The sequence below is a fragment of the Sphingopyxis sp. J-6 genome (genome assembly GCF_046603995.1).
Lineage (GTDB): Bacteria > Pseudomonadota > Alphaproteobacteria > Sphingomonadales > Sphingomonadaceae > Sphingopyxis.
On record NZ_CP145810.1, the window covers coordinates 843,684 to 901,354 of the forward strand.

45 protein-coding genes (1 of these 45 only partly in view) are annotated in these 57,671 nt (G+C 65.7%); 16 read left to right on the forward strand and 29 right to left on the reverse strand.

All coding sequences use genetic code 11. The features are described 5' to 3' along the window. Positions 1-14 precede the first annotated feature (14 nt). Both V6U71_RS04180 and V6U71_RS04185 read right to left on the reverse strand, forming a co-directional pair. Positions 15-461 (reverse strand): nuclear transport factor 2 family protein, encoded by a 447-nt coding sequence (locus V6U71_RS04180; protein WP_411341072.1) that lies wholly within the window; start codon positions 459-461, stop codon positions 15-17. Continuing rightward, positions 458-1,711 (reverse strand): cytochrome P450, encoded by a 1,254-nt coding sequence (locus tag V6U71_RS04185; RefSeq protein WP_411341073.1) that lies wholly within the window; start codon positions 1,709-1,711, stop codon positions 458-460. Before V6U71_RS04185 ends, V6U71_RS04180 begins: the two co-directional genes overlap by 4 nt. A 182-nt stretch (positions 1,712-1,893) precedes the next feature. Between V6U71_RS04185 and V6U71_RS04190 the strand changes: the two genes are divergently transcribed. Continuing rightward, a complete protein-coding gene (locus tag V6U71_RS04190; RefSeq protein ID WP_411341074.1) occupies positions 1,894-2,862 on the forward strand; it encodes a LysR family transcriptional regulator in 969 nt (322 codons plus the stop codon). Here V6U71_RS04190 and V6U71_RS04195 read toward each other — a convergent pair. Further along, positions 2,859-3,944, reverse strand: a complete 1,086-nt coding sequence (locus V6U71_RS04195) for a phage tail tube protein (protein ID WP_411341075.1) — start codon at positions 3,942-3,944, stop codon at positions 2,859-2,861. The two genes, V6U71_RS04190 and V6U71_RS04195, sit on opposite strands and share 4 nt — an antisense overlap. Positions 3,945-4,135: 191 nt before the next feature. On the opposite strand from V6U71_RS04195, the gene V6U71_RS04200 reads away from it, so the two are divergent. Then, positions 4,136-5,200, forward strand: coding sequence for a phosphotransferase family protein (locus V6U71_RS04200; protein WP_411341076.1), 1,065 nt, complete (start codon positions 4,136-4,138; stop codon positions 5,198-5,200). Positions 5,201-5,216: 16 nt separating this feature from the next. Here the strand turns inward: V6U71_RS04200 and V6U71_RS04205 are convergent, their stop codons facing one another. The 4 genes from V6U71_RS04205 to V6U71_RS04220 all read right to left on the reverse strand — a co-directional run bounded on the left by V6U71_RS04205 (position 5,217) and on the right by V6U71_RS04220 (position 8,461). Then, a complete protein-coding gene (locus V6U71_RS04205; RefSeq protein ID WP_411341077.1) occupies positions 5,217-5,609 on the reverse strand; it encodes a RidA family protein in 393 nt (130 codons plus the stop codon). 19 nt (positions 5,610-5,628) lie between these two features. Beyond that, complete coding sequence (locus V6U71_RS04210; protein WP_411342307.1) at positions 5,629-6,690, reverse strand: alanine racemase; 1,062 nt, start codon at positions 6,688-6,690, stop codon at positions 5,629-5,631. Positions 6,691-6,773: 83 nt separating this feature from the next. After that, positions 6,774-7,403, reverse strand: a complete 630-nt coding sequence (locus V6U71_RS04215; protein WP_411341078.1) for an HAD family hydrolase — start codon at positions 7,401-7,403, stop codon at positions 6,774-6,776. A 164-nt stretch (positions 7,404-7,567) separates the two neighbouring features. Next, positions 7,568-8,461: a LysR family transcriptional regulator gene (locus V6U71_RS04220; RefSeq protein WP_411341079.1), complete on the reverse strand. Its 894-nt coding sequence runs from the start codon at positions 8,459-8,461 to the stop codon at positions 7,568-7,570. A gap of 162 nt (positions 8,462-8,623) precedes the next feature. On the opposite strand from V6U71_RS04220, the gene V6U71_RS04225 reads away from it, so the two are divergent. Continuing rightward, complete coding sequence (locus V6U71_RS04225) at positions 8,624-10,711, forward strand: S9 family peptidase (RefSeq protein ID WP_411341080.1); 2,088 nt, start codon at positions 8,624-8,626, stop codon at positions 10,709-10,711. A gap of 6 nt (positions 10,712-10,717) precedes the next feature. Here the strand turns inward: V6U71_RS04225 and V6U71_RS04230 are convergent, their stop codons facing one another. The 6 genes from V6U71_RS04230 to V6U71_RS04255 form a co-directional block, all read right to left on the reverse strand. Continuing rightward, positions 10,718-12,112: an NAD(P)/FAD-dependent oxidoreductase gene (locus V6U71_RS04230; protein ID WP_411341081.1), complete on the reverse strand. Its 1,395-nt coding sequence runs from the start codon at positions 12,110-12,112 to the stop codon at positions 10,718-10,720. Positions 12,113-12,125: 13 nt separating this feature from the next. Then, positions 12,126-14,552, reverse strand: a complete 2,427-nt coding sequence (locus tag V6U71_RS04235; RefSeq protein WP_411341082.1) for a penicillin acylase family protein — start codon at positions 14,550-14,552, stop codon at positions 12,126-12,128. A 15-nt stretch (positions 14,553-14,567) separates the two neighbouring features. Then, entirely contained in the window at positions 14,568-15,764 is a 1,197-nt protein-coding gene (locus V6U71_RS04240) for a M20 aminoacylase family protein (RefSeq protein WP_411341083.1), read from the reverse strand. A gap of 112 nt (positions 15,765-15,876) precedes the next feature. Then, positions 15,877-17,484: an AbgT family transporter gene (locus tag V6U71_RS04245; RefSeq protein WP_411341084.1), complete on the reverse strand. Its 1,608-nt coding sequence runs from the start codon at positions 17,482-17,484 to the stop codon at positions 15,877-15,879. A gap of 94 nt (positions 17,485-17,578) precedes the next feature. Continuing rightward, the gene (locus tag V6U71_RS04250; protein WP_411341085.1) at positions 17,579-20,584 is read right to left on the reverse strand and encodes a TonB-dependent receptor plug domain-containing protein; all 3,006 of its coding nucleotides are present in this window, start codon (positions 20,582-20,584) and stop codon (positions 17,579-17,581) included. 162 nt (positions 20,585-20,746) lie between these two features. Then, entirely contained in the window at positions 20,747-21,664 is a 918-nt protein-coding gene (locus V6U71_RS04255; protein ID WP_411341086.1) for a LysR family transcriptional regulator, read from the reverse strand. A gap of 102 nt (positions 21,665-21,766) precedes the next feature. On the opposite strand from V6U71_RS04255, the gene leuC reads away from it, so the two are divergent. The 3 genes from leuC to V6U71_RS04270 are packed head-to-tail and all read left to right on the forward strand — an operon-like array spanning position 21,767 to position 24,715. Further along, on the forward strand, positions 21,767-23,206 hold the full coding sequence (leuC, locus tag V6U71_RS04260) for a 3-isopropylmalate dehydratase large subunit (protein ID WP_411341087.1): 1,440 nt from the start codon (positions 21,767-21,769) through the stop codon (positions 23,204-23,206). Then, the gene (leuD, locus tag V6U71_RS04265; protein ID WP_411341088.1) at positions 23,203-23,832 is read left to right on the forward strand and encodes a 3-isopropylmalate dehydratase small subunit; all 630 of its coding nucleotides are present in this window, start codon (positions 23,203-23,205) and stop codon (positions 23,830-23,832) included. The genes leuC and leuD overlap by 4 nt, the downstream gene beginning before the upstream one ends. Beyond that, the gene (locus V6U71_RS04270; RefSeq protein ID WP_411341089.1) at positions 23,816-24,715 is read left to right on the forward strand and encodes an alpha/beta fold hydrolase; all 900 of its coding nucleotides are present in this window, start codon (positions 23,816-23,818) and stop codon (positions 24,713-24,715) included. The genes leuD and V6U71_RS04270 overlap by 17 nt, the downstream gene beginning before the upstream one ends. A gap of 16 nt (positions 24,716-24,731) precedes the next feature. On the opposite strand, the gene V6U71_RS04275 is transcribed toward V6U71_RS04270, so the two are convergent. The 6 genes from V6U71_RS04275 to V6U71_RS04300 form a co-directional block, all read right to left on the reverse strand. Beyond that, positions 24,732-25,835, reverse strand: coding sequence for a pyridoxal phosphate-dependent aminotransferase (locus V6U71_RS04275; RefSeq protein WP_411341090.1), 1,104 nt, complete (start codon positions 25,833-25,835; stop codon positions 24,732-24,734). 71 nt (positions 25,836-25,906) lie between these two features. Then, positions 25,907-26,656 (reverse strand): helix-turn-helix transcriptional regulator, encoded by a 750-nt coding sequence (locus V6U71_RS04280; protein WP_411341091.1) that lies wholly within the window; start codon positions 26,654-26,656, stop codon positions 25,907-25,909. A 27-nt stretch (positions 26,657-26,683) separates the two neighbouring features. Continuing rightward, on the reverse strand, positions 26,684-27,253 hold the full coding sequence (locus tag V6U71_RS04285) for a helix-turn-helix domain-containing protein (RefSeq protein WP_411341092.1): 570 nt from the start codon (positions 27,251-27,253) through the stop codon (positions 26,684-26,686). Further along, complete coding sequence (locus V6U71_RS04290) at positions 27,246-28,382, reverse strand: aminotransferase (RefSeq protein WP_411341093.1); 1,137 nt, start codon at positions 28,380-28,382, stop codon at positions 27,246-27,248. Before V6U71_RS04290 ends, V6U71_RS04285 begins: the two co-directional genes overlap by 8 nt. 2 nt (positions 28,383-28,384) lie before the next feature. Further along, positions 28,385-29,332: an ornithine cyclodeaminase family protein gene (locus tag V6U71_RS04295; protein ID WP_411341094.1), complete on the reverse strand. Its 948-nt coding sequence runs from the start codon at positions 29,330-29,332 to the stop codon at positions 28,385-28,387. Between the two features lie 217 nt (positions 29,333-29,549). Continuing rightward, complete coding sequence (locus V6U71_RS04300) at positions 29,550-30,452, reverse strand: MurR/RpiR family transcriptional regulator (protein WP_411341095.1); 903 nt, start codon at positions 30,450-30,452, stop codon at positions 29,550-29,552. A 23-nt stretch (positions 30,453-30,475) separates the two neighbouring features. Here V6U71_RS04300 and V6U71_RS04305 point away from each other — a divergent pair, with 23 nt between their 5' ends. The 3 genes from V6U71_RS04305 (at position 30,476) to V6U71_RS04315 (ending at position 34,789) form a co-directional block, all read left to right on the forward strand. Then, complete coding sequence (locus tag V6U71_RS04305; RefSeq protein ID WP_411341096.1) at positions 30,476-30,691, forward strand: hypothetical protein; 216 nt, start codon at positions 30,476-30,478, stop codon at positions 30,689-30,691. Between the two features lie 107 nt (positions 30,692-30,798). Next, on the forward strand, positions 30,799-32,328 hold the full coding sequence (locus V6U71_RS04310; protein WP_411341097.1) for an N-acyl-D-amino-acid deacylase family protein: 1,530 nt from the start codon (positions 30,799-30,801) through the stop codon (positions 32,326-32,328). Positions 32,329-32,392: 64 nt separating this feature from the next. Next, a complete protein-coding gene (locus V6U71_RS04315; protein WP_411341098.1) occupies positions 32,393-34,789 on the forward strand; it encodes a TonB-dependent receptor in 2,397 nt (798 codons plus the stop codon). Between the two features lie 16 nt (positions 34,790-34,805). Here V6U71_RS04315 and V6U71_RS04320 read toward each other — a convergent pair whose 3' ends face one another. Together V6U71_RS04320 and V6U71_RS04325 are read right to left on the reverse strand one after the other, a co-directional pair. Next, entirely contained in the window at positions 34,806-36,407 is a 1,602-nt protein-coding gene (locus V6U71_RS04320) for a tetratricopeptide repeat-containing sulfotransferase family protein (RefSeq protein ID WP_411341099.1), read from the reverse strand. A gap of 141 nt (positions 36,408-36,548) precedes the next feature. Then, positions 36,549-37,988, reverse strand: a complete 1,440-nt coding sequence (locus V6U71_RS04325) for an APC family permease (RefSeq protein WP_411341100.1) — start codon at positions 37,986-37,988, stop codon at positions 36,549-36,551. 202 nt (positions 37,989-38,190) lie between these two features. On the opposite strand from V6U71_RS04325, the gene V6U71_RS04330 reads away from it, so the two are divergent. Genes V6U71_RS04330 through V6U71_RS04340 form a run of 3 tightly spaced genes read left to right on the forward strand, consistent with a single transcriptional unit; the run spans position 38,191 to position 41,665 of the window. Then, entirely contained in the window at positions 38,191-39,201 is a 1,011-nt protein-coding gene (locus tag V6U71_RS04330) for a DUF1611 domain-containing protein (RefSeq protein ID WP_411341101.1), read from the forward strand. A 19-nt stretch (positions 39,202-39,220) separates the two neighbouring features. Continuing rightward, the gene (locus V6U71_RS04335) at positions 39,221-40,234 is read left to right on the forward strand and encodes a dipeptide epimerase (RefSeq protein WP_411341102.1); all 1,014 of its coding nucleotides are present in this window, start codon (positions 39,221-39,223) and stop codon (positions 40,232-40,234) included. Between the two features lie 39 nt (positions 40,235-40,273). Next, positions 40,274-41,665 carry a serine hydrolase domain-containing protein gene (locus tag V6U71_RS04340; protein WP_411341103.1) on the forward strand — a complete coding sequence of 464 codons (1,392 nt, stop codon included), beginning with the start codon at positions 40,274-40,276 and terminating at the stop codon, positions 41,663-41,665. A gap of 22 nt (positions 41,666-41,687) precedes the next feature. On the opposite strand, the gene V6U71_RS04345 is transcribed toward V6U71_RS04340, so the two are convergent. Both V6U71_RS04345 and V6U71_RS04350 read right to left on the reverse strand, forming a co-directional pair. After that, a complete protein-coding gene (locus tag V6U71_RS04345) occupies positions 41,688-42,332 on the reverse strand; it encodes a response regulator (protein WP_411341104.1) in 645 nt (214 codons plus the stop codon). Continuing rightward, positions 42,329-43,477 (reverse strand): sensor histidine kinase, encoded by a 1,149-nt coding sequence (locus V6U71_RS04350; protein ID WP_411341105.1) that lies wholly within the window; start codon positions 43,475-43,477, stop codon positions 42,329-42,331. Before V6U71_RS04350 ends, V6U71_RS04345 begins: the two co-directional genes overlap by 4 nt. Before the next feature lie 130 nt (positions 43,478-43,607). Between V6U71_RS04350 and V6U71_RS04355 the strand changes: the two genes are divergently transcribed. Then, positions 43,608-45,602 carry a TonB-dependent receptor domain-containing protein gene (locus V6U71_RS04355; protein WP_411341106.1) on the forward strand — a complete coding sequence of 665 codons (1,995 nt, stop codon included), beginning with the start codon at positions 43,608-43,610 and terminating at the stop codon, positions 45,600-45,602. A 161-nt stretch (positions 45,603-45,763) separates the two neighbouring features. Then, a complete protein-coding gene (locus V6U71_RS04360) occupies positions 45,764-46,348 on the forward strand; it encodes an inner membrane-spanning protein YciB (RefSeq protein WP_411341107.1) in 585 nt (194 codons plus the stop codon). 102 nt (positions 46,349-46,450) lie between these two features. On the opposite strand, the gene V6U71_RS04365 is transcribed toward V6U71_RS04360, so the two are convergent. Then, positions 46,451-47,698, reverse strand: coding sequence for an aspartate kinase (locus tag V6U71_RS04365; RefSeq protein WP_411341108.1), 1,248 nt, complete (start codon positions 47,696-47,698; stop codon positions 46,451-46,453). Between the two features lie 220 nt (positions 47,699-47,918). Here V6U71_RS04365 and ubiG point away from each other — a divergent pair, with 220 nt between their 5' ends. Further along, entirely contained in the window at positions 47,919-48,644 is a 726-nt protein-coding gene (gene ubiG / locus V6U71_RS04370; RefSeq protein WP_411342308.1) for a bifunctional 2-polyprenyl-6-hydroxyphenol methylase/3-demethylubiquinol 3-O-methyltransferase UbiG, read from the forward strand. After that, on the forward strand, positions 48,641-49,234 hold the full coding sequence (locus V6U71_RS04375) for a YdeI/OmpD-associated family protein (RefSeq protein ID WP_411341109.1): 594 nt from the start codon (positions 48,641-48,643) through the stop codon (positions 49,232-49,234). The genes ubiG and V6U71_RS04375 overlap by 4 nt, the downstream gene beginning before the upstream one ends. A 111-nt stretch (positions 49,235-49,345) precedes the next feature. Here V6U71_RS04375 and V6U71_RS04380 read toward each other — a convergent pair whose 3' ends face one another. The 5 genes from V6U71_RS04380 to V6U71_RS04400 all read right to left on the reverse strand — a co-directional run. Then, a complete protein-coding gene (locus V6U71_RS04380) occupies positions 49,346-50,017 on the reverse strand; it encodes a glutathione S-transferase family protein (protein WP_054588640.1) in 672 nt (223 codons plus the stop codon). Positions 50,018-50,102: 85 nt separating this feature from the next. Then, on the reverse strand, positions 50,103-50,534 hold the full coding sequence (locus tag V6U71_RS04385) for a hypothetical protein (RefSeq protein WP_411341110.1): 432 nt from the start codon (positions 50,532-50,534) through the stop codon (positions 50,103-50,105). Positions 50,535-50,769: 235 nt separating this feature from the next. Beyond that, the gene (gene gltB, locus V6U71_RS04390; protein ID WP_411341111.1) at positions 50,770-55,299 is read right to left on the reverse strand and encodes a glutamate synthase large subunit; all 4,530 of its coding nucleotides are present in this window, start codon (positions 55,297-55,299) and stop codon (positions 50,770-50,772) included. 62 nt (positions 55,300-55,361) lie between these two features. Next, positions 55,362-56,537, reverse strand: coding sequence for a DUF2059 domain-containing protein (locus V6U71_RS04395; RefSeq protein ID WP_411341112.1), 1,176 nt, complete (start codon positions 56,535-56,537; stop codon positions 55,362-55,364). Between the two features lie 22 nt (positions 56,538-56,559). Further along, on the reverse strand, positions 56,560-57,671 hold the 3' portion of the coding sequence (locus V6U71_RS04400) for an NAD(P)-dependent oxidoreductase (protein ID WP_054588637.1). The gene runs 331 nt beyond the window's last position; the window shows 1,112 of its 1,443 coding nt (coding positions 332-1,443); its start codon lies off the right edge, out of view — the gene reads right to left on this strand; its stop codon occupies positions 56,560-56,562.

Consider the following 57,671-nt stretch of genomic DNA (forward strand, 5'->3'; position numbering starts at 1 on the left):
TGGTTTTGAATGGATTAGCTTCGGCCGAGTTCGCCGACGCGGTCGCCGACCTCGCCGCCGATCGCGGCCCAGCCCGAACCGGGCGGGCGGCCGGCGAGGAAGTCGATCGTCGCCGATGTGTCGAAGGCTTCGGCGATGCGGGTGATCCCGGCGGGCCCCGCATGGACGAAGAGCGTGTAATCATTTTCGTACCAGTCGCCCGCGAACAGCGACCAGGCGCGATAGACGAAGCGGACGGCGCTCAGCGACGTGTCGCCGACCTCGTCGATGATCGTCACGGTGCAATCGCGGCGGTGATGCTCGGTCCACACCTGGTCGTTGAACGCGCACACGGCTTCGATGCCTTCGAGTTTAGGCATGCCGAGCGAGGCCGAAATCTCCCAGCTCACATCGGGGGCATAAAGCGCGCGCATCGCGTCGGGGTCGCCGAAACGCTCGGCGAGCTGGCGGGCCGGGGTCATGCCCCCGCCTCCCGCACCTTATAGCGGATCGGCAAATGCTTCAGGCCCGAGACGAAGCTCGCTTCGACCCACGCGGCGTCTCCCGCCAGTTCGAAATCGTCGATCCGTCGCAGCATCTCGGTGAAGAGGATCCGGATTTCCAGCTTCGCAAGCGCATTGCCGAGGCAGAGGTGCGGGCCGTAACCGAAGGACAGATGCTTGCGCGCATCGGGGCGGTCGACGCGGAACGCATAGGGATCGTCGAACACGCTCGCGTCGCGGTTGCCCGACGGATAACACATCATCAGATTGTCGCCCGCGCGGATCTGCTTGCCGCCCACTTCGCAGTCGGCGACGGCGGTGCGGAAGAAATGCTTCACCGGGCTGGTCCAGCGGATGAATTCGTCGACCGCGGTGCCGATCAGCGCCGGATCGGCGCGCAGCTTGGCCATCTGGTCGGGGTTCTGGATCAGCGCGAGCAGTCCGCCCGAGATCGACGAACTCGTCGTATCGTGGCCGGCCGCCGCGACGATCAGATAATAGGCATTGCGTTCGGCCTCGCCGATCGGCTCGCCATCGATCGTCGCGGTCGCGAGGATCGTCGCGACGTCGCCCCGCGGATTGCGGCGGCGATCTTCGGTGACCTTGCCGAAATAGTCGTTGAAGGCGTTGAAGGCGTCGACCATCCCCGCCATGCCGTCGACCCCGCCGACGCTGCCGAACAATTTTTGCGAGAGGTGCAGCATCAGCGGCTCGTCCTCGCGCGGCACGCCGAGGACGATCATGATCGTACGCAGCGGGAACCAGGCGGCGATCTCGGCCGCGAAGTCGCAGCTTCCGCCCATCTCGACCATCCGGTCGACGGTTTCGCGGGCCAGCGCGCCGATCTCTTCCTCGAGACCGCGAATGCTCTTGGCGCCGAACCAGGCCGAGGTCAGCGAGCGGAAAGCGCGATGTTCGGGGTCGTCCATCGCGACGAGATTGTGCGCGAATTTGTGGCTGCCGGTCTGCTCGAGCAAAAGGTCTTCGTCGGCGCGCGTGACCAGGAACTGGCGCGGATCGTTGAGGAAATTCTTCGCGTTGAGTTCGACCGCCATGATGTCCGCATGGCGCGTTACCGCCCAGAAAGGGCGATAGTCCTTCGGCTCGGTCCAATGCACCGGGTCGTCGCGGCGCAGCCGGTCGAATGCGCGGTGATAGCTATGCTCGTCGCCATAAGTCTTCGGGTCGACGATGATTTCATCGATATTGCCGGAAAGCGTGTCGCTCACGTCTTTCTCCTCTCCGCGTGCAAATTGCGGGCAGGCGCGGCGAGCGTCCAATCGGCAATGGCGCTGCATTTATCGATGCTGCCGATCCATCGTCCGGCGATCGCGGGCGATGGATTTCGGCCCCGACCATGCTATGCCGGGCGCATCCCGGCGGCGATCGGGAGGCTTTTTGGGAGAGGTCGATGTTTCACCCGGATCTCCGCCTGTTGCGGAGCTTCGTGACGGTGGCGGCCGAAGGGTCGGTGACGCGCGCGGCGGAGCTTTTGCACCTCACGCAGCCGACTGTCTCGGGCCAGCTCAAGGAACTCGAGCAGGCGGTCGAGCATGTGCTGTTCCATCGTACAACGCGCAGCATCTCGCTGAGCCTGGCGGGCAAGAAGCTGCTTCCCGCGGCGCAGCGGGTGATTGCCGAGGCCGAAGCCTTGCGCGACCTCGTGGAAGCGATGCAGGGTTCGGGGCGGACGCAGTTTCGTCTCGGCGCGGCGCTTTATACGCTTGAAATTCCTGAAAAGGCGGCGCTCATCGACGCCTTTTCGATGCGTCATCCCGGGATCGGTTTCACGATCGACAACCGGCTCCAGAGCGCCCAGATTCCCGATATGCTCGGCGAGCGGCTCGACGTCGCGCTCCTGCTCGGAGTCAACGCGCCGCCTGCCGCCGATGCGCGCGGCGACGAGATCACGCCTATCTTCAACGAGACCCAATATCCCGATACGCTCGAGCGCGTCATCCTGCGGCGGCAGCCGATGAGCCTGCTCGTGCCGCGCGATTCGGAGCTTGCCGAACAGGATGAAATCGCCCGTTCGCAGCTGAACGGTCTGTCGGTAGCGATCCTCAACCGCGAGCATGGCAAGGCGGTCACCGACCCGCTCGAGGCCTTCTTCCGCGAGAGCGGCGCCGAAATTGTCATTCCGGCCGAGGGCAATGCGCTCGCCGTCGAACGCTACGCCGCGCAGCATGGCATCTGCGGCATCGGCACGGGCTGGTTTTCCCCACCGGCCGCGCTCGTGCCGCGACCGGTCGAGGGCCTCGATCTTTACCTGGACTTTGCGGTCGTGCTCGGCCCCGGCGCCAATCATGCGGCGCGGCAATTCTTCAATTTTGCCCGAAAATGGCAGGCGGCCCGCGACGCGGCCGCCATCGCTGCCTAGCCGTCTCCGTTCGCTATCCATGACGTCTCGCCCGCGAGGATTGCCGCGATGTCGCCGGCATCCCACTGGAATGTCGCTTCGATATCGACCGCGTGGGTGAAGGCGCCGGTCGGCTCCGCGAGGTGCGCCGCTGCCGTTTCGAAGCGGAGCGAGCGCCCTTGGTGATGCCAGCCGAAGGCGAGGCTGCCTGTGCCGCACAGCGAAAGCGGGTCGATGGCGGCGGGAAAGCGCAGCGTTACCTCGCCCGACGCCCGCCGCGCCGACGGATCGAGCAGGACCGAGGCCCCGACGACCCAGGCATCCGTCCCGGTTCCCGGCTGGAAATTCCCCGTGCATTCCGCAAGGCGCACCCCGGGGCGGGATGGGGCCGGCGACGGCAGCGCCGCACTATCGCTCGCCGTGCCTTCGAGCGCGACCGAGACGTTGGTCAGCCCCGAGCGCGCCCACCGGATTTCGAGCGACGATATCGCGGCACCGGACAGCCTGCGCGGCGGCCGGCCCGGCTCGCTGTGGCACAAGTCGAGCCGGGGCGGGGTGCTGGTCCATTGAAATCGCTTTTCGCGATCGTCGATCGCCGGGGCGCCGAAAGCCCCCGTCAGCCACAGCGCGATCGTTCCGGTTTCGAGCGGCGCGACGAGCCGGGAAGCGCTGCCTTCGAAGTCGGCGCTCATGACCGGGACATCGGCGGCGGCAGCGCCGTCGATACCCACCGACAGCGTGCCGCCGCGAACCCAGCGGCCGTCGACATAGGGGCCGTTCCAGACCTCGGCGATCTTACCGTCGACCACCCGAAATACCTCGATCCCGCACCATTTCCAGTTGGGGTCGCGGCCAGTGACGTTCCACACGAGGGTCACATATTCATCGTCGCCGGCAAGGACAACGGGTTCGAAGGTCGGCCGCAGATCCTCATAATTGTGCCGGATCCGGGCGATCTGTTCTTCGATGCCGAGGACGGCAACGCTGTTGGCGTCGTACCGGATCATGGGATCGGCACATAGTTCCGGGACCAGTTCGATCCGGCCCTTGTTCCATATTTCCAGATTGTACAGCGTCACGATCTCCAGTGCCGACCGCGTCATCTCGTCTCTCCCTGTCGTTGTCACGGTTGTCGCAAACACCCGGAGGCGCCACCAATCGATAATCGGGTCCATTTCATCGTCCGCGCCGATCAATCATCGCCTGCGCCGATCCCTTCCTCGCCAATTCCGATTGGTAGTCTCGCGGATCGCGCGGCAGCATCGTCCGATAAGGATCTGGGAAGGAACTGCCGGTGGGCGACCATGACGCGCCGCGATTGCTCGATCGCCATGACGATATCGATCCGGACTGGTTGACCCGGGTCCTCCGGGCCGCGGGCCATCGCGATGCCGAGGTAACATCGTTCGAAGCCCGGCCGATCGGCGCCGGTAATGTCAGCGAGACCTTATGCGTCGACCTGGCTTTCGCGGCGCCGACATTGGCCCCCGCCTCGGTCATCTGCAAATTTCGCAGCAGCGACGAGACGTCGCATGCGCATGGTATCGGTAGCGGCTCCTATCTCCGCGAGCTCGAAAGCTACCGGCTGCTGAGAGGCCGCGACGATGTCTGCCGCATCCCGGGGGTGCTGTGGGTCGACGGCCATGCCGAGAATATCAATCTGGTGATGGAGGATTTGAGTTCGACGGCGCGCGCGGGAAACCAGATCGACGGATGCGGGCTGGACGATGCGCGCAGCGTGATCACCGAACTCGCCAAGCTCCATCGGAGTTTCTACCCGATGGAGCGGGCCGAGGCGCCGGGCTGGGGGATGACGATGGCCGGAACCGCCGATTATTGGTCGGCGGCCGTCGACCGGGGGCTGGCCGTCATCAAGCGCGATGCCGCCGACCGGCTGAGCAGCCTCGAGATGGATACCGTCGCGGCGGCGGCGGCATCGGCGCGGGACTGGTACCGGCTGCCGATGGACCGCGGCACGCTGACCCATGGCGATCCGCGGGTCGACAATATCCTGTTCGGACCATCGGGCGCGGTGCTGATCGACTGGCAGATTACCGGCTGGCGCAATCCGATGCACGACGTCGGCTATTTCCTGTCGGGCAGCGTCACGGTCGAGAGCCGGCGCCTGTCCGAGCATGAACTGCTGCGGCTCTACGCCGATATATTCGGATCGGGCTATGAGCGGAGGTTGATCGAGCGCGACTATCGGCTCCAGTTGCTCAGCGGGTTGATGACGACGGTCGCGGCCTATGGCCTTCTTGCCTCCTCGCCCGAGGTCGACCGGCTCCTGATCACCTTGCTTCGGCGCAACGCTGCCGCTGCCGCCGATTGGGATTCGGTCGGCGCCTTCTCTCCGTAATCGGGCCGGGGCTGCGTCAGGCGCTCGCTGCGATCACCGCTTCGATTTCGACCAGCGCGCCGAAATGGAGCGGGCCGCAGGGGACGATCGAGCGGGCCGGACGGTGCGCGCCGAAAAAGGCGGCATAGGCGCGGTTGACCTCATCCCAGTGCGCGACGTCGGTGACGTAAACGGTGCAGCGGACGATATCGTCGATCCCGGCGCCGACGACGCGGCCGATTGCCGCGATGTTGGCAAGCGCGAAGGACACCTGCTCGGCAATGGGGACCGCCGCCGGATCGGGCGTGTCGCGCGTGACGCCGAGCTGGCCAGAGACGTAGAGCGTGTCGCGGTGGAGCATCGCCTGGACATAATGGCCGCCGGGCATCGGCGCATCGGCGCATCGTATTTCGGTCATTTTCTCGGTCATCAAGGATCTCCGGACAGGTTCACCAGCCGCCGGTCCGCGGCCATTGGTCGACGATGGTCCCGGCGCGCAGCACGTCGTAGGACGGATAGGCGGCGCAGGTCAGACAGGCGTGGTTGGGCAATATCCGGACGAGGCTGCCGATCGGCAGCCGGGCGAACCAGCTTGCGTCGGGGACGGGCACATTGCCATGTTCCTGATGCACGGTCGTCACGGCAAGCTCGCCGAGCGGTTCCAGCGTCGCCGCATCGCAGACCCGGCCATAGCCGGCATCGGGCATGAAACGGTTGGCGCCGACATCTTTCGACAGGGCGAGGGCGCCGGCATCGAGGATCAGGCTGGGGCCGCCGCGCTGGTGGCCGATCACCGTGGCGAGCACCGAGATGGCAAGGTCGTCCTCGCTGCAAATGCCCCGTGAGAGCTGCGCGAGATCGTGGAACAGATAGATGCCCGCGCGGACTTCGGTGACCCCGGCGAGATGCTCGGCGAAGAGCGCGGTCGGCGTCGAGCCGACGCTGACGATCGGGCATTTGTGGCCGTGCGAGCGCAGCAGTTCGGCCGAAGCGACCGCTGCCAGCCGCTCGGTCTCGGCCAGCACCCTGATCGGTGCAGGATCGTCGAAAGCGTAGGAATGGCCGGCGTGGGTCATCACACCCATCAGTTCGAGCCGCGGCGAAGCGGCTGCGATCGCATCGGCGATGGCGAGCAGCGCGTCCGAAGCGGGCTCGACGCCGCTGCGATGTTCGCCGCAGTCGACCTCGATGAGGAGGCCGAAGTGGGCGCCCAAGGCCGCCGCCTCGGCGCCGATCGCCACTGCCGTATCGCGATCGTCGATGACGAACAGGATGCGTGCGCCATGGTCGCGCTGGATTTGCGCGGCGCGGCCGAGCTTCGCCGGCGCGATCGCGGTCGAATAGAGGATATCGCGCCAGCCTGCGGCCGCGAAATATTCGGCTTCGGCCAGCGTCGAAACGGTGATCGGTCCTTGCTCGCCATCGGCGGCGACGCGCGCGACATCGGCCGATTTTGCGGTCTTGAGATGCGGACGAAGCGTGACCCCCAGATCGCGACAGCGCGCGCGCATGCGCGCCGCATTGCGTTCCAGCCGGTCCGCATCGAGCAGCAGGCGCGGGGTGTATAAACCTTCGAACATTGCAGTCGGATTCCTCACGCCAGCGTTACCAGCGGGTCCAGCGTGTCGGCAATAAGCAGCGGACGCGCCGTGTCGGCGACGAACGGCAGCCCGGCCCGGTTGTGCCAGAAAACGGACATACCGACCCCGGCCGCCCCCGGGATGTCCGCCGGCGAGCCCGCGACGAACAGCGTCCGTTCGGGGGCCGCGCCGAGCCGGTCGAGGGCGGCGCGGTACGCTTGCGGATGCGGTTTGTAAAAGCCGGCCTCTTCGGAGGTCATGACGACCGAAAAGGGAACGCCGACCTGCTCCGCCGCCTGCCGGCCGAGAGCGACCGAACAGTTGGTGACGACGCCGAGGCGCACGCCGCGAGCGGCGAGATCGCTGAGCACGCGTTGTACTTCGGGCCAGGGCCGGAGCATGTCCCAGCCCATGGTCAATGCCTCGGCCGCCGATGCAGCGACGCCCGCCTCGGCGGCCGCTTCGCGGACAAGGTCTTCATAGGGGCGATAGCTCCCGCAGCCATAGGTCAGCCTGAGATAGGCGCGGCGCCAGCGCAGTCCGTCGGCCGCCGATCCGGCGGCGTGATTCCAGACCGACCAGGAGTCGAGGAGTGCGGTAAGGAGGTCGAAGAGCACGGCTTCGACGGGGGCGGCCGATTTCATGGCGAGGGTCCAGGTTGTTGCGGCGCGGATGCGACGTCCGGGCCTGCGTTGAAGTCGGTTGCGATTAACAGGGCGCCGGTCCTGCCCGCCAATGCCTGTTGCTGATGGTTTCATGCCGCGCCGTAAGCATCGCAATTCGGCCTCTGTGCCCCGGCGCTTCGCGATCACGCCGACGCCAGTTTCCAGAAAGCTTCGGCCGATGGCGATTGCCGGCCGCGCGGACGATAGAGCCGGATGTCGACCGGAATGTCCCATTGCGTGTCGCCCGCGCGGACCAGCAAACCCTGCGCCAGATCGTCCTCGACGATGCTCAGCGGCAACCACGCCAGCCCCCGCCCGTCTCTGGCCATGCGCGCGAGGACGAGGGTGTGCGAGGTGAACACCGGCGTCAGGCTGGCGGGCGCTGCGTTCGTTCCGAGCATCGCCGATATGATCCGGTCCATGCCCGAGTCCGCGCCATAGGCGAGCAATTTGACCGGGACACCCGCATCCTCGGCAAGGGCATGGAGCGCCCCCCGGTCGCTTGCGCGCGGCGCGCTCACTGGCACCAGCGTGTCGGTGCCGAGCGATAGCGATTGAAAGCCCGCGCCGTCGAGTACCGACACGGCGGCCGGGTGGTAATAGCAAAGCGAGAAATGCGCCTTTCCGTTCAGCATGATCTGTTCGGACGCGCCCATATTGTCGGCGGTGAGCTGGATCGGGATGGCGGTGTCGGTCATCGACTGCAGCGTCGCGAGCCATTGCGGGAAGAAGGTCAGCGCCAGCGCGTGGGTGACGAGGATCTTCACCGTCGATGCCGATGTTCCCGCAATCTCCTGCACCTCGCGCCGGCCGTGCTCGATATCGCGCAAGACCGTTTCGGCGATGACGGCGAAGCGTTTTCCGGCGGGGGTCAGGACCATCTGATGGGTGGCGCGGTCGACAAGGTCGACGCCAAGCCAATCCTCGAGGGCGCGGATGCGGCGGCTGAAGGCGGGCTGGGTCACATGGCGTGCCGCGGCGGCGCGCGAGAAATTTCCCGCGCGGATCAGCGCGCCGAAATCTTCAAGCCATGCCATTTCCATCGTTCAGCCCTCCGGACGCCCCGAAGCTTCTAATATATTGCGCGCGATCGGCCACCCTCCGTGGCGTGCATGGATTGATCCATATTGCGCATTGGTCCTGTTGCGGTTCGGTCGGCAATCTGCACTGATCAAAGGATGTTTCGGGGAGCGTGCGATATGGGTCTCGGGATTGGGCGGCTTTTTCGTAACGGCGCCTGCGCCGCCGCGTTGGCGGTTGCGGCCTTCGGTGGCGGGGCTGTCTCCGGCCTGTCATCTCCGGCCTTCGCCCGTTCGGTCCAACCCGAAACGCTCGTGCCGCGCGACCTGCTGTTCGCTTCGCCGACCTATTCGGAACTGCAGATCAGTCCCGACGGCAAGCAACTGGCTTTTCTCCACCCGCTCGACGGGGTCCTCAACGTCTGGGTCGCTCCGATCGGCGACCCGGCGTCGGCGACGCCCGTCACGCGGTTCGACAACCGGCCGCCCGACGGCTTCCAGTGGAGCGCCGACGGGCGTTTCATCCTGATCCTCAAGGACGTCGGCGGCGAAGAGCATAGCCAACTCTGGATCGCCAACCTCGAGAAGAAGACGGTTATCAATGCCACCGCCGATCCTGCGGTGCAGACGAAGATCGTCAAGGTTTCGAAACGCCGGCCGGGCGAAATCCTCGTCGGCATGAACATCCGCGACCGCCGCTATCGCGACATTTATCGGATCGACCTCGCGACCGGCGCGCGCACCGAGGTGTTCCGCAACGCGCCCAATTATATCGACGTCGTTGCCGACCCCGATTTCAACATCCGTCTGGGCGTGCGCGGCAACCCCGATGGATCATCGACCTATTTCCGCCTCGACCCGGCTGGACCGCAGGAATTCATGACGATCCCGCTCGCCTCGCTCCGCAATTCCAAAGTGCTGGGGCTCGATGCCGAGGGGAAATTGAGGATGCTCGACAGCCGGGGCGGCGACAAGGCGGGCCTTGTCTCGATCGACCTCGCGACCGGCAAGAAGACGCTGCTCGCCGCTGCCGGGCGCGCCGATATCGTCGATCCGCTGCTCGATGAGGAAAGCGGCGCGTTGCTCGCGACGCGCGAAGACCCGCTGGTGAGCGAATGGACTGTGAGGGCGGACAGCGCGCGCGCCGAGTTCGCGGCGCTCGAGGCCGCCGCCGCGGGACCGTTCAAGATCGTCGGGCAGACGCCCGACAATGCGCGCTGGCTGCTCCTCGAAACGGTACCGAACCGCCCCGATCGTTATAGCTGGTGGAATCGTGAAGAGAGGAGGCTGGTGCCGCTGCTGTCGACCCGGCCCGACCTCGAACAGCGTGCACTCGCGCGCCGCATTCCAGTCACCATCGCCTCGCGCGACGGGCTGACCCTGCCGAGCTATCTGACGCTTCCGGCAGATGCGAAACCGGGTGCGGACGGCATGCCCACGGCACCGGTTCCGCTCGTGCTGCTCGTCCATGGCGGCCCTTGGCTGCGCGACGATCTGGCGTTCGATCCGCAGCACGCCTGGCTCGCCGATCGCGGCTATGCCGTGCTGTCGGTGAACTTTCGCGGTTCGGGCGGTTTCGGCAGCGACTTCATGTCGAAAGGCGACCGGAAATGGTCGGAAACGATGCACGACGACCTGCTCGACGCGGTGCAATGGGCGACCGACAAGGGCGTGACCGCGAAGGACAAGGTGGCGGTGATGGGGCTATCTTACGGGGGTTATTCGACGCTCGTCTCGCTGAGCTTCACCCCCGACCGCTTCCAGTGCGGTGTCGATCTGGCGGGGCCGAGCAACCTGACGCGGCTGATCGGGGCAATGCCCGACTGGTGGACCTGGCAGCGGCCGCAATTCGTCAACCGGGTCGGCGATCCGACCACGAAGGAAGGCGCCGCCGACCTGATGCGGCGCTCGCCGATCGCGCGCGTCGATGCGATCGTCAAGCCGCTGCTCGTCACCAACGGCGCCAACGATCCGCGCATCTTTCCCGACCAGTCGCAGGAGATCGTCGATGCGCTGAAGGCGCGCGGCAAGCCGGTGACCTACGCCTTTTATCCCGACGAAGGGCATGTCTATGCGAAGGACGCGACCAACATCTCCTTCGCGGCGATCGCCGAACATTTCCTGTCGCAATGCCTCGGCGGTCCGGCCGAACCCTATGGCGACGATCTCGCGGGTTCGCGGGTCGAGCTGAAGGCCGGGGCGGCGCTCGTGCCGGGGCTCGAACAGGCGTTCAAGAAAACGGGAAGCGCGGCGGTCGCCGGGCAATAGTCCGGCTCAGGGTTCGCCCAGATATTGCGCGAGGCCCGCGTCGAGCGGCGGCCGCCGTCCGGCCGCCTCGGCAAGGTCCATGCGCAGGAAGGCGTTCTGGACATAGCGGATGCCCGCCCAGCGCAGCGGTTCGCCCTCCCAGTTCGGCGCTTGCGCGCGGATATAGGGCGCGTTCGCGTCCGGCTTCTGGCCGAGGACCAGCCCGGCGAGGGCGCGGGCGCAAATCGCGCTCGTGATGACGCCGTGGCCGGTATAGCCATAACTGTGGCCGATCCGGCGCGCCGGATCGAAATAGACGGTCGGCAGCCAATCGCGCGCGATGCCCAGATAGCCCGCCCAGCGATGCGTGAAGTCGACGTCCGCGAGCAGCGGCCACCATTCGACGAGCCGGTCGCGAATCCAGTCGAAATTCGCATGGTCGCGCAGCGCGGCCTCGGACATGTCCGAACCGTAGCGATAGGGGGCGCCGCGGCTGCCGAACAATATGCGCCCGTCGGCGGTCCGGGTCAGATAGTTGGTCGTATTCACATAAGAACTGAGGCATTCGCCGCCCGACCAGCCGATTTCATCCCATTGTCCGGCGCTGAGCGGCGCGGTGAGCATGATCGTCGATGCCATCGGGATCAGCCGGCGGCGGTAATCGGGGAGGCCGGTCAGATAGGCCTCGCCCGCGAGCAGGATCGCGCGGCGCGCGCGGAGCGTCCCGCCGGCGGTGACGAGCGCGGGTCGGGCGCCGTCTTCGACGTGCAGCACGTCGGTGCCTTCATAGATGCGCGCGCCGCGCCACTCGACCGCGCGGGCGAGACCGCGCACGAGGCGGCCGGGGTGGATCGTCCCGCCGGCGTCGAGGCGCATCCCGCCATGAACATGGGTCGCGTGCACCAGTGCTGCGGCCTGCGCCGCATCGAGCAACTCGCAGCCGTCCTCCATGCCGAGCTTGCCATAGGCCGCGAAGGATTTCTGCAACGCGGGCAATTGCGCCGCGCTGCGGGCGAGGGTCAGGACACCCGCCGGGTTGAAATGCGCGTCGATGCCTTCTTCTGCGCAAATCCGGCCGACTTCGTCCACCATCGCTTGCTGCGCCAGCAGGATGGCGCGGGTGGTCGCGACCCCGTAACGCCCGATGAGCGCCGACGGGTTGATCGGAAAGCGCGGCGAACACCAGCCGCCGTTGCGGCCCGATGCGCCGAAGCCGCAAAATTGCCGCTCGACGATGGCGATCGAAAGGCCGGGATTGCTCTGGAGGAGGAACCATGCGGTCCACAGTCCGGAGAAGCCGCCGCCCAATATGGCGACATCGACGCTTTCGTCGCTCGTCAGCGCCGCGCGCGGGGTCAGGTCGTCAGCGCAACTGGCGAGCCAGTAACTGCCGATGTCGGCGGGGGAGACGGCCGCGGTCACCACCCCGGCGCCGTTACCGGACCGGCGGCCGGTATTCGAGCGTCATGCTCGACGCCGCGGTCTTGCGGATCTCGTCGGGGACCAGCGTGATCTTCTTGAGCTCGTTGGTCTCGTGCATCAGCGTCTGGTCGGCAAGGTTCGGATTGCCCTTGCCCTTGGGATCGATGAACAGATTCTGCCCGCCCGCATCGACGACCGAATAGAGCGCGCGCCGGTCGCGCCCGATTTCCATCAGCCCGACCCAGCTTTCGCCGCCATTGTGCGGCGCCATGGTCGGGCCGAGCCCGAGCACTGCCGACAGGCGGCGTTCGGGCGCATCCTCGGCCATTTGCGGGCGGTCGGGCGTTTCGAGCGAGGCGTCGAAATATTTCCAGAAGATCGGCTGCTTCCACTCGGCCATATCTTTGCCGGGGAAACGGGCCTTGACCTCGGCGAGCGTCGCCTTGATCGTATCGATCATCGCCGCGGTGCGGTCGCGCCCGCCGAAATAGTCGACGCTGAGCGGCGCCCCGGCGGCATCGCCCTGAAAGGCACGCAGCAACAGGCTGGATTGATAGGTCAGATAGCGATCGGCGTCGATCGCACGCCACCAGTCGCCCATATCGTCGCCGAATATGATCTTCGGCGCGATCTGGAGCCAGCTACGATAGAGGGTGAGGCCCGGATTGTCGTATTTCTGGTCGCCGTCGCGGTCCTGATACAGGCCGTTGAAGCTCAGCATATATTCGCCGGCGCGTTTGACCTCGGGATCGTCGCTCGCCGCGATGGCTTTCCGGATATAGGGGGCGAAGAAATCGGGCGCCGCCTGATTGCGGTCGACCGCGCCGAGCGCGTTGAAGATCTTGCCGTTGAACTCGCGCATGTCGAGCAGGGTCAGCGACTGGCCATTCTTCGCGAGCCGGTCGCCGAGCCAGGTGCGGAAGGTCGCGCCGATCCGGGCATTGTCGCCTTCCTGCGACCAGCCCGTCGCCTTGCTGTTCCACGACATGAAATAATGCTGCTTCGGATTGATCATGTGCGGCTTTTCGGCGGGCGTCAGGAAGCCAGACCATTCATATTCGCCGGTGCCGGGGGTGGGCAGGCGCGGGTCGACCCCGGCCGCCTTCTTGGGCAGCGCGCCCGCCTCGAAATAGGCGATCGTGCCATCCTCGCCGCCGTAACAGGCGCCCAGATTCCAGCCGAGCCGGTCGACGCCCTTTTCGCGGAACTCGGCAAGGCTTTTCGCGCGGCCCATTTCGGCAAAGGCGACCCATGTGTCGAGCTCGCGGCCGTGCACCCCCATCTGCTGCGAATAGGCGGTGCCGTTGTCGGCATCCCACGCGATCACCGGGCCGTGGATCGTCCACGCGACCTCATGGGTGACGGGCGCTGCATCCTTGACCCGGAAGGTCTCGGTACGGTGCTCCATCTTCTTCCACGCGCCCTTGTACCAATATTCGTAACGGTTCTTCGGGTTCAGTTTTTCGGCGAAGGTCGTCCCCGCTTCGCTGCTGCCCGAAACGAGCAGCCAGCCATGCTGCGCCCCGCGCCCCATCGTCGGCACGCCCCAGCCGGTCGAGCCGAAGCCGGCATTGTCGAAGCCGCCGCCCTTCAGGTGGATTTCGGGGCCGTCGGCGGTCGCCTCCAGCATCAGCACATTGCCGCTGGCCGATTTTTGCGGACCGATCACCATACAGCGGCTCATGCCCTTTACCGGCTCGGTCGGCGCGGCTTGTGCCGCGGCCGATGCGACGCCGCCGCCCGGCAGCTGAACGGGCGCAAGGACGGCCGCCGGGACCGCGCGCGCCGGGGCGAGGTCGTCGCCGGCGGGGATCGTCGTCGGCGAATCGGGGTCGGAGATCGGGACGACGTCGTTGAAAATCTGCCAGGCTTTTTCGGCGCCGTAGCGTTCGGTCATCGCTTTCAGAAATTCGAGGTTGCGGATTTCATAGGTGTCGCGGCCGAGCGGCGCGGCGGTGATCAGCGCCAGATATTCGGCAAGGCTCCAGCGCGTCGGCTTGATCCCCCAGCGGACGAACTCCAGCGGGGTCAGATGTTCGGGGTCGGCGTTCACTTCGTCGATGCGCTTGTTGATCCCGTCGACCATCGCGCGGATCATCTTGCGATGCTCGGGCGCGAGCGCATTGTAGCGCTGCATCAGGACCGCATCGGACAGCTTGCGGCCGCGCATGACCTTGTCGGTGTCGAGCGCCGATGCCCCCACCAGTTCGGCGCGGCGCCCCTGCGTATTGTGCCGCGCCAGTTCCATCGCGGCGAGGCGGTCGCTGGCAATTGCGTAGCCGGCGCCGAACATCACGGCGTCCGAGGTTTCGGCCTCGACGTGCGGCACGCCGAAACCGTCGCGCGAAATTATGACCTTCTCCTGCGCCTGCGCGGTTGGCGCCATCGCCAGCAGGAGGGCGGCGGAGCCGTGGAGCAGGGCGGCAGTCGAACGGCGCATCTAAATCTTCTCCTGTTATTTCGGCAAAAATGCCTCGGCCAGCGCGACCCACAACGCCGCACCCGTCGGCGAAATGCTGTCGTCATAGGCATAGTGCGAATTGTGGAGCATCACCGATCCCGGCCCCTCGTCGCCGTTGCCGAGCAGCAGGAAGCAGCCGGGCACGACATCGAGATAGCGCGCGAAATCCTCGCCCCCCATTCCGGGCGCGTCGAGGTCGACGAAACGCTCCGGGCCGACGACGCCGATCGCGATATCGCGCACCTTCGCATAAAGATCGGCCGGGTTGTGCAGGGCAGGGTAGCCGCGCTCGTAATCGAGTTCGGCGGTGGCGCCGAACGAGGCCGCGACCCCGGTGACGATCTCGCGCAGCCGCTTCTCCACCGCATCCTGGCTGGCGCGCGACAGCGTACGCACCGTGCCGCCCATCCGCGCTTCGTCGGCGATGATGTTGAAGGCGGTGCCGGCCTCGACCTTGCAGATCGACACCACCGCGGCGTCCATCGGGTCGGTGTTGCGCGCGACGATGCTCTGCACCGCGATGACGATCTGCGCCGCGACGAGGACCGGATCGATGGTGAGGTGCGGTCGCGCGGCGTGGCCGCCCTTGCCTGTCACGACGATCTCGAACTTGTCGGCGGCGGCATAGAGCGCGCCCGCCCGCCCGGCGAGCTTGCCGGCGGCGATGCCGGGGCGGTTGTGGATGCCGAAGATCGCCTCCATCGGAAAGCGCTCGAACAGCCCGTCGCGGATCATCGCGCTGGCGCCGCCGTCGGGGTCGCCGGCCGGCCCCTGATAACCGAGCGATTCCTCGGCGGGCTGGAAGATCAGGTGGACCGCGCCGTCGAAATTGCGCGTTGCGGCGAGATGCTTCGCGGCGCCGAGCAGCATCGTGGTGTGGCCGTCGTGGCCACAGGCGTGCATGACGCCGGGCGTGCAGCTTTTGTGATCGGACTCGGTCAATTCGGTCATTGGCAGCGCATCGATATCGGCGCGGATACCGATGGCGCGTTCGGATGCTCCGGCGCGGATCGTCGCGACGATTCCGGTGCCGCCGATGCCGGTGTGGACCTCGTCGACCCCGAATTCTTCGAGCAGGTCGAGGATGAAGCGGACGGTACCCTGTTCGTGAAAGCCAAGTTCGGGATGCTGGTGAATATGCCGGCGCCAGGCGGTCATGTCGGCTTCGAGTGATGTCAGGTCAACGGACATGGGGAACCACCTCCTGGCGCGGCGAGGTGAGACTAGGGACAGGGCCGGCCCGACCCCAATGCCGATTGGACATGCTTATATGTTCCGCTGCGATTTTCATGGTTCCGCTCCGTCAGGGCACCGTATGGGCCGCGACCTGATAATATACCTGCGCGTGCGGGCCGAGCGGAAGGTCGAAGCCGACCCATGCCACCACCATGAGGATGCCCGTCGCCATGAAGCACAGCGCATAGGGCAGCATCAGCGCGAGGAGCGAACCGACGCCCATCGATTTGTCCCAGCGCTGGCAAAACACGAGGACGAGCGGGAAATAGCTCATCAGCGGCGTCATGATGTTGGTGTAGCTGTCACCCATCCGGTATGCGGCGGTCGTCATTTCGGGGCTGATGCCGAGCAGCATGAACATCGGCACGACCACCGACGACAGCACGCTCCACTTCGCCGTCGCCGATCCGATGAACAGGTCGAGCAGCGAGGAGAGCAGCAGCACGCAGACGAGCAGGAGCGGGGCGGGCAGGCCCATCCCCTGCAGCTTTTCGGCGCCGCTGATCGCGACGATCGGCCCGATGCCCGACCAGTTGAACATCGCGACGAAATGCGCGGCGAAGAAAACGAAGACCAGATAGGGCGCGATCGTCTTCACGCCTTCGCGCATCATGGCGATGATGTCGTTGGAGTTTTTGACCGTTCCGACAGCGCGCCCGAACACCGCGCCGGTGAGCAGGAACAGCAGAAACAGCGCGGCGATGATCGAGCCATAGAGCGGTTGCAGCCGGATCGGCCCTTCGGCGCTCTGGTCGATGAAGGGGCTATAGCCGGGCAAAAGGCAGAGCGCGGCAAACAGCGCGACGACGAACAGCGCCGCGAGACCGGCGTGACGGAGCCCGCGCCGCTCGTCGTCGCTGAGGTCGCCTTTTTCCAGATCGGCGCGCAGTTCGTCGTCGACCGGCTCGTTCCAGGTGCCGAGCCGCGGTTCGACGATCCGGTCGGTGACGAACCAGACGATCGGCGTGAAGAAAATCACGATGCCAAGGATGAAATACCAGTTGCCGAGCGGGTTCATCGTCCAGCCGGGCTCGACAATCCGCGCCGCTTCCTGCGTGAAGCCGAACAGCAGCACGTCGAGCTGGCCGGGCATGATATTCCCTGCATAACCGCCGGACACCGCGGCCAGCGCTGCCGCAATCCCGGCGAGCGGATGGCGCCCGACCGAGGCGAAGAGGACGGCGGCCATCGGGATCAGCACGACATAGGCGGCGTCGGCGGCATGGTGCGAGACCATGCCGACCACCGCGATGATCGGGGTCATGTAGCGGCGCGGCGTGTTGCGCAGCGAGCCGCGGATGAGCGCGAAGAACATCCCCGACCGTTCGGCGACCGCGGCGCCCATCATGATCGTCAGGACGATGCCGAGCGGCGTGAAGCTCGCATAGGTCTTCGGCATTTCGGTAAACAGCCGCGCGATATTCTCGGCCGAGAAGAGGCTGGAGGCGCGATAGGTGAGCATGCCGTTCGCGAGTTCGGCGTTGGCGGGGGCGGTCTGGCCCGAATAGGGCAGCGACGCGCTCCATCCGAGTGCCGCACCGAGTGCCGAGACGAGCATCAGCGCGACAATCAGATAGATGAAGATGATCGTCGGGTCGGGAAGCAGGTTGCCGGCCCGCTCGACAAAGCCGAGGAAACCCCTCTGGCGGGCAGGACGGATCGTTTCAGCGGTCATCATTGCCCCTCCTGCCGGGCCGGTATCGCGTTGTTGTCCGCAAACAATATGAGGCCCGCGTCCATGACGCGAGCCTCATTGCTGTCGGCCGAAATCAGAAGTTCACTTCGAGCCCGAGCCGGACGACCGGCCCGAACTGATCGAAGCCGCCCCCCGACGGATCGATGACCTGAACCGATTCCATCACCGGCAGCTTGACGTTGAACAGGTTGCTGACACCGAACGAGAATTTGGCTTCCTGCCGCCCGTTCATCGGCAGCGTGTAGGATCCCGAAATATCGTTGTAGAAGCGCGAACCCGTCTTGCGCGGCGCGATGAGTTCGCGGCTGATCCCCGGCGAGATGTCGGTCAGGCTCTGGCTCGACTGATAGCGGCCCTGCCAGCCCAGCGTTAGCGGGCCGTTCGAATAGGTCAGCCCGACGACCCCCTTATATTTGGGGTAGCCGTAAAAGCCTTCGAGCACGGTGTAGAGATCGGGGCGCGCCTGGAAGGTATAGGTGCGCAGCCGGTGCAGATAGGTGAAGGCCAGATTGGTCGAGATCTTTCCGTTGCCCACCGGGAGGGTGTAGAAGATCTGCGTGTCGAGGCCCGAGGTTTCCAGCTTCGACGTGTTGACATAGGTGCTGTTGCCGCCGGTGATGCCGAAATAGTTCGGGCTGGCAGTGTTCATGTCGCGGGTGATCAGCGAACAGAGATCCGGATCGGGCCCGCCGGCGCGATCGACGCAGTTTTCGGCGATCTGCTGCGGGCTGAGGAAGCTGATCGCGTCGTCGATCTGGATGTTGAACCAGTCGGCCGAAATTTGCAGGCCGGGCAGGAAGGTCGGGGTCAGGACGATGCCCGCCGTCCAGCTGTCCGACACTTCGGGGCGCAAATTCTGGTTACCCGAGACGATGAAGGGCACCCCGATCCCGCCGTTCAGTGGCACGAACCCCGCCGGGCGGCCGAGCGCGGCGCAGTTGGCGGCGCGGTTCGGATTCTCGCCGATATTGGTTTGCGAACAGGGGTCTTCGACGTTGGTCGTTTGCCCTTCGCTGGGGCGGAAAGCCTCGAAGATATTCGGGGCGCGGATGGCGCGGCTGATCGTCGCGCGGAGGCGCAGGCCGTCGGTCGGCTCCCAGATGCCGCCGACCTTCCACGAGGTCGCCTGTCCGGCATGGCTATAGTCGGCGTGGCGCACCGCGCCCTCGATCGACAGCAGCTTGGTGAACGGCATGTCGGTCAGGATCGGGATGCTGAGCTCGCCGAAGAATTCGGTGACGTGATAGCCGCCTTCATAATCCTGCGTCGCCGCCTGATTGGTGAAGCCGCCCTTGACCAGGGGATCGGTGGTGCGGCCGTTGCGTTCCTTGCGATATTCGGCGCCGATCGCGAAACCGATCGCGCCGCCGCCCGGCATGGTCAGGAATTTTTCGCTGTCGCCGGCGAGCGAGAAGCCGGCCGTCGTCTGGCGGATGAAAGCATTCGAGACCGTCGTCGCGGTGACGAAATCGCGCGCCGCCTGCGAGCTGTTGACCGAACCGAAGGGATCGAACGGCGCGCAGGTGCCACCGCCCTGGATGTTCGGGCGCACATAGCCGACCGGCTGCAGCGCGGGCACATCCATCCGGCAGCGGATCTCGTTGGTCGCCGGATCGACCACCGCGTCGATCGCGGCGAGCAGGTTGGGAACGACCAGACGGTTATAGCCGATGAACTTCGCCTTGGTGCGGCCATAGGTGCCGTAGATGTCATAGCGAAGGTCGGCGAAGCCGGTTTCGAATTCGCCCTTCAAGCCGCCGACGAACGACAGGCTGTTGCGGTCGACCTGGCTGTAACGGAGGCCAAGGTCGGTGAAGAGGCGGTCGAGCCGCAGGGTGGTGGCCCCCGCCGCGAGCAGGTCGTCGCGGAAATCCTCGTTGAGGAACGCGTTTTCGGCGACGTTGATCGCCAGCCCCGTCCGGATTACCGGCTGGCCGCGGCCATAGCTCGACGTGTTGTTATAGTCGGCGCCGAAATAGGCGGTGACGTTGTCGCTGATGTCATAATGGGCGCTGAGGTTGAGGTTGTAGCGCTCGATATCGGGGACGAGCGAGATCGAATCGTCGAACCGGAAACAGGCGGTGCCGCAGTTTTCGAAGATGCCGAACAGGCTGCCGTCGCTCAGGCTCGGCGTCGGAAAGGGCCGGGGCGTGCCGTCGTCGTTGAAGACGAAGCGCCCGAGGCCGCCGGTGTCGTTGCTAAAGCCGACGACCCCGTAGCCGGAGAAGCGCAGCGCTTCGCCGCCGGGGACGACGATCATGTCGGGGATGCCGTCGTCGGGACCGGTATCGGCCGGATTGAGCATCGCGACGTAATTTTTCATCCCCGCCTGCTTCGGCGTGATTTCCTTCACCTTCGCATAGTCGCCGGCAATGGTGATATTGCCGCGCCCTTCGCTGAAATTCATGCCGGCAACAAGGCTGGCGCCATAGGTCAGCCCTTCGCCGCCGCGCGTCGGCTGCGATCCGTTGAACGAGATGCGGACACCGTCGAAATTATCCTTGAGGATGATGTTGACGACGCCCGACACAGCGTCGGAACCATAGATCGCCGAGGCGCCGCCGGTGATCACTTCGATGCGCTCGATCAGATTGGGGTTGATCGAATTGAGATCGATCGCGGTGCTGTCGGTCGCGCCCGCGACGCGGCGCTTGCCGTTGACGAGCACCAGCGTGCGGTTCGATCCGAGGCTGCGCAGGTCGACGAGCGCAAGGCCGCCGCTATTTTCACCGCGCGAGCCCGACGCGCCGGTCTGCTGGCTCTGCTGCATGCTGCCCGAAAAGCCGATCGACGGCTGCTGCGCGAGCGCGCGGCCGATGTCGAACTGGGCGTTGTTGTTTTCGAGCGTATCCGACGAAACGACGCCGACCGGGGTCGGCAGGTCGAGGACCGGACGGCCGATGCGCGACCCCGTCACGACGATGTCGTTACCGTCCGTAACGCCCTGTTCGTCGACCGGTTCGGCGACGTCCTGTGCGTTCGCTGCGCCCGCCAGACTCGCGAAAAGGGAGATTGCGAGGATGGAAGTGGAAATTCTAAGCTTGCCGCAAGAGGCTGCCGTTGCCGGTCCCTGGATCATGTTTTTTCTCCGCCCTGAACCCCTGCCAAAGCCGTTCGTTTGCCGGATAGTGCAAGGGCCCATCCTGTCTATGGACATGCGGTCATCGATCCCAATGCCGGTTCGACATAGAATCATTCGTGCGATGCGGGCGGGGTTGGCGCAGCTTTGTTGCGCGCGCTTTCAGGCGGCTTCCGACCTGATCCGATTCTTCAGTGACGTCCAGAAGGCCTCGACGCTCGGGCTTCGCCGCGCGATCGGTTTATAGATGCGGATTTCGATCGGGACGTGCCAGCTCGCATCGCCCGCCGCGACAAGGCGTCCGCTTTCGAGATCTTCGCCGGCAAGGCTGAGCGGCGCCCAGCACAGCCCGCGGCCGTCGCGGGCCATCGACAGGAGCGCGGTCGCCATATGCGACCGGAAAACCGTGCGCAGCGCCGCCGAGCCTGCGGAGATCACCTGCGCCGCCTGCAGGATGCGCCCCATGCCCGACTTGTCCTCGAATTCCAGATAGGGGAGCGGCTGGTCGCCCGACCCGGGCAGGCGATGCGCCGGCGATCCGTCCTCGGCGGGCGCCGCGACCGGGAGCAAGACGTCCTGTCCGAGGAGGAGCGACGCAAAACCGGCCGGATCGAGGCGGTGCGCCGCCGCGGTATGGTGATGGCACAGAAGGAAGTCGGCCTTTCCTTCGAGCATGAAGCGCTCGCAAGCGACCATATTGTCCGCGATCAGCGTGATCGTTCCCGCTTCCTGGCCCTCGCTGAGGCTGCGGAGCCACGACGGGAAAAAGGTCGTCGATAGCGCGTGCGTCGAGGCGAAGCGGATTTCGTTGCTGAGCGTCCCGCCGATTTCGCGGACATGATCGCGCCCGAGCGTCAGCCGCCGCAATATCTCTTCGGCGAGGATACGAAAGGCCTGACCCGCTTCGGTGAGGGCGATCCGGTGCGTATCGCGATCGACCAGCGTTGCGCCGACCCAGTCCTCAAGCGCGCGGATGCGGCGGCTGAAGGCCGGCTGGGTCAGGTTGCGCGCCTCGGCGGCGCGGGAGAAATTGCCTTCATCCGCGAGTTTGATGAAGTCCTCGAGCCACATGATATCCATTTGATTCCACTCGTCGCATCAATTGATACTGTCCCGGCATTGGCATAGCCAGAACCGTGCACGGTAAGCCCAGCCCCGCAAGACCGCAGGAAGGGTAGAAGAATGTCGGCGCCCAAAACGCTTTACGACAAGATCGTCGACGAACACCGCATATTATCTTTCGACGAATCCGGCGGCGCTGGCGAACGATTGTTGCTCTATATCGATAGAACGGTGCTCAACGAATATACAAGCCCCCAAGCGTTCAGCGGCCTCCGCGCCGCCGGGCGTACCCCCTGGCGACCCGCGGCATCGCTGGGCGTGGTCGATCATGTCAATTCGACGAATCCGGATCGCGAGGCGGGGCAACTCGACGATGGTGCGCGCCGCCAGATCGAATATCTGGGCGAAAACGGCCGCGATTTCGGAATCGAGATCTTCGATCTTTTCGACCCGCGGCAAGGGATCGAGCATGTCGTGATGCCTGAACTGGGGCTGGTGCTGCCGGGCATGGTGATTGCGGCGGGCGACAGCCATTCGACGACCTATGGCGCGTTCGGGGTCGTCGGCTTCGGCATCGGCACCTCGGATATCGAGCATCTGCTGGCGACGCAGACGCTCGTCTATCGCCGCCTCAAGACGATGCGGATCACCGTCGACGGGACGCTGGCGCCGGGCGTGACGGCGAAGGACCTCATCATGGAGGTCATCCGGCGGATCGGTGCCGACGGGGCGGCGGGACATGCCGTCGAGTTCGCCGGGACCGCGATCGACGCGCTCGGCGTCGAGGCGCGCATGACGATCTGCAATATGGCGGTCGAATGCGGCGCGCGCGTGGCGCTGATGGCGCCCGACGACAAGGTGGCGGCCTATATCGAGGGCTGTCCGCGCGCGCCGTCGGCCGAGCTGTTCGCGCGGGCGCGTGTCGAATGGGATGCGCTGCGCAGCGACCCCGGCGCCCGCTTCGACAAGGAGCTTTCGCTGAGCGCCGGCGATATCCCGCCGATGGTAAGCTGGGGCACCAGCCCCGACCAGTCGCTCGCGATCACCGGCCGCGTTCCCGATCCGGACGATCTGCCGCCCGAACGCCGCGCCGACGCGGTGCGCGCAATGGCCTATATGGGCCTCGCGCCGAACATGGCGCTGCAGGAGATCGCGATCGATCGCGCTTTCATCGGATCGTGCACCAATGCCCGCCTGTCGGATCTTCGCGACGCGGCGGAAATCTTGCGGGGGCGCAAGGTCGCCCCCGGCGTGCGGGCGATGATTTCGCCGGGCAGCAGCCATGTGCGCAGCCTTGCCGAAGCCGAAGGCATCGACCGCATCTTCACCGAGGCGGGCTTCGAATGGCGCCGGTCGGGCTGTTCGCTGTGCCTCGCGATGAACGACGACAGCCTTGCGCCCGGGGAAAGATGCGCGTCGAGCACCAACCGCAATTTCGAAGGGCGGCAGGGGATCGGCGGGCGTACCCACCTGATGAGCCCGGCGATGGTCGCCGCGGCGGCCGTCATGGGGCGGCTCGCCGACGTGCGGACACTCGCCGCGGCGGAGCTGGCTCGATGAAGGGGTTCGTCCGCGAAACGGGACGCGTGGCCGCGATGCCCGGCGCCAATATCGATACCGACGTGATCATGCCGAAAGCGTTTCTGAAGGGCATCGACCGGTCGGGGCTTGCGGTGGGGCTTTTTCACGACCTGCGTTTCGACGAAGACGGCGCGGTGCGGAGCGACTTCATCCTCAACCGTCCCGATATGGCGGACACCCGCTTTCTGCTCGTCGGACCCAATTTCGGCTGCGGATCGTCGCGCGAGCATGCGGTGTGGGGCATGCTGCAATATGGCATCAGGGGGATTATCGGCTCGTCATACGGCGCGATCTTTGCCGACAATGCAGCGAACAACGGATTGCTCCTGCTGTCGTTGCCCGTCGCGGAGGTCGCCGCGCTGGCGGCGCAGCTTCAAGACGGCGCAGGGGACATGACGATCGATCTCGAAGCGCAGCGGATCGAGACGGGCGCTGAGGCGACCGGTTTCGACATCGAGCCCGCCACGCGGCGCGCGCTGATGCTCGGCCTCGACCGGATCGGCGAGACGCTGACCCACGCCGATCGCATCCGGGCGTTCGAGGAGGCCTATCTCGCGCGCAAGCCTTGGCTTATGGATGCGGGAAGCGATGAGCGTATATCCTGAATATCCCGACCTGCTGCCCGGCTTTCGCTGGCAGGACATCGACGCTGGCGGGGTCCGCATCCGTGCCGCCGTGGGTGGGGCGGGGCCGCCGCTGCTGTTGTTGCACGGGCATCCGCAAACGCACCTGACGTGGCACAAGGTTGCACCGGAACTTGCCAAGCGCTTCACCGTCGTCGCGACCGATCTTCGCGGCTATGGCGACAGCGAAAAATTGCCCGGCGACGCCGACCATCGCAATTATTCGAAGCGGGCGATGGCGGCCGACCAGGTTGCGGTGATGGCGGCGCTCGGCTTCGCACGGTTCGACGTCGTCGCGCATGATCGCGGCGCGCGCGTCGCGCACCGGATGGCGCTCGACCATCCGGATCGCGTCGGGCGGCTCGTGCTGCTCGATATCGCTCCGACGGCGACGATGTATGCCGAGACCAGCCGCGATTTCGCGACCCGCTATTTCTGGTGGTTTTTCCTTATCCAGCCGTTCGACCTGCCCGAACGGATGATCGCCGCCGACCCCGATCATTTTCTCGACCGCCACCTTTCCGGTCAGATCAAGATCGACGGCTCGCTCGACCCGCGCGTCGTCGCCGAATATCGCCGCTGCTACCGCGATCCCGCGACACGCCACGCGATCTGCGAGGATTATCGGGCGGCGGCGGGCATCGACCTCGACCATGATGCCGCCGATGCCGACCGGCTGATCAAAGCGCCGCTTCTCCTCCTCTGGGGCGGTCTCGGCACGGTGGGAAGCCTGTTCGACGTCCTCGCAAGCTGGCGGCCGAAGGCGCGCAGCGTGCGCGGCCGCGCCCTGCCTTGCGGCCATAGTCCGCAGGAAGAGGTGCCCGACTTGTTGCTCGCCGAACTGGACGCCTTTCTCGCCGCCTGACGCGTTTAAGGCTCCGTCAGGACCCGCGCAAAGCGGCCGAAATGCCCGCCAGTCCGCCCTCCAGCTCCTCGGCGGTCGGCCAGCCATAGCCGAGCCGGAAATAGCGGTCGGACATTTCGAACCAGTGTCCGGGCCCGACATAGGTGCCGTGATCCTCGAGCAGCCGGCGGTAGAAGCCTTCGGTGCCGCCCGGCGGATCGGCTTTCATACGGGGGAAGCACACGACGCCGCCCGAGGGACGAACCCATTCGAGCAGGTCTTCGCCCTCGATCCACGCGGCGATCCGGTCGAGCCGCCGCCGCCATTCGGCCAGCGTCGGTGCGAGGAAGGCGTCGCGGCGCTGCAATATATGTTCGGCGACCCATTCGTTGATCACGCTGCCGCAGATGCTGATCTGCTCCTTGGCGGCGAGGAATATCTCCTGCAGCCCGGGATCGGTGTTGATGATCCAGCCGACCCGGATGCCGGGGACGCCATAGGCTTTTGACAGCGAGGACACGCTGATGACATGCTTGCCGAGCGTCGCCGCCATCGGCAGTTTGCCGGTCAGCGACAGGTCGCGATAGGTTTCGTCGACCAGCAACAGGCAGCCGCGCTCGGCGGCGAACCGGGCGATCCGGCGCAATTCCTCTTCGCTGACCGTCACCCCCGTCGGGTTATGCGGGCAGGTGATGCTGATCAGCCGGGTGCGCGGCGTGACCGCGGCCGCCAGCCGTTCGACATCGAGGGCAAATCCATCCTCGAATGTCAGATCGACGAAGGAAATGGGGCATCCGATGGCGCGCGGCGTCTCGAGGTTCGTGGCATAGTTCGGCCGCACCACCACCAGATGATCGTCGGGCCCGAGCAAGGCGGTGGCGATGATGAACAGGGCGCCGGCCGCGCCGCCCGCGATCAGGACATCGTCGGCGGTCAGCGCCGGTTCGTCCGCGACGACCAGTTCGCGCAGCGCGGGGCCGCCGCGATGCTCGCCGTAGAGCAGGGTCAGATCGGGGATGGTCAGGCCGAGGCTGCCGAGCGACTGATCGGCGATCGAACTTTCGGAGAGATTGAAGCGGATATTGCCATATCCATATTCTTCGGGAGATTCGACTTCGATCGGCATTCGGACATAGCGCATGATGAAACCCTTTCGCTGGTCGCCGACGATTGGCACGGCCCGCAGGCACCCGCCATCCCCCCGGCGTGGGATCACCGCGCCAGCGCGAACAATTCCGCCAAGGCGCTGATCCCGAGTTTCCGGAAGATATTCTTGCGGTGATCCTTGACCGTATGCCGGCTGAGCGACAGCCGCAGCGCGATGGCGTCGCTGGAGCAGCCCGCAAGGAGAAGCCGGCAAATCTCGTCCTCGCGCGCGGACAGGGCGCCCGTTAGTGCCGGCCAGCCGGACGTCGTTGGTCGCGACGCCGGCGCGAGGATGCGGTGGCGCTCGAACGCGGTGCCGACGGGTCCCGCCAGTTCGCCCAGCGCCCGCAGCAGTCGAGCGTGCGCCGGCCGGCGGCCGCGCTCGCGGTACAGGCCGATTTCGATCGTGCCGCCCCAGCCGGGGAAATAGACGCCCACTTCCTCCTGCCGCTCGGGCCAGCTGACGGTCCGAAATCCCAGTTCCTCGTGCGGCGCCTCGATCAGGTGCGGCCGCATGGTCTCCGGAATGTCGGCGAAGCGCCCGCGATAGTCGCGTGCGCGCATGGCGCCGCTGCTGGCGCCGCGAAGCATCGGGTTGAACCGGCAGGTCTTGCGCGCATAGGTGTCGAGCCCGGCGCGATGGCCGATTGCGCCGAAATTTTCATGAAGAATGCGCGACCGGCTGTGCGGCCGATGCACGACGACGGCCGCAAGGTCGAATTCGGCGAGAGCGCAGAGGGTGCCGGCCGCGATGGCGGCGAAGTCGGGTTCGCCGATGGCGGCGATGATATCCGACAGAAGGGGTTCGACGCTCATCGCCATCGCCCGATTGAGCCCCAGGGCCTAGCTGACGACCACACGCAGGAAGCGGACCACCGAACTGCCCGCATTGGCATAAGCATAGCTTTGCGCGCTGCTATAGATGGCGAAATCGCCAGCCTCGACGGTGACGATGCCATCCTCCTTCTCGATGCGCAGCCGTCCTTCGGCGACCGACACCATCTCGTGCCAGCCGGCCGGGTCGGGCTCGGCCTGATAGCGCTCGCCGACCGCAAGCGACCATTGCCAGAGCTGCGCCTCGCGCCCCGCCGGCGCGCTGCCGAGCAGCACGCCCTTGCTCTCCGCCCCGGCGCCGCGCCAGCCGACGGCGTCGATGCGCTGGCTGCTCGCCGCCGGGTCGGCGATCATCGAAACGAAATCGACCCCCAATGCGTCGGCGAGCTTGTCGAGGCTCGACAGGCTGACGTTCGTGTCGCCGCTCTCGAGGTTGACGATCATGCGCCGGCTCAGGCCCGATGCTTCGGCCAGCGCGCCCTGGCTCAAGCCGGACGTCCGCCGCAGCCGGCGCAGATTGCTCGAAACATGGGCCAGCACGTCGTCGCGTGCGCCGGATGGCGGGCGGGCGTCAGCCATCGGCGGGCGCGCGCGTCTGTGCAAGATAGTCCGACATGCGTGCTAGTCCCTCCCGCAATACTGCCTCGTTGTTGCAGTATCCGATCCGGACATATCCTTCCATGTCGAACGCGCTGCCTGGCGTCATCATGACGCCGGTCTTTTCGAGCAGGTCGAGGCAAAATGCTTCCGACGGAACCGGCAGATCATATTTGAGCATCGCCGTCGTCCCCCCGCGCGGCTTGATCCAGTCGATCAGCGGTTCGCGGGCGACCCAGTCGGCAAGGATGGCAAGGTTCGTCCGGCTGATGGCACGCGACCGCGCGAGGATCGCATCGCGTGCCTCGAGGGCAATCGCGGCGAGATGGTCGTCGATCATCCCGACGCTGATCGTATTATAGTCGCGGTGGACGGTGATCGGATGGACGAGGTCGACGGGGGCAATGATCCAGCCCAGCCGCAGGCCCGCCAGCGAGAAGGATTTGGACATGCTGCCGGTGCTGATCCCGCGCTCGTAGAGGTCGAAAATCGATGTCGTCATCCCGTCGCCGTCCTGTCCGGTGCCGCGATAGACCTCGTCGCAGAGCAGCCAGGCGCCGCATCCGCGGGCGATCGCGACAATCTCCTCCAGCATCGGCCGGTCCATGACCGAGCCGGTGGGATTGTTTGGATTGTTGATGGCGATCAGCCGCGTGCCGGGGGTGGCGAGCGCGCGCAATTCGTCGAGATCGGGCAGGAAGCCATTCTCTTCGCGCAACCGCAATATCCGGACGTCGGCGCCATAGCTTTCCGGAATCGAATAATGCTGCTGATAGGTCGGCAGGACCGAGATGACGCGGTCGCCGGGTTCGACGAGCGTCTGGTGCACCAGCGCATTGGCCCCGATGGCGCCATGCGTCACGAGGACATTCTCCGGCTTCGCGGTGTCTGTCATGCCGGCGATCAGGCCGCGCAGCCGGTCGCTGCCCTCGATGGCGCCATAGGTCAGCTTTAGCGGCAGCAATTCGGAGAGGATGGTCTCGGTCCGCCCCGCCATCGCGAGCAGTTCGGCAACCGTCAACGACTCGACGCACGTCTCGGCAAGGTTGAGCTCGCACTGGAGCTCATAGCGGTTCATCCACATTTCGACGGCGAACTCACGGATTTTCATGGTTATTCCTTTCTGGTAGCACGGTGCACCGCATCGGCGAGCGCGACATCTTCAAGGCCGAGGCCGATCGAGCGAAAAAAGATGCGTTTGCCGCCCGTCGGCGGCGGCGCCCGGCCGACCATGAGCGCGGGGAGATCGCCGCGCAGCGCGTCGGCCGACCATATTCCCGCCGCGATCGCCAGCTTCATCTCGCCGGCCGACAGCGGCGCGGTGGGGGCATAGTCGCAATAGACCTCCATCGCCGCGAGCGCCGCGGGGTCGATCTCGTGCGCGTCGGCCGCGTTGGTGCTGATCGAGGTGATGAGCGCGTCGGCCTTTGCTTGATTGACGTCGATCACCGGCGCGCCGGAAGAGGTGCAGAGCAGGATGACGTCTGCGTCGGCGATCGCCCGGTCGGCATCGGCCTCCACCACGACCGGGCATCCGCTGTTCAGCGTGCGGGGCAGATCCTGCCTTTGCGCCGCGCCCGGCGAGCATAATGTCACGCTGGTCCAGTCGCGCAGCGGTCCGACGTGACGCAGGTGGGCAAGGCCGACCGGGCCCGTCCCGATTACCGCGAGCGAGCGGGCGTCGGGCCTCGCCAGCAGATCGACCGCCAGCGCGGTCGTGCCGGCGGTACGCTCGGTGGTCAGCCGCTTGGCATCGCAAAGCAGCAGTGGCGCTCCCGTCTCCATCGACAGGATCACCGTCCACGCCGTCACCAGCGCGCCGCCGTCGCGCGGCAGATAGGGGGAGAGTTTGGCGCCGAACACGGCGCGGTCGGCCAGCGCGCCGAGATAGGCGATGAAGTCTCCCATCCCGTCCGGAAACAGGGTGAGCGTCTGCGGCGGCTGGGTCGCGCGCCCGTTGGCGAGGCCGGCGAACATGACGGCGAGCTCGGCGGGGACGTCGATCGTCTCCAGCGCAGCCGCGACGGCACGATCGTCGAGAACGAGCGGAAGCGTGGACATGCGAATCTCCCGGAGAATCGGTGGAACCAGTATGTGCAGTAAACTGCATCTAAATGAGCATTATAATGCTCAATCGGGAAGGTCAACAGCCTTGGGCCGGATACGTCCGGTCGCCCCGCCGAGGGCGAGGCGACAGATCTCCGCGCGGGCGCAGATGTGAGGGTGGCGAAGCGGGCGGGGCGCTCCCGGCGTGGCGGCGCCGGCTTGTCTCAGGCCGTCAGGAGGATGCGTCGGGCTCTTCGCGGTTGTTGCGGCTGCGCTTCTGGCCGACGTGCCCGGTGAACTCCTGATAGAGTTCGGACACCAGATCGAGCCGGGGCTTGGCGGCATCGCCGCGGCGCAGCACCACCTCCTGCACGAGCAGGGTCAAGGCCGCGACCATCGGGACGAGCGTTGCGAAGAACAGCGCGCTCTCGTCGGGCAGCGCGAGCACATGCGGCGTATATTCCTTTGCCCAGTGGCAGAATTTGTCGGTGACGATGACGATCGTAAAGCCGGCCGCCGCCGCTCGTTCGGCGAGCAGCTTCGCCTGGCGCGAGTAGCGGCGGATCTCGACGATGACGACGCATTTTCCGCGGCCACTCTCAGTGAGAATGTCGGCGAAGCTGCCCGCCGCGAGGTCGGCCATCCGGACGCCCGGCCGGACATATTGCAGCGTGTGGGCAAAATGCTCGGCGATGCCGCGCTCGGTCTGGAAACCTGCGACCAGCACCTCTTCGCTCGAATCGAGGATGGACACGATCGCATTCCATTCCGCGGTGCCCGCCAGCTGATAGACCTCGCTGATCGCCGCGATCACCATGTCGCGGTCGCGCTTCAGCAAGGCCTCGCTCCCGCCTGCGGCACCGCGCGGGGTGGACGACGGCCACGGCTCGGAACCGATATCGTACCGCAGCGCGGCCTTCAGTTCGCGGAAATTGCGGAAGCCGACACGGCGGCAGAAACGGCCGACCGTCACCGGGCTCACCCCGACCTTCTGGGCGACCGAGACTGCGGTCTCGAACGGGATATTCTGCCGGTCGGAAAGAAGGAAGTTGGCGACGACGCGTTCGGCGTCGCTCAGCATCGCGATCTTGTCCTCGATCATTTCGGTCAGGCCAGCGCCGCTCTTGGTGTTCATGACATGCGGCTTACCGAAGCCGCGTGCGTTTCGCCATTGCCAAAGACCGCGCGGAGCGGTGGATGCGCTGCATCGTCGTCGGTATCGCGAAGCGTGAGCAGGTCGAGCACGATAGTCCTTTCGATATGGAGCCGCGAGCGGCCGGGCTTCTTGCCCTGAGCGCTTGTCTCGTATCGCATCTCGTTTCTGACTTGCAAACTTTCCTGTCAGAAATGGATCGCACGAATATGGCGACATAGCCTGCATCCCGGCAGTTTTTCGTATGGGGCCATCGCTTGGTGTATCGTAGTCACGATGACAACTTTTTATCGTTGACTGATAAAAGACAGTAAATTAAACATCCGGCATGCGCTGGAAGACTCTGCTCGCCCTCGGCCTTGCCGTATCGACGGCAACCAATTGCTACGCTGCGACCCTGATCCGGTCGGCGACGGTCGCCAACGGCCGCGATGCCCAAACGGCGCCGGCCGATGTCCGTATCGACGGCGACCGGATCGTGGCGGTCGGCAATCTGACGCCGCAAAAGGGCGATATCGTCATCGACGGCCGCGGCCTCGTGCTCGCCCCGGGCTTCATTGACACGCACAGCCATCATGACGAGAAACTCGGTGAGCATCTCGACGCGACGCAACTGCTCGCGCAGGGGGTGACGACGGTCGTATTCGGGCAGGACGGCGGCTCGGAATTCCCAGTTGCGAAGCTGTTCGCCGAGCGCGAGGCGCATCCGGCCGCCGTCAACATCGCCTCCTATTCCGGCCACGGAACGTTGCGCGGTGAGGTTCTCGGGTCCGACTACAAGCGCGAGGCGACGCCGGCCGAGGTCGACCGTATGCGCGCGCTGCTCGACGCCGACATGCGCGCGGGGGCGCTCGGGCTCTCGACCGGGCTCGAATATGATCCGGCGATCTATTCCTCGCACGCCGAAGTGCTCGCCCTTGCCTCCGAAGCCGCCAAATTCGGCGGGCGGTACATCAGCCATATGCGCAGCGAGGATCGCGAGCTTTGGGCGGCGCTCGACGAGCTGATCACCATCGGCCGCGAAACGGGCATGCCGGTGCAAGTGAGCCACGCCAAGCTCGGGATGACCGACTGGTGGGGGCAGGCCGACCGCTACCTCTCAAAGCTCGATGCCGCGCGGGCCGAAGGGATCGACGCGTCGCTCGATATCTACCCCTATCCCTATTGGCAGTCGACGCTGACCGTCCTCTGGCCCGAGCGCGATTTCGACAATCGCGCGACCGCCGCATTCGTCCTCGGGCATCTGGCGCCGCCCGAAGGGCTGCTGATCTCGGCCGACAGCGGCGATGCGTCGCATGTCGGCAAGACGGTGGCGCAGATCGCCGCCGAACGGGGAGAAGACCCGGTGACCACCGTCATTTCGCTCATCCGCGCGGCGCGCGCCAAGGACGGCGATATCAGCGTCATCGGGACCAGCATGGACGAGGGCGATATCGCGAAGCTGATCGCGTGGCGGCATGCCAATATCTCGTCCGACGGCGCCTTCGAGGATCTGCATCCGCGCGGCGCCGGGCCGTTCGCCAAGATATTGCGCGTCTATGTCCGCGAAAAGAAGCTGCTGAGCCTCGGCGAGGCGATCAGGAAGATGAGTTCGCTGGCGGCGCGGCACATGGGTATCGCCGATCGCGGTGAAATCCGGGTCGGGGCGATTGCCGATCTTGTCCTTTTCGATCCCGACGCCATTCGCGACAACGCGACCACGGAAAACCCCGGTGCGGTCGCGACCGGCATGCGCCGCGTCTGGGTCAACGGCGTTCTCAGCTTCGTCGACGGCAAGGCGACGGGCGAACGGCCGGGCCGCGTCGTTCGGCGCGGCCATTCGACCCCCTGGCCGGCCGCCGGGACGCGCGCCGACTGAATTTCAACGACCCGAATGACTCGCAACAGCGGGCGACAAGACACGCATGGGAGGCGGACAGAACATGAATAACAGGCTCAAGGTCGCGCTCAATTCGGCGACATTCCTGACCGGCTGCATGCTGACGACGGGGGCTATGGCGCAGGACGCCGGCGCATCGTCCGGGTCCGAAGAGATTGTGGTGACCGCGACCCGGCGCGAAACGACGCTGCAGGACACGCCGATCAACATCAGCGCGATCTCCGCCGACATGCTCGAAAAACAGCGCATCGACGATGTGCGCGATATCGCCGACTTCACGCCCGGAATCACGATCAGCGACACCGGCCCGACATCGACCGGCTCGATCGTCCTGCGCGGCATCAGCGCAGACGATACTGGGGACAGCGGTTCGGACGGCGACAATACGCTGGGCATCTATCTCGGCGAAGTGCCGCTCTATTATGATTTCAAGCTGCTCGATCTCGAACGGGTGGAAACGCTGCTCGGGCCGCAGGGCACGCTCTATGGCGTCGGCACGCTGGCCGGCGCGATCCGTTACATTCCGAAGCGCCCCAACCCCGACGGTTTCGAGGCCGAGGTGCATTCGCGCGTCTATGGCAAGGATCATTCGAAGGAAGTCGGTTTTCAGGGCGACTTCATGCTCAACATCCCGCTCGTCCGCGATCATGTGGCGTTCCGTACCGCCTCGGGCTATTATTTCGACCCCGGCTTCATCGACTATCCGCTCGTCCTTCAGGAACCCGGCGTGTCGCTGCCGCAGGCAGGCGGCACCGGCAATGCGATCGGCCCCGACTATGCGGACAACCTGCGCATGGTGAGGGACGTCAATTTCGAACGCACCTATACGACGCGCAACCAATTGCTCCTTCAATATAATCCGAACGTCAAAGCCATATTGACCTATGTCTATCAGCAGACGCGGACGAACGGCCGCCAGGCGAACAGCGCCGGTGTGCTCGGGACCGGGCCCTATGAGAATGGATCGCGCTACGTCGAACCGCACCGGCGCCACGCCCATCTGGTGAGCCTCGAACTCAATGCCAACCTCTGGGACATCGCCGATCTCGTGGCGACGACGGCCTATACCAACCGGAAAGTCCGCGAGGTGAAGGACCAGACCGACCAGCTGCTCGATCTCGAGCTCGGCTATGAAGCCTTTCCCGCCTTTTCCGCCTATCTGATCCGCGACAACAATACCGAACAATATAATGACGAAATCCGGCTGGTCTCGCGTCACGGCGGGCCGTTCAGCTGGACGATCGGCGGGTTTTACAACAAGCAGACCTCATCCTATCCCTATGTCGAAATCGCGCCGGGCCTCGCCGATTTCTACGGCGTCGGCGACACCAACCCCGACGATATCGAATATGCCAGCATCACCCGCGGCAAGGTGACCGAAAAGGCGGCCTTCGGCGAACTCACCTATCAGGTGACCCCCGCGTGGCAGGTGACGGCGGGTGCGCGCTATTTCAAATATAGTTCGCGGCTGGCCGGCGCGATCGTCCTGCCATTGCTCGGCGACCCGCTCGACCCCGACGAACTGCCGCAGGAAGGCGGGACCGCGGGCAAGTCGGGATGGGTGTGGAAGTTCAACAGCTCCTACAAGATCGCGCCCGACCTGATGGTCTATGCGACGTACAGCAAGGGATATCGTCTCGGCGGTCCGAATTATGTCGCGCCGTGCCCGAATCCGGTGCCGCCGGACCAGCAGAACGCGTGCGCGCTGCCCGACGAACTGCAATATGGACCCGATACGACGAAGAATATCGAGATCGGCCTGCGCGGCGAGCTGTTCGACCGGAAGCTCAATTTCCATTTCGACGTCTTCCGCATCAACTGGAGCGGGCTGCAGCTTGGCACCGAGACGACCTATGGTGCGGTCGGCATTACCGGTAACGGCGGGTCGGCGCGCTCGCAGGGTTTCGAGGCCTCGTTCACCGCGCGCCCGACGCGCGAGCTGAGCATTCAGGGGACCTATTCGTACGTCGATGCAAAGCTGACGTCCGACGCGCCGGGGATCATCAGCATTCGCACCGTGCCCGGCGATTATTCGTCGCCGGTCGTGGCGCTCGACGCACTGGCGGGCGACCGCCTGCCGGGGTCGGCCAAAAATGCCGGCAGCCTCGGCGTGACCTACACAAGGCCGCTCGGCGATGCCGAACTGATCGCCAACTGGACCGCCGTGTACCGCGGCAATGTCGTCTCGCGCCTCGGCTGGGAACGAACCTATGGCGAACTCATCCCGAGCTATGTCACGCATCGCGCGTCGCTCACCTACAGCACGGAGAAATACGACCTCTCGCTGTGGGCGAACAATATTTTCGACAAATATGCGGTGGTCTCGATCGGCGCCGACCGTTCGCGCATCGGCGTCAACGACGGCTTCGCGGTCCGCTATTATTCGCGCGCGGTAATCAATCCGCGGACGTTCGGAATCGAAGGCCGGTTCAAATTCTAGGCCGAACCGGGTCGGGTCATGACCGGTCGCCCGGGCGGCGGTCGGTCCGCCCCGGCGCCGCGTCCTCGATCAGCCGGCGCGCGGCGCCGAGCGCATCGGCATAGGGACGCCACTGGCCGACCGCGTCGGCGTTCAGCGGCCGCCTGACCTGCGCGGCGCTCGGCGTCGCCACCGCCCCGTCCTGCTCGTGAAAGCGGAGGCAGTTTTCATCCCAGTCGAGCCCGCAATGATCGAGTAGCCGGCGCGTCTCGCCGGCCTGGTCGCGGATCAAATCTTCATAACCGAGTTCGAGCACGGCACCGGGGAACGTCTCGCGCCAGAAGGCGATCAGCCGGTCGAAGCGCAGATAATAGCGGGCGATATCCTCGGGGTCGTAGGAATAGTCGTGGAACGCCGAGCCGTCGGCGAAAAGATGCCGGTAATTGCTCCAGATGGTGTCCATCGGGTCGCGGCGCAGGCAGACGATCTTCGCGGCGGGGAACGCTTGCCGGATAAAGCCGATATACAGGAAATTGAACGGCAGCTTATCGACGAAGCGCGCGGCTTCGGCCGTCGGGTGTTGCCGGGCGCGGGCGAGGTAGAAGGCGGCGACGTCGCTTGCCGCCTGTCCTCGCGCCGCGGCGATGGTTTCGGCATCGACGACCGCCCGGCTGCGCGTGGCCGCCGCCTGCTTGATGGCGAGCGGCATCGCCGCAAGCTCGCCGGCCGATCGCACCTCGGCGTGCGATGACAGGATGCGGTCGACGAGCGTCGTACCGGTCCGCGGCATTCCCACGACGAAGATCGGCTGCGCTGCGGAGTCGCCGCTCCCACTCAGCGGCGGGCGTCCGGCGAACAGATGCTCGACGGCATCGAACAGCCCCGCGTCGCGCGCGAAGGCATAGCCGGATCGCTCCTTCCTTTGCTCGCCAGCCCGCTGAAGATGTTGCAAGGCCTCGGCCGGCTGCCCGCATTCCTCATATTCCTTGCCGAGCGCGAAGCCGATACGCAGCCGGTCGTCGGGATTTTGGGCCACGGCCAGCGCCTGCTCGAGCCGCGCGATATGGTTGCGCCCGGGTGTCTGGCGCCGCAGCCCGGACAGGGCGAAATGCGCCCGGCCGTCGGTTGGCGCGGCGGCGAGGATCGCATCGAAATGACGTTCTGCCTCGTCGGTCTCTCCGGCAAAGCCCAGCTCTACGGCCAGATTGTAACGGAAATTCCGGTTGTCCGGCGCGTGCGCGACCGCCTGTTCGAAAAGGCGGACAGCGTCGGCATGCGACCCCAGCCGCGTGTGGACGCAGCCCAGCGTGTCGAACGTCAGCGCATCCGTGGGCCGTAGTGTTTCGGCGCGGATCGCTGCCTCCCGTGCTTCGCCATCGCGGCCTGCCGATAGGAGCAGGCGGGCCAGTTGCGCTTCATATTCGGCGCTCGGTGCGTGGGCGACCGCCGCTCTGATCAGCTCCAGCGCCGCCGCAGTGCGCCCCGTCTCTGCTTCGACGACAGCAAGCAGGAAATATCCTTCGGCAGCCCCGCCGGGCGCGGACTGCAGCGCTGCCGCAACCCGTCTGATCGCCTCGACATTCCCCATCGCCAGCGCTTCGCGACCGGCGCGGCGGAGATCGGCGGTCGCCCCGGTCACCGAAAGCGCATTCGGGAAAAAGGGCGCATCCTTATCATCCTCGCTGACGAAATGTCGCGCGGCGAAGGAGTGATCGCGACAATTTTCTTTCGGATGCACCGGTCTGTAGAAAAATGTCCCGCATGTCGAGCCTTCGGGCGTCTATCCCATCTTCCGGCGGCGTAGGCCATAGAGCCAGTAAATGCCGCCGCCGATCGCCAGCCAGACGATCAGCCGGATCCATGTGTCCTGCGGCAGCGTCCACATAAGATAGACACAGGCGATAATACTGAGGATCGGAATCCACGGATAGAAGGGGACGCGGAAGGGCCGTATTACGTCCGGTTCGCGGCGCCGAAGGACGAGGACGCTGGCGGAGACCATCACGAACGCGAACAGCGTGCCCATCGAGATCAGCTCGCCGAGCAGGTTGAGCGGCAGCACGCCCGCCGCGAGCGCAGCGACGAGTCCGGTTACCAGCGTTCCGGCATAGGGCACCGAACTGCCGGGTCGCGCACGCGTGAAGGCGGGAGGCAACAAGCCGTCGCGGCCCATCGCATAAAAAATCCGCACCTGACCCAGCAGGGTGACGAGCAGCACCGAAACCAGCCCGGCGATTGCGACGAACCCGACGATCAGCTTGGTCCATGCAAGGCCGGGGCCGGCGCTGTTGAGCGCGACATAGATCGGATCGGCGACGTTGAGCAGGCGATAGCTGACCAGCCCGGTGATCACGAGCCCGACGAGGGCATAGAGCAGGGTCGTCACGCCGACCGACGCGAGCAGGGCCTGCGGCACCGTGCGCTGGGGATTGCGGACGTCCTGCGCCAGCGTCGAAACGGCGTCGAAACCGACATAGGCAAAGAAGAGCACGCCGGCGCCCTGCATCACGCCCGACCAGCCGAAGCGACCGAAGACGCCTTCGTTGGCCGGGATGAAGGGGGACCAGTTCGCGGGATCGACGAAGGCGAAGCCCGTCGCGACGACGAGCAGCATCGCAGCGATCTTCACGACGACGATGAGATTGTTGATCCGCGCCGAAAAGTCGGTGCCGCGCAGCAACATCGCCATGCAGGCGAGGGTCACCAGCGCTGCAGGAAGGTCGATGATCGAGCCGGTCGCGACCAGATGACGGTCGGCCGAGATCGAGAAGGGGGCCTGCGAAAAGATCGCCGGAAACACCACGCCGATGTCATGCAGCGCGGCCTGGAGATAGGCCGACCACCCGATAGCGACCAGCGCGCCCGCGAACAGATATTCGAGGACGAGGCACCAAGCGACCGCCCACGCCGCAGCCTCGCCCATCGAGGCGTGCGTATAGGAATAGGCGCTTCCCGCGACCGGCATCATCGCTGCCAACTCGGCATAGCAGAGCCCGGCGAGCAGGCAGACGACACTCGCGATCAGGAAGGACAGCGCCACCGCGGGGCCCGAGTGCTGCGCGGCGACGGTGCCGGTGAGGATGAAGATGCCTGCCCCCACGGTGCCGCCGACCCCGAAACAGACGAGAGCGAACAGGCCGATCTTCGGCGCGAGGGCGTCGCCATTCTCGCGCGTGCTCGCCTGCAGCGCGGCAATGGTCTTGCGGGCGAAAGGCGTCATGGCCGCCTCCGCGCGCTGGCGGCGGGGCAGGGCGACAGGGCAGGCAGGCTGGCTGGGGGCATGAAGGTTTTCAACCGCTCTCTCCGGATTCGATGCTATGTTAGTTTTTTACCGATTGACACGTTAGAGTAATTTTTATTACTAGCAAGCCATTCCAGCGACGGGCGCGAGGCAGCGTCCATTTTTCAGGAAAGACGGCCGAATGATCATCCCGGGGAAATATCTGCTGTTTCTGGGCGATGTCGCCGATCGGCTCGACGCGAAGACCGCTTGCGGATTGGTCGACTGGTCGCGCGAACGCTGCGTGGGGCAGTGGCGCCTGCCGTCCTGCGGCATCGACATGGGTCTCGAGGACATGGACTTTGCGCAGGCGCGGGCCGCCGGAGCCGAGACGCTCGTCATCGGCGTTACACCGTTCGGCGGCGCCATCGCGCCGCAATGGATCGCCCCGATCGTCGCCGCGCTCGGCGCCGGTCTCAATATCGCCAGCGGCATGCATGTTCGCCTCGGCAGCATTCCCGAAATCGCGGCGGCCGCCCGGGCCTCGGGCGCTTCGCTGTTCGACGTCCGGGATCCCGGGCGAAGCTTTCCGGTGGGTTCGGGCCGCAAACGGTCGGGCCGGCGCATGTTGATGGTCGGTACCGATTGCGCGGTCGGCAAGAAATACAGCGCGCTCGCGATCGCGCGCGACATGAAGGCCCACGGCATGAAGGCCACCTTTCGCGCGACGGGCCAGACCGGGATATTGATCGCGGGCGAAGGCGTGCCGATCGACGCCGTCGTGTCCGATTTCGTCTCCGGCGCCGCAGAAGCGCTGTCGCCGGACAACGACCGCGACCATTGGGACGTCATCGAGGGGCAGGGGTCGCTGTTTCACCCGGCCTATGCCGCGGTGGCGCTCGGCCTGCTGCACGGGTCGCAGCCCGATGCGATCATTCTCTGTCATGCCGAAGGCCGGACGCATGTCGACGGCTATCCCGATTTCCCGCTGCCCGGGCTCGCCGAGTGCATCGAGGCCAATCTGGGCATGGCGCGGCGGATCAATCCCGCGGTTCGCTGTGCGGGGATCAGCATCAATTGCTCGGCGTTGCCCGCCGACGCGCGGGCCGATCATCTGGCTGTCGTGTCCGATCGCTTCGGCCTGCCGTGCTTCGACCCGGTGGCGACGGGACCGGCGGCGCTGATCGCGCATATTTCCGCCACCTTCGATTGATCGAGGCAAAGGCAGCGTCATGGATATCGCGGTTCGCGTCGAAACCTGGCCTCTCGTTCACCCGTTCCGCATCACGGGCTGGACCTATGAGGCGATCGAGGTGGTCGTCGTGACGCTGAGCGACGGCGATTATCGGGGACGAGGCGAAGCGGCGGGGGTCGACTATCTCGGCGATACGCCGGCGAACGTCGCGGCCACGATCGCGTCGATGCAGGACGCTTTCCGTTCGGGCATGGACCGGCAGCGGCTCCAGTCGCTGCTGCCGCCCGGCGGGGCGCGCAATGCGCTCGACTGCGCGCTGTGGGATATCGATGCCGCCCGCTCGGGCCGGCCGGTCTGGCAGGAGGCCGGGGTTCGTGCCCCGAAACCGCGTCTGACCACCTGGACGATCGGCGCCGAGCCGCCCGCGGTCGTGGGCGAACGGGCGAAGGAATATGCCGGTGCGCGCGCGATCAAGCTCAAGCTGATCGGCGACGGGCAGGATGCCGCCCGCGTTCGCGCGGCAAGAGCGGCGCGTCCCGATGTATGGCTGGGCGTCGACGGCAATCAGGGATTCTCGCGCGCGACGCTCGAGCAGATCATGCCGGCGCTGGTGGAAGCGCGGGTCGAACTCATCGAGCAGCCGCTGCCGCTCGACCGCGACGCGGATCTCGACGGCTTCGCCTCGCCGATCCCGCTCGCTGCCGACGAGAGCGCACAGGGGCTGGCATCGATCGCGACGCTTTCCGGCGCCTTTTCGGTCGTCAACATCAAGCTCGACAAATGCGGCGGGCTCACCGAGGCGCTGGCGATGGTCGAGGCCGTCCGGGCGCGGGGGATGCAGGTGATGGTCGGCAACATGCTCGGCACGTCGCTTGCCATGGCGCCCGCCTTCATCGTCGGCCAGCTTTGCGACATCGTCGACCTCGACGGTCCGTTGCTGCTGTCGCGCGACCGGTCGCCGTCGGTCGAATATCGCGACGGCATGGTCTGGTGTTCCGAAGACATCTGGGGCGGCGCATCGCGGACCGCCCATGTTCACGAAAATGGCTAGCCGCATCGACGGCAAGCAGGATGGAAGGGGAGAGAGAGAATGCTCGAACGGACGAAGATCTTTTTTGCCGCGGCGCTGGTTTGCGTCGCCGCACCGGCGCTTGCCGCACCCGACCCCGACACGTTCAGGAAACAGGTCGACGCATTCGTCGAGCAGGAAATGCGCAGCGAGAAGATCCCCGGCGTCTCGGTCGCGGTGGTGCACAAGGGCGAGATCGTCCTCGCCAAGGGCTATGGCCTCGCCAATGTCGAACATAATATCGCCGTCACCCCGCAAACGATTTTCCAGTCGGGTTCGGTGGGCAAGATGTTCACCGCGGCGGCGGTGATGCGGCAGGTCGAACAGGGGAAAATGAGCCTCGACGATCCGCTGACCAAATATGTTCCCGATGCGCCGGCGAGCTGGCGTCCGATCACGATCCGTCAGCTTCTCACCCACACGTCGGGCATCCCCAATGTCGGCGACGATTTCGACTTCAAGCGCAACTACACAGACGACGAGCTGATCAAGAGCTTCGCGGTGCTGCCGCTGAGCTTTCAGCCCGGCGCGCGCTACAGCTACAGCAACAGCGGCTATGTCCTGCTCGGCATCGCCATCGAGCGGGCGACGGGCCGCTTCTACGGCGATATCCTGAGGACCGACATTTTCGAGCCGCTCGGCATGAAGACGGCGCGTGTGATCAGCGACCGCGACATCGTGCCCAATCGCGCGGCGGGATATGAGGTCGTCGACGGCGCGCTCAAGAATCAGGATTTCGTCTCGGTAAAGATGAACACCACTGCCGATGGCTCGCTCTACTTCTCGCTCGACGATCTGATTGCGTGGAACCGCGGGGTAGAACAGGGCAAGGTGCTGAGCGCTGCGAGCTGGAAACAGGTCTACACCCCGGTCCGGCTGAACAGCGGCAAGACCTATCCCTATGGCTTCGGCTGGGATGTCGACATGGCCGGCGGCAAGCCGCGTCTTCACCATGGCGGCTCGTGGCAGGGTTTCCGTTCCTATTATTCGCGCTATCTGGGCGACGATCTGGCGATTATCTTCCTCGCCAATTCGGCGGAGGCCAACACCGAAACTTTCGTCGACGGGGTGGCGAAGCTCTGGGATCCCGCGCTCGTCGCCGTGCCCCGCCCGAAGCCTGAACCGGCGGTGGCGCGCAAGGTGACGGCGCTGATCGAAGCCGCGCGCGCCGGCCGCCTCCGTGCCGAGGACGTGCCGCTCGCGCCCGCCAATTTCATCCCCACCCAGGCTCCCTATTTCGTCAAGGACCTGCAGGAGCTCGGCGCGCTGACGAAGCTGGAGCTTGTCGAGCGCAGCGAGGCGGGGGACGACGTGAATTACGTCTTCAAGGCAAGCTTCGGCGATCGCCTCGTGCGGGTCTATTATTCGGTGGCGCCGGGCGATCAGGCCTCCAACTTCTTCCTCTCCCTGTAAGCCCGAAGGAGGAACGACATGCTCAGCCCAGATGTCCCTGCTGCAAAGCCTTGAGCGCTGCCCTGGTCCTGTCGCGGGCGTCGAGTTTCAGCAGCAGGTTGGAGACGTGATTCTTGGTCGTTCCTTCGGCGATCGCGAGAAGCTCGGCGATTTCCCTGTTGCTATAGCCGGCGCAGATCAGGTGCAGCACCTCCTTTTCCCTTGCGGTGAGCGCATCGCCGGCCTCGTCGTCCGGCGATGCTGACGGGCCGCGCTGAATGGCGGCAATCAGGCTTTCGGTCAGCGCCGGCTGAAACGCCGTCCGGTTGTCTGCGAGGGCGCGAATGGCCCCGGCGAGCGCTTCGAGCGACACATCCTTCAGCATCAGGCCCTTGGCACCTGCCCGGATCGCCGCGATCGCGGCATCGCTGTCGTCGAAGGTCGTGAGGATCAATGTCGGGGGCAGCGCATCCTCTTGGCGAAGCGCCTCCAGCACCGCGATGCCGTCGAGCCGCGGCATGCGAATGTCGAGAAGCAGCACGTCCGGCATGAGTTGGGGCACTTTTTCGAGCGCTTCGGCGCCGTCGCACGCCTCTCCCGCAACCTCTATGTCGGGAAGCAGTTCGAGCAGGCCGCGGATGCCCTGCCGCACGAGCGTCTGGTCATCGACAAGTACGACCCTGATCATGCCGGCTGCGGCGGGCGTGACGGCAACCAGGCGTCGATCGTGAAGCCGAAGTCGATCCCGCTGCGCAGCGTCAGCTTGCCGCCGAGGCATTCCAGCCGCTCGCGCATCCCCACCAGCCCGGAGCCGGGCGAAGAAGCAGCGGGCTGCGCGTTGCCGTCGTCGCGCGCGATCATGCGCACCCCGCTATCGTCCGCCGTCACCCGCAGCCAAAGGTTCGCGGCGCCGGCATGTCTGACGGCATTGGTAATGGCTTCCTGCGCGCAGCGGATCAGGGCGTGGGCCTGATCGGGGTCGACGTGGACGTCTGGCGCGAAATCGACATGGACGGTCGGTGCGGGCACACTCTGCGCCAGCGCCTCCAGCGCCTCCTTCAGGTCGCCGCGGTCGGCTTCGCGTAATGTCGCGACGACATCGCGGACCTTGGTGAGCAGGGCAGCGGCGAGGGCCTTCGCCTGCCGGACATGGTCGGTTGCCCGCCCCGGCTCGGTCACATGGCTTGCGATTTCGAGCTGCAGGCCGAGCGCGGTCAGTTCATGGCCCCAGGCATCGTGCAGTTCGCGCGAAATGCGCAGGCGCTCGGCATCGCGGACGCTGTTGGCGACGATGCGATTGGCTTGGCGCAGTTCCCGGTTCGCCTCGGCCAGCGCACGCGAGCTTTGCGCCTCCCGCCGCAGCGCCTGCGCGGTGAAGACCAGCAGCAGTTGCAGCGCGAAGGCCTGACCGATCACCCAGCACAGGTCGGGGTTCAGCGCTTGCGCGAGCGCGCCGATGATCGCCAGCGTCTGAAACGCCACCCACGCCAGCGCTTTGCCGGGCGTCGTCGTCATCGCCACCTGCCATGCGATGATGAGGAGGAAGGTCGACATCCCGGCCCAGGGAACAATGACCGCCATCGTCACGACCGCGAGAAGCTGGACGCACAGCAGCGCCCAGCGCACGCCGGGGCGCAGCTTCAGCACCATTGCCGCAAAGACCGCAAGCGCGAAAAGCGCGAACGGCGCCAGCCACAGCGGCGATACCGGCGCCCCGCGCATCGTCGCGCCGGTCATGAGCTTTTGCAGCACCGGCCAACCCCAGGCGAACCACACGGCCAGCGCGGTGGCGCAGAAAATCCAGTGCTGCCGGGACCTGAGCTGCTCTGCCATTGGCGCATGCTGCCACAGCGCGGCTCCCCTTCCAATAGGCCAAAAGTCACGGGTCGCGGGCGCGACCTCCGGCACTTTTGCGGATCGGGGCGGCGCGGCATCGATGACGGACGAAAAGGGAGTGAAAGCCATGCCAAGGTCCGTCGCTATCATCGTCATCCTCCTCGCCTCCGCGCCCCCGGCGTGGGGACAGGCCGCAAACGGAAACGCGGCGGAGCCGGCCGACAGCGAGGTTGGCAACGCGCAGACCGGGCGCGCGGACGAGAATGCGGTGCGGGCGGCCAATGATGCGTTCGGCACCAGCGTCGGGAACGAGAAGATCGGCCTTTACGGCGTCGGCGACGTCCGGGGTTTCAATCCCGCCACCGCCGGAAACATCCGCGTCGAAGGACTGTCGGTCACCGAACATGGCGGCTTCACCAGCCGGATCGCGAGCGGCTCGACGATCAGGGTGGGGTTGACCGCGCAGGGCTATGCCTTTCCGGCGCCGACCGGGATCGCCGACTATGCGCTCCGCAATCCCGGCGACGAGGCGGTGCTGAGCCCGGTGCTCTATTTCGGCCCGAACCGGACCGCGGCCATCGATCTCGACGCGCAAATCCCCACTGCCGGCAGCCGCCTCGGCATGGCCGCGGGGATCGCCTATCGCTATGAGGAGAATTTCCCGGGCGAGGACAGCCAGACGCTGCAGGGCGGCGCCGTCCTGCGCTGGCGGCCCGCCGATCAGGTCGAATTCAAATCCTTTTACACCCGCGCGGCGATCATGGACGATCTCGACATCGGCAACATCTTTTCGGGCGGACCCTGGCTGCCGCCGCAGATCGAACGGCGCTATTTCGGCCTCGATTGGACACAGACCGAAGTCCGGCGGCAATTCTATGGCACGCTGGGGTCCGTCCGGCTTTCCGACGCCTTGCAGATCCGCGCCGGTCTCTTCCGGTCCGAAAATGAGGTGAAGCTCAACCCGGTCGAACTCTATCGGGGCGTCGGGCGCGATGGTTCGGCGCAGCGGCAACTCGTGGTGACGAAGGATCAGGCGGCGAAATCGACGTCGGGGGACGTTCGTTCTTCCTATTCCTTTGCCGAAGGGTCGCGGCGGCACATCATCCACCTTGCCGCGCGCGGCCGCGAGACGCGGCGTGCCTATGGCGGCGGCGACGTGCGCGATCTGGGACCGGCGACGCTCGGCGAGCGAAGCGACCTTCCGCAGCCGGCCTTCGATTTCGGGCTGCTGACCCGCGACGATGTCCGGCAAATCACCGGCGGCATCGGTTATGAATTGCGCTGGCCGCAGGTGGCCGAACTCAGCCTTGGCATACAGAAGACAGATTATGAGAAGAATGTCCGGATTCCGGGCCGGCCGCTGCTGACGACCAGGGATCGGCCGTGGCTCTACAATGGCACGCTGGCGCTCCATCTGACCGGCAAGCTGGTGGCCTATGCCGGTTATACGCGCGGTCTCGAAGACAGCGCGACCGCGCCGTCGGATGCGGTGAACCGCAACTCGGCGCCACCCGCGCTGCGCACGAGCCAGCGCGACGCGGGGCTTCGCTATGCGATCCGCCCGGGCTTCAACCTCGTCGCGGGGGTGTTCGACGTGCGCAAACCCTATTTCAACATCGACCCTGACCGCGTCTACCGCCAACTCGGGACGGTCCGGCACCGCGGTATCGAACTGTCGCTCGCAGGGCAGCCAGCCCCGGGGCTGAGCGTCATCGCCGGCGCGGTGTTCCTCGACGCAGATGTTTCGGGCGAAGCGGTGGATTTCGGGATCATCGGCCCGAAGCCGGTGGGGACGGCAAACCGGATCGTCCGTGCCAACCTCGATTATCGCTTGCCCTTCTTCGCGCCGCTTTCGGTCGATATCGGCGTCGTCAGCCAGGGGAAAAGGATCGCCAGCGCGCTCGAATATGCCGAACTCGGCGGACGGCAGTTGACGACCCGACCGCTCACGACCGTCGACATCGGCTTTCGCTATCGCTTTCAGGCGGGCGCTGTGCCGGCCACCTTGCGCGCCCAGATCACCAATCTCTTCGATGCCTATGGCTGGAACGTGTCGCCCAACGCGTCCTTCAAGTTCAACGAGACGCGGCGTTTCCTGATGACGCTAGCGGCGGATATCTGACCCTCGCACGGGGAAGGGCAGGGGCGGCCGGGCGCCGTCGCCATGTTAACACCGTAAATTTCGCTTGACCCCTCTCCGGCAATGTTTACAACGACAACATTGAGTCGTCCGTCACCGCTACAGGCTCTCCCCAGCCGCGGGCGACCAGAAAGGATGTCGATATGAGGTCGCTGTTATACGCTGTCGGACCGATGCTGTTCGACTCGCTGGGGGTGATCGTCTTCGCCGTTTTGCTCGCCCTCGGCGTCGATCTGGTCGTTGCGACGATCGCGGGCACTATCACGGCGGTGGGCGTCGTCGGCTATGAGCTTGCGCGTGGCAGGAAGGTCGCGGCGCTGCAATGGATCAGCCTTGCCTCGGTCCTTTTTACCGCCGCCGCGACGCTCTTTACCGGCGACCCGCGCTTCGTGATGGCTAAGCCGACGATCGTCTATCTGATCGTCGGCAGCGTGATGCTGCGCAAGGGCTGGCTCGACCGTTACATCCTGCCCGAACAGCTCGCGCTGGTCGGCGATGTGATGGACCGGTTCGGGATGATCTGGGCGGCGCTGATGTTCGCGAGCGCCGGACTGAACCTCGTCATCGCGCTCTTTTTCACCGTGTGGTGGCCGTTGTTCATCGGGATATTCCCGCTGGCGTCGAAATTCGGCCTGTTCGCGGTCCACATCGCGGCGGTGCATTTCATCGGGCAATCCCGGCTGCGCCGCCGCGCGGGCGGCGAGCTGCAGCCGCTCGCGGCGGAATAAGGGCAAATCTGTGATCCCCGGCGAAACCGGGGCCCAGAAGCTATTGCGCTGACGTTATGGGCCCCGGCTTTCGCCGGGGATCACAACCGATGCGAGCCGTGATTAGTCGGCGTCGAGCCCGTAGGCGGTGTGGAGGACGCGCACCGCGAGTTCGGTCTCGTCCTCGTCGATCAGCACGCTGACCTTGATCTCACTGGTCGAGATCGCCTGGATGTTGATGCCGCGATCGGCCAGCGCGCGGAACATCGTGCTCGCGACCCCGGCGTGGCTCTTCATGCCGACCCCGACGACGCTGATCTTCGCCACCTTGTCGTCGCTGATGATGCGGTTGAAGCCGATCTTGTCCTTCGCCGCCTCGAGCAGGTCGATCGAACGGAGGAGGTCGACGGCGGGAACGGTGAAGGTCACGTCGGTCTCGCCCTTTTCGCGGCCGACGTTCTGGATGATCATGTCGACATTGATCCCGGCCGCGGCGAGCGGGCCGAAGATGTTCGCGACCGCACCCGGCTTGTCGGGCACGCGCGTCACGATGACCTTCGCTTCATTCTTGTCGTGGGCGATGCCGGTGATCAGCTGCCGTTCCATCTGATGTTCCTCTATTTCCTCGTCGCTGACGATCATCGTGCCTTGTTTCGGAGCCTCGTCGCCCTCGACGAAGCTGGAAAGGACCTGCACCCGCACGCCCTCCTTCATCGCCAGCCCGACCGAGCGGGTCTGGAGCACCTTGGCGCCGACGCTCGCGAGTTCGAGCATTTCTTCATAGGTAACGAAATCGAGCTTGCGCGCCCGCGCAACGATGCGCGGGTCGGTCGTATAGACGCCGTCGACGTCGGTATAGATGTCGCAGCGGTCGGCCTTGAGCGCCGCGGCGACCGCGACCGCGCTGGTATCGGATCCGCCGCGGCCGAGCGTCGAGACGCGGCCGTCGTCCATCATGCCCTGGAAGCCCGGGATCACCGCGACCTCGCCCTTCGCCATCGAGGCGCCGAGCGCGCCGGTGTCGATGTCGGCGATACGCGCGCGGGCGTGGGCTTCCTCGGTACGGATCGGCAATTGCCAGCCGAGCCAGCTCCGCGCGGGAGTGCCCATCGCCTGCAGGGTGAGCGCAAGCAGCCCCGAGGTCACCTGTTCGCCGGCGGCGACGACGACGTCATATTCGGCGGGGTCGTAGCGGGGGTTTGCCTCGCGGCAGAAATTGACCAGCCGGTCGGTCTCGCCGGCCATCGCCGACACGACGACCGCAACCTCGTTGCCGTTGGCGACTTCGCGCGCGACGAGTTTCGCCACGGTGCGAATCCGCTCGGTGCCCGCCATCGACGTGCCCCCGAATTTCATCACGATCCGCGCCATGTCGCCCCGCTTTCCTGTTCTGGTTCCGGCCGCGACTTTTCCTGAGGTTTCCGCGGCGCTGCGCTGTTACGGAAGGGGGAGAGTGATGGCAAGGCGGCGATTGTCCTGTGAGGATAAATTTTCTTGCCATTCGGAAAGCCAAATGCGGTTTTCCATTCAATTGGTGATCCTGTCAGGCAAATTTCTTGCGCCGACACCGGCATGGTGCCACATCGCGGGCATGACCGCCGCGACGATCAACCCGCACGAAGCCGCCCATTTCGGGGCCCTCGCCGCCGACTGGTGGGACCCGCACGGATCGTCGGCGATGCTGCATAAGCTCAACCCGGTGCGCCTGTCGTATATCCGCGACCGGATCGATGCGCATTGGCACGTCGATGCGCGCGAGCGCCATCCGCTGGCCGGGCGCACCGCGATCGATGTCGGCTGCGGCGCCGGGCTGCTCGCCGAGCCGCTCGCGCGGATGGGCGCGAACGTCACGGGCGTCGATGCGGCGCCCGAGAATATCGCGGCGGCGCGTGAGCATGCTGCGGGGCAGGGGCTGTCGATCCACTATCAGGCCGGCGAACTCGCTGCGCTGCCGCCCGCGACCTTTGATCTCGTCACCTCGATGGAGGTCGTCGAACATGTCACCGATCCGGCCGCCTTTATCGGCGAACTCGCGGCGCGGCTGGCGCCCGGCGGATTGATGATCCTGTCGACGCCGAACCGCACGATGCTGTCGAAACTGCTGCTCGTCGAGGCGGCCGAGCGGGTCGGCGCGGTGCCGCGCGGTACGCACGACTGGGACCAGTTTCTGAAGCCCGACGAACTGACGTCGTTGCTTGAAGGCGCCGGGCTCGACGTCATCGACCGCACCGGCCTGTCGCCGTCGCCGGCCAAGGGCTTCAAGCTCGGCGGCAGCGAGGCGCTCAACTATCTCGTCGCGGCGAGGCACGCGGGGTGAGCCGCGACCCGCGCGTCGACGAGTATATCGCGAAGCGGCAAGCTTTCGCCCAGCCGATCCTGAACCACCTTCGCGAACTGGTGCACAAGCATGCGCCCGGCGCTGAGGAGACATTGAAATGGGGCGTGCCGCATTTCGTGCTGAACGGGCAGAATCTCGCCGGTATGGCGGCATTCAAGGAACATGCGACCTTTGGTTTCTGGCGCGACGAAGAGGTGACGGGATCGCCGCGCGATACCGGCGCGATGGGCAGCATGGGGCGGCTGGCGTCGCTCGCCGATCTGCCCGGCGACAAGGTGATGGCGGCGTGGATCGGGAAGGCCGCGGGGCTTTGCGCCGAGGGCAAGCCCAAGCGGCCGGCGCCGAAGCCGAAAGCCGCGCTCGACCTGCCGAAAGATCTCGGCATGGCATTAAAGGCCGATGCCGCGGCGCAAGGGCATTGGGACGCTTTTTCGCCCGGCAAGCGCCGCGACTATATCGAGTGGGTGCTCGAGGCGAAGCGCGAGGAAACGCGCGTCAAACGCATCGAGACGATCGTCGCGCAGGTTGCGGAGGGCAAGGACCGGAACTGGAAATACAAGGGCTGTTAGGGGTTTGTCTCGTCATTGCGAGCGAAGCGAAGCAATTTCCAGCCTGCGACCTTGCGCAATCTCGATAGCTGGAGATTGCTTCGTCGCTACGCTCCTCGCAATGACGGGTTTTCAGAAGTCGACGTCCTCGTAATATTTCGGCGGCGTCACGATTTCCATCCGTTCCGCCAGCAGGGGGCGAAAGGAGGGGCGGGATTTCAGTCCCGAATACCAGCCCTTGGTCTGCTCGTGCCCGGTCCAGTCGATGCCGCCCAGATAGTCGGCGACCGAAATATGCGCCGCCGCGGTCAGGTCGGCGAGCGTCATGGTCGCGCCGGCGAGCCAGGTGCGGTGGTCGATCAGATAGTCGACATAGTCGAGATGGTTGTTCGCCGCCTTCATCGCCTCGCGCAGCGCACCGCCGTCGGGGGGCTGGCGGTGGACGATGCGCTTCTGCATCCGCTCGAACAGCAGCGGGCCGGTGACTTCATAGAAGAAATCCTGGTCGAACCAGGCGACGAGGCGGCGGATTTCGGCGCGCTGCGCTGCGGTGCCGTTGATCATCGCCTTGCCTTCGACGGTTTCCTCGAAATATTCGGCAATCGCGTTGCTGTCGATCAGCACCTGCCCGCGTCCGCCGTCGACCATCACCGGGGTCCGCCCCGCCGGGTTCAGGTCGATGAACTCGTCGCGCCGTTCCCACGGCGATTCGCGCACCAGTTCATAACCGACGCCCTTTTCGCCGAGCAGCAGGCGGACCTTGCGCGAAAAGGGACAGAGCGGGAATTGATAGAGTTGCCACATAAGCTTGGCATAGCGGCAGCGAGGCGTTCCGCGCAACGCCTATGGCGTGCGGAAAGTTACCTCGCTGCCAAAGCTGTGGATGGCGTCAGCGCTGCCGCGCGGCGTCGCGTTCGCGTTCCCACTGTGCCGCCATGTCGCGCGCCATGCTCTTGAGAACGGGCGCATAGGCCGCGAGCGCCGAGGCAGCGTGGCCTGCCATGCGCGTCGTGGCGCGGACATCGTCGCCGAGCCGTTCGGCATAATAGGGATCGTCCTGTCCCGCGACTTCGCCGAGCGTCGCGTCGGGCGGGATATAGGCCGCATCCGAGGTCGGATCGACGCGTGCGACGGCCTCGGCCAGCGGGCCGACGTTGAGCTTCATCAGCGCGCCGACCAGCGCGGTAACGGTATCGGCCATGCGATCCTGCGCGACCGGGTCGTTCAGCGTCGCGACGGTATCGTTCATCTGTCCGGCGGCGGCCGGCATCGGCGTCGCAAGTGCAAGCAGGGGAAGGGCGGCAAAGGTCCAGCGAATCATCGGCTTCATCCTTTCGGGAAGCGAAATTGATGCGGCGCTATAGCGATGCCGTGCTTTCGCTGGGCTGAACGCGGTTCGACCATGCGACAAATCGCCCGACATTTGCGGTTGTCCACATTTTCGTCATCCCGGCGAAGGCCGGAATCTCAACCTCGAATTGCGAATGCACCGGCGAGATCGTGACCGGAGTCACGCGCCTCCGGACACCCTTCGCCGGGATGACGGTTAAGATCTGCTATTCCGCCGCGACCACCTCGACCTCTTCCTCGTTCAGCGAATGGGTCAGGCGGCTGATCATTTCCTTCGGGCAAACCTGCCAGAAACGGCCCTTCCAGCGATCCCAGTCGGCGAGGATCTCGTCCGACCATTTGCTGCCGGTGGCCTTGGCATGATCTTCGACCAGCGCCTTGAGTTCGGCTTCCCAATGGCTGCTCGCGAGCCGCTGCCAGACGATCGATTCGCTGTTCGCATGCCGCTCGAAGCTGTCGTCGCTGTCGAGCACGAACGCCATGCCGCCGGTCATCCCGGCGCCGAAGTTCGACCCGACGGGGCCGAGGATGACCGCGGTGCCGCCGGTCATATATTCGCAGCCGTTGGCGCCGCAGCCCTCGACGACGACCCGCGCGCCCGAGTTGCGGACCGCGAAGCGCTCGCCCGCCTGGCCCGCCGCGAGCAATGTGCCCGCGGTCGCGCCATAGAGCACGGTGTTGCCGACGATGCTGTTATGTTGGCTGACCAGCGGGCTCGACACGGTCGGGCGCACGACGATGCGGCCGCCCGAGAGGCCCTTGCCGACATAGTCGTTGGCATCGCCGAAGACTTCCAATGTGATGCCTTGGCACAGGAACGCGCCGAGCGACTGCCCCGCGGTGCCGCGCAGGCGTACCTGCACATGGTTGTCGGCGAGCCCCTTCATCCCGAAGCGCGCCGTAACCTCTGCCGACAGGCGGGTGCCGACGGCGCGGTGCGTGTTGCGGACATTATAGGTGAGCTGCATGCGCTCGCCGCGTTCGAACAGCGGCTTCGCGTCGTTCAATATCTGCGCGTCGAGGCTGTCGGGCACCGGGTTGCGGAAGTTCGGTCCCTGCGAGCGGCGCTCCTCGTCGGGGGCGTCGACCTTGGCGAGGATCGGGTTCAGGTCGAGGTCGTCGAGATGTTCGGCGCCGCGGCTGACCTGACGCAGCAATTCGGTGCGGCCGATCACTTCGTCGAGGCTGCGGCAGCCGAGCTTGGCGAGGATTTCACGCACTTCCTCGGCGATGAAGGTCATCAGATTGATCACCTTCTCCGGCGAGCCGGTGAACTTCTGGCGCAGTTTTTCGTCCTGCGTGCAGACCCCGACCGGGCAGGTGTTGCTGTGGCACTGGCGCACCATGATGCAGCCCATCGCGACGAGGCTGAGCGTCCCGATGCCATATTCCTCGGCCCCCAAAATGGCGGCGATCACGATGTCGCGCCCGGTCTTGAGCCCGCCGTCGGTGCGCAGGCGGATGCGGTGGCGCAGACCATTGAGCGTCAGCACCTGATTGACTTCGCTGAGCCCCATTTCCCACGGCGTGCCGGCATATTTGACGCTGGTCTGCGGGCTCGCGCCGGTGCCGCCGGTGTTGCCCGCGACAAGGATGACGTCGGCATGCGCTTTCGCGACGCCCGCCGCCACCGTGCCGATGCCCGCCGAGCTGACGAGCTTCACACAGACGCGCGCCTTCGGGTTGATCTGCTTCAGGTCGTAGATAAGCTGCGCGAGATCCTCGATCGAATAAATGTCGTGGTGCGGCGGCGGGCTGATCAGCGTCACACCCGGCGTCGCATGGCGCAGCCGCGCGATAAACTCGGTGACCTTGAAGCCCGGAAGCTGGCCGCCTTCGCCGGGTTTGGCGCCCTGCGCGACCTTGATCTCGATCTCGTCGCAGGCGCCGAGATATTCGGCGGTGACACCGAAGCGGCCGCTGGCGATCTGCTTGATGTTGCTGTTGGCGTTGTCGCCATTGGCATAGGGCTGATAACGCTCGCTCGCTTCGCCGCCTTCGCCTGACACCGCCTTGGCGCCGATGCGGTTCATCGCGATCGCCAGCGTCTCGTGCGCCTCGGGCGACAGCGCGCCGAGCGACATGCCGGGGGTGACGAAGCGCTTGCGGATTTCGGTGATCGCCTCGACGCTGTCCAATGCGACGCCCTGCGCCGGATAGTTGAACTCCATCAGGTCGCGCAGATAGATCGGCGGCAGGTCGGCGACCCCGCGCGCGAATTGCAGATAGGTCGAATAGCTGTCGGTCGCGACCGCAGTCTGCAAGAGGTGCATCAGCTGCGCCGAATAGGCGTGCGCTTCACCGCCCGCCCGCTGGCGGTAGAAACCGCCGATGGGGAGGGTGGTGACGCGCGCGTCGAACGCCGCTTCGTGCTTCTCGACCGCGTTGATGAACAGCGACTGATAGCCTTCGCCCGAGATTTTCGCCGGCATGCCGGGGAACAGGTCGTTGACCAGCGCGCGCGACAGGCCGACCGCCTCGAAATTATAACCGCCGCGATAGCTCGAGATCACCGCGATCCCCATCTTGGCGAGGATTTTGAGCAAGCCATCGTCGATCGCCTTGCGGAAGCGCAGGTGGCAATCGCCCAGCGACAGTTCGCGGCCGAACAGCCCGCGGGCATGGCGGTCGGCGATCGCCGCCTCGGTCAGATAGGCGTGAACGGTCGTCGCGCCGACGCCGATCAGGACGGCAAAGGCATGGGTGTCGAGCACCTCGGCCGAGCGGACGTTGATCGAGGCATAGCTGCGCAGCCCCTTACGGACGAGATGCGTGTGGACCGCGGCGGCGGCGAGCACCATCGCCATGCCGACGCGCTTGTCGCCGATCGCCTGATCGGTAAGGAACAGCTCGCTGCGTCCCGCGCGCACCGCATCCTCGGCCTCACGGCGGACGCGGGCGATCGCTTCGCGGAGCGTCGCGGCATCGCCGCCGGCCGCGAAAGTGCAGTCGATATCGGCGACCGCGTCGCCGAAATAGGCACGCAGCCGGTCCCAGTCGTCACCGACGAGGACCGGGGAGTCGATCGCGAGAACGTGGTCGCTCTGCCCCTTTTCGTCGAGGATGTTGGCGAGGTTCGCGAAACGCGTCTTCAGGCTCATCACATGCCGTTCGCGCAAGCTGTCGATCGGCGGGTTGGTGACCTGGCTGAAATTCTGGCGGAAGAATTGCGCGACGTGGCGCGGCTTGTCCGAAATGACCGCAAGCGGCGTGTCGTCGCCCATCGATCCGACGGCTTCCTTGGCATCCTCGACCATGGGCGAGAGGATGAGCTCCATATCCTCCATGGTCAGCCCGGCGGCGACCTGACGGCGGAGCAGTTCAGCGCGGTCCCATTGCGGCAGGCTCGACTTGCCGCCCTTCGGCAGGTCGGCCATCGTGCGGAAACCCTTGACGCGCGCGGGATAATCCTGCGCGTCGGCGATCAGGTCCTTGATCGCGCGGTCTTCGTAAAGCGCGCCTTCGTCGAGGTCGACCGCGATCATCTGGCCGGGGCCAAGGCGGCCCTTCTTGCGGATGCTTGCTTCGGGCAACAGCACCATGCCGCTTTCGGAGCCGACGACGAGCAGATTGTCGGCGGTCAGCGTGTAGCGCAGCGGACGCAGCGCGTTACGGTCCATGCCCGCGACCGCCCAGCGGCCGTCGGTCATCGCCAGCGCGGCGGGGCCGTCCCACGGCTCCATCACGCTGGCGAGATAGGAGTACATCGCGCGGTGGTTGTCGGGGACGTCGCATTCGTTGGTCCACGCCTCGGGGACGAGGATCAGCTTGGCGGTCGGTGCATCGCGGCCGGCGCGGCACAGCGCCTCGAACACCGCGTCGAGCGCGGCGGTGTCCGACGCGCCCGCCGGGATCACCGGCTTGATGTCTTCCGAATGCTCGCCGAACGCGAGGCTCGCCATCTTGATCTCGTGGCTCTTCATCCAGTTCTTGTTGCCGCGGATCGTGTTGATCTCGCCATTATGGGCGAGGCAGCGGAACGGCTGGGCCAGCCACCATTGCGGGAAGGTGTTGGTCGAATAACGCTGGTGGAAGATCGCGACCCGGCTTTCGAACAGCTTGTTCATCAGGTCGGGATAGAAATCGCCCAGACTCTCGGCGAGGAACAGACCCTTGTAGATGATCGAGCGCGCCGACAGGCTGCAGATATAGAAGTCGGCGATCTGCGCCGCGATCACCTTTTTCTCGATCCGGCGGCGGACGAGGTAAAGCTGCTTTTCGAACTCGGCGACCGACTGTTCGTCGGGCAGCGGCCCGGCGATCATGATCTGCTCGATCTCGGGGCGCGTGCGCTGCGCCTTGTCGCCGATCACCGATACGTCGACGGGTACCTGACGCCAGCCATAGATGGTGAAGCCCGCGTCGATGATCTCGGCCTCGACGATCGTCCGGCATTCTTCCTGCGCGCCAAGGTCGGTGCGCGGCAGGAAGACCATGCCGACGGCGAGGCGGTTCGGGCGCACCTTGTGCCCCGACGCCGCGATGGCGTCATCGAAGAAACGCACCGGCAGGTCGACATGGATGCCCGCGCCATCCCCGGTCTTGCCGTCGGCGTCGACCGCACCGCGGTGCCAGACCGCGCGCAGCGCCTCGATCGCGGCCTCGACGACACGGCGCGAGGCCTTGCCGTCGGTTGCCGCAACCAGCCCGACGCCGCAGGCATCGGATTCCATGTCGGGGCGATACATGCCGGTCTCGGCAAGGCGCGCATGGTCGGGGGTGGGGTAATGGGTCATGTTGCAGTCCTGATTTCGTTCTTACCGTCATCCCGGCGGGCGCCGGGATGACGGCAGCGATGCTATTTCTTTTTCTTGCGGGCGTTTTCGACCGCTTCGTCGGCGGCTTGCTGCACCGCGACCGAGGCATTTTCATACGCGGTTTCGAGATCCTCGACCCGCTTCAGGTCGGCGGCCGACCAGTTGCTGCGGTCGTATGCGGGGTCTTCGACCGCGGCGTCAGCCGCTGCTGCGGCTGCGGTCGCCGCATCCGATGCCGCATCCACGGCATAATCGTCCGCGGCGACGTCGGCGGCCGCATCGACGGCATAATCGTCTGCTGCCATCGCATCGGTCGCTTCGACCGTGTCGGTCTTCCACATGTCGCGCTGTTCCTTCAGCGTCTTGACGTCGACCTTCATCAGCTTGGCCAGCTTCGACAATTCGGCATCGCTCAGGTCGGCGAGCTGCTTTTCCTTCGGCAGCTCCTTCATGTCCTTCTCGATCTGCGGCGCGCGGTCGATGAACTTGCTGATCAGCGGCGGCATTGCCTTGATCACCGCCAGCATCACTTCGGGATCGGCCTGCAGCGCCATCCAGTCATTGCCATAGGCGGTGCCGGTCGGGGTCGCGAGGAAGGCGTTGAGTTCGGTGAGCTGCACGGCCGAGAATTTGCGCGCATAGGCCTTGGCCATGCCGGCGCGCATCGGCGGCTCCATGTCGGCGAGGACTTCGCTGATCAGCGGCTTGATCACCTTGTTGATCTGGTCTTCGCGTTCCTGGCGGTTCGGGTCGAAGACGTCGGCGATCTTGCGCTTGGTCGCTTCGTCGAGTGCGGCGATTTTCTCGCTCTCGACCCCGGTCTTGATCGAGATCATCAGGTCGGACTCGCCGCCCATCTCGCCCATGATGGTCTTGAACATCTTGCCGTAGAGATTGTCCATCATCCGCTCGAGACTGCCCGAAGGGATCAGCGCGCCCATCGTCGTCTGCGCCAGCGTCAGGCGCGCGGGTTCGACCGGCGGCAGGTCGCTGGTGTCGAACATCTTTTCGACGATTGCGATCGCCGCGTCCATCTCGCGTTCCATCTTCGCCTTGGATTCGGCGGCATAGGCTTCGCTATCGACGTCAGCGCTGTCCTGGCTCGCGTCGACGACCACCTCGGCGGCAGGCGCTTCCTCGGGCGCGGCCTGCACGGCCGTACCCAGCGGCAGCAGCGCGATCGTGCCGGCGAGCAGCATCGTCTTGAATTTCGGCATCATGAATTTCCTTCCCTGTTGGTCATGCTGCCTTCTTTTCGCTTTTCGCTTTCGCTTTCAACCATTTCGACATCTGTTCGCTGACGTCGCGGCCGTCGCGGATGCCCCAGACGACCAGGCTGGCGCCGCGCACGATGTCGCCTGCCGCAAAAACGCCGGGCAGGCTGGTCATCATCGTCTGGTGATCGACGCGCAGCGTGCCCCAGCGGGTGACCGAAAGGTCGGGCGAACCGAAAAGCTGCGGCAGTTCCTCGGGATCGAAACCCAGCGCCTTGATCACCATGTCGGCGGGCAGGTCGAACTTGCGGCCGGGGTCAACCTCGGGGCTGCGGCGGCCGCTCGCATCGGGGGCGCCGAGGCGCATCCCCGCGACGGCGACTTCCTTGACCTGCTTGTCGGCGGTGAAGCTTTCGGGGGCGGAGAGCCAGACGAACTCGACGCCCTCCTCTTCGGCATTCGAAACTTCGCGCTGCGATCCCGGCATATTCTCGCGGTCGCGGCGATAGAGGCATTTGACCGACCTGGCGCCCTGGCGGACGGCGGTGCGGACACAGTCCATCGCGGTGTCGCCGCCGCCGATGACGACGACATGCTTGCCCTTGGCATCGAGGCTGCCGTCGTCGAACGCCGGCACGGCATCGCCGAAGCCTTTGCGGTTCGAGGCGACGAGATAGTCGAGCGCGGCGATCACGCCGTCGGCGCCATTGCCTGCGACATTGATCTCGCGCGCCTTGTAAACGCCGGTCGCGACGAGGATCGCGTCGTGCTTCTGGCGCAGCGCGTCGAGCGTCGCGTCGCTGCCGACGTCGAAGCCGAGGTGGAAGTGGATGCCGCCCTGTTCGAGCCGCTCGATGCGGCGCATCACCACATCCTTCTCCAGCTTGAAGCCGGGGATGCCATAGGTCAGCAGCCCGCCGGCGCGGTCGTGCCGGTCATAGACATGCACTTCGTGCCCTTCGGCGCGGAGATATTCGGCGGCGGTCAGCCCGGCGGGGCCGGCGCCGATGATCCCGACCGACTGGCCGGTCGCGGCGCGGACATGCAGCGGCTCGACCCAGCCTTCGGCCCAGGCGGTGTCGGTGATATATTTCTCGACGCTGCCGATCGTCACCGCGCCATGGCCCGAGAACTCGA

Coding starts and splice junctions, on each gene's coding strand:
- V6U71_RS04180 (WP_411341072.1), bottom strand. CDS start 461: ATGACCCCGGCCCGCCAGCTCGCCGAGCGTTTCGGCGACCCCGACGCG.
- V6U71_RS04190 (WP_411341074.1), top strand. CDS start 1,894: ATGTTTCACCCGGATCTCCGCCTGTTGCGGAGCTTCGTGACGGTGGCG.
- V6U71_RS04195 (WP_411341075.1), bottom strand. CDS start 3,944: ATGACGCGGTCGGCACTGGAGATCGTGACGCTGTACAATCTGGAAATA.
- V6U71_RS04205 (WP_411341077.1), bottom strand. CDS start 5,609: ATGACCGAGAAAATGACCGAAATACGATGCGCCGATGCGCCGATGCCC.
- V6U71_RS04210 (WP_411342307.1), bottom strand. CDS start 6,690: ATGCGCGCGCGCTGTCGCGATCTGGGGGTCACGCTTCGTCCGCATCTC.
- V6U71_RS04215 (WP_411341078.1), bottom strand. CDS start 7,403: ATGAAATCGGCCGCCCCCGTCGAAGCCGTGCTCTTCGACCTCCTTACC.
- V6U71_RS04220 (WP_411341079.1), bottom strand. CDS start 8,461: ATGGCATGGCTTGAAGATTTCGGCGCGCTGATCCGCGCGGGAAATTTC.
- V6U71_RS04225 (WP_411341080.1), top strand. CDS start 8,624: ATGGGTCTCGGGATTGGGCGGCTTTTTCGTAACGGCGCCTGCGCCGCC.
- V6U71_RS04235 (WP_411341082.1), bottom strand. CDS start 14,552: ATGCGCCGTTCGACTGCCGCCCTGCTCCACGGCTCCGCCGCCCTCCTG.
- V6U71_RS04240 (WP_411341083.1), bottom strand. CDS start 15,764: ATGTCCGTTGACCTGACATCACTCGAAGCCGACATGACCGCCTGGCGC.
- V6U71_RS04245 (WP_411341084.1), bottom strand. CDS start 17,484: ATGACCGCTGAAACGATCCGTCCTGCCCGCCAGAGGGGTTTCCTCGGC.
- V6U71_RS04250 (WP_411341085.1), bottom strand. CDS start 20,584: ATGATCCAGGGACCGGCAACGGCAGCCTCTTGCGGCAAGCTTAGAATT.
- V6U71_RS04255 (WP_411341086.1), bottom strand. CDS start 21,664: ATGGATATCATGTGGCTCGAGGACTTCATCAAACTCGCGGATGAAGGC.
- leuC (WP_411341087.1), top strand. CDS start 21,767: ATGTCGGCGCCCAAAACGCTTTACGACAAGATCGTCGACGAACACCGC.
- leuD (WP_411341088.1), top strand. CDS start 23,203: ATGAAGGGGTTCGTCCGCGAAACGGGACGCGTGGCCGCGATGCCCGGC.
- V6U71_RS04270 (WP_411341089.1), top strand. CDS start 23,816: ATGAGCGTATATCCTGAATATCCCGACCTGCTGCCCGGCTTTCGCTGG.
- V6U71_RS04275 (WP_411341090.1), bottom strand. CDS start 25,835: ATGCGCTATGTCCGAATGCCGATCGAAGTCGAATCTCCCGAAGAATAT.
- V6U71_RS04280 (WP_411341091.1), bottom strand. CDS start 26,656: ATGAGCGTCGAACCCCTTCTGTCGGATATCATCGCCGCCATCGGCGAA.
- V6U71_RS04285 (WP_411341092.1), bottom strand. CDS start 27,253: ATGGCTGACGCCCGCCCGCCATCCGGCGCACGCGACGACGTGCTGGCC.
- V6U71_RS04290 (WP_411341093.1), bottom strand. CDS start 28,382: ATGAAAATCCGTGAGTTCGCCGTCGAAATGTGGATGAACCGCTATGAG.
- V6U71_RS04295 (WP_411341094.1), bottom strand. CDS start 29,332: ATGTCCACGCTTCCGCTCGTTCTCGACGATCGTGCCGTCGCGGCTGCG.
- V6U71_RS04300 (WP_411341095.1), bottom strand. CDS start 30,452: ATGAACACCAAGAGCGGCGCTGGCCTGACCGAAATGATCGAGGACAAG.
- V6U71_RS04310 (WP_411341097.1), top strand. CDS start 30,799: ATGCGCTGGAAGACTCTGCTCGCCCTCGGCCTTGCCGTATCGACGGCA.
- V6U71_RS04315 (WP_411341098.1), top strand. CDS start 32,393: ATGAATAACAGGCTCAAGGTCGCGCTCAATTCGGCGACATTCCTGACC.
- V6U71_RS04325 (WP_411341100.1), bottom strand. CDS start 37,988: ATGACGCCTTTCGCCCGCAAGACCATTGCCGCGCTGCAGGCGAGCACG.
- V6U71_RS04330 (WP_411341101.1), top strand. CDS start 38,191: ATGATCATCCCGGGGAAATATCTGCTGTTTCTGGGCGATGTCGCCGAT.
- V6U71_RS04335 (WP_411341102.1), top strand. CDS start 39,221: ATGGATATCGCGGTTCGCGTCGAAACCTGGCCTCTCGTTCACCCGTTC.
- V6U71_RS04340 (WP_411341103.1), top strand. CDS start 40,274: ATGCTCGAACGGACGAAGATCTTTTTTGCCGCGGCGCTGGTTTGCGTC.
- V6U71_RS04345 (WP_411341104.1), bottom strand. CDS start 42,332: ATGATCAGGGTCGTACTTGTCGATGACCAGACGCTCGTGCGGCAGGGC.
- V6U71_RS04350 (WP_411341105.1), bottom strand. CDS start 43,477: ATGGCAGAGCAGCTCAGGTCCCGGCAGCACTGGATTTTCTGCGCCACC.
- V6U71_RS04355 (WP_411341106.1), top strand. CDS start 43,608: ATGCCAAGGTCCGTCGCTATCATCGTCATCCTCCTCGCCTCCGCGCCC.
- V6U71_RS04360 (WP_411341107.1), top strand. CDS start 45,764: ATGAGGTCGCTGTTATACGCTGTCGGACCGATGCTGTTCGACTCGCTG.
- V6U71_RS04365 (WP_411341108.1), bottom strand. CDS start 47,698: ATGGCGCGGATCGTGATGAAATTCGGGGGCACGTCGATGGCGGGCACC.
- ubiG (WP_411342308.1), top strand. CDS start 47,919: ATGACCGCCGCGACGATCAACCCGCACGAAGCCGCCCATTTCGGGGCC.
- V6U71_RS04380 (WP_054588640.1), bottom strand. CDS start 50,017: ATGTGGCAACTCTATCAATTCCCGCTCTGTCCCTTTTCGCGCAAGGTC.
- V6U71_RS04385 (WP_411341110.1), bottom strand. CDS start 50,534: ATGATTCGCTGGACCTTTGCCGCCCTTCCCCTGCTTGCACTTGCGACG.
- gltB (WP_411341111.1), bottom strand. CDS start 55,299: ATGACCCATTACCCCACCCCCGACCATGCGCGCCTTGCCGAGACCGGC.
- V6U71_RS04395 (WP_411341112.1), bottom strand. CDS start 56,537: ATGCCGAAATTCAAGACGATGCTGCTCGCCGGCACGATCGCGCTGCTG.